52 protein-coding genes (2 of these 52 running past the window's edge) are annotated in these 56,404 nt (G+C 71.3%); 18 read left to right on the forward strand and 34 right to left on the reverse strand.

What is annotated here, in order from left to right; all coding sequences use genetic code 11:
- From ACH4U8_RS00825 to ACH4U8_RS00835, 3 genes are all read left to right on the forward strand, one after another.
- On the forward strand, positions 1 to 687 hold the 3' portion of the coding sequence (locus tag ACH4U8_RS00825) for a toll/interleukin-1 receptor domain-containing protein (RefSeq protein WP_360314446.1). It extends 357 nt beyond the left edge of the window; the window shows 687 of its 1,044 coding nt (coding positions 358–1,044); its start codon lies off the left edge, out of view; it ends in the stop codon at positions 685 to 687.
- 107 nt (positions 688 to 794) lie between these two features.
- Entirely contained in the window at positions 795 to 1,760 is a 966-nt protein-coding gene (locus tag ACH4U8_RS00830) for a hypothetical protein (RefSeq protein WP_360314444.1), read from the forward strand.
- Positions 1,761 to 1,830: 70 nt separating this feature from the next.
- Positions 1,831 to 2,727 carry a TIR domain-containing protein gene (locus ACH4U8_RS00835; protein WP_395775453.1) on the forward strand — a complete coding sequence of 299 codons (897 nt, stop codon included), beginning with the start codon at positions 1,831 to 1,833 and terminating at the stop codon, positions 2,725 to 2,727.
- A 24-nt stretch (positions 2,728 to 2,751) separates the two neighbouring features.
- On the opposite strand, the gene ACH4U8_RS00840 is transcribed toward ACH4U8_RS00835, so the two are convergent.
- The 5 genes from ACH4U8_RS00840 to ACH4U8_RS00860 all read right to left on the reverse strand — a co-directional run bounded on the left by ACH4U8_RS00840 (position 2,752) and on the right by ACH4U8_RS00860 (position 7,076).
- Entirely contained in the window at positions 2,752 to 3,420 is a 669-nt protein-coding gene (locus ACH4U8_RS00840; RefSeq protein WP_395775454.1) for a hemerythrin domain-containing protein, read from the reverse strand.
- Between the two features lie 196 nt (positions 3,421 to 3,616).
- Positions 3,617 to 4,294 (reverse strand): uracil-DNA glycosylase, encoded by a 678-nt coding sequence (locus ACH4U8_RS00845; protein ID WP_360314438.1) that lies wholly within the window; start codon positions 4,292 to 4,294, stop codon positions 3,617 to 3,619.
- Between the two features lie 134 nt (positions 4,295 to 4,428).
- On the reverse strand, positions 4,429 to 4,986 hold the full coding sequence (locus ACH4U8_RS00850) for a DoxX family protein (protein WP_360314511.1): 558 nt from the start codon (positions 4,984 to 4,986) through the stop codon (positions 4,429 to 4,431).
- An 85-nt stretch (positions 4,987 to 5,071) separates the two neighbouring features.
- The gene (locus tag ACH4U8_RS00855) at positions 5,072 to 5,932 is read right to left on the reverse strand and encodes an ABC transporter ATP-binding protein (protein ID WP_360314436.1); all 861 of its coding nucleotides are present in this window, start codon (positions 5,930 to 5,932) and stop codon (positions 5,072 to 5,074) included.
- Positions 5,933 to 6,062: 130 nt separating this feature from the next.
- Positions 6,063 to 7,076, reverse strand: coding sequence for a WD40 repeat domain-containing protein (locus ACH4U8_RS00860; RefSeq protein WP_395775455.1), 1,014 nt, complete (start codon positions 7,074 to 7,076; stop codon positions 6,063 to 6,065).
- A gap of 152 nt (positions 7,077 to 7,228) precedes the next feature.
- On the opposite strand from ACH4U8_RS00860, the gene ACH4U8_RS00865 reads away from it, so the two are divergent.
- Positions 7,229 to 7,870, forward strand: a complete 642-nt coding sequence (locus ACH4U8_RS00865; protein WP_395775456.1) for a hypothetical protein — start codon at positions 7,229 to 7,231, stop codon at positions 7,868 to 7,870.
- 41 nt (positions 7,871 to 7,911) lie between these two features.
- On the opposite strand, the gene ACH4U8_RS00870 is transcribed toward ACH4U8_RS00865, so the two are convergent.
- A complete protein-coding gene (locus tag ACH4U8_RS00870; protein ID WP_360314509.1) occupies positions 7,912 to 8,358 on the reverse strand; it encodes a MarR family transcriptional regulator in 447 nt (148 codons plus the stop codon).
- 293 nt (positions 8,359 to 8,651) lie between these two features.
- Between ACH4U8_RS00870 and ACH4U8_RS00875 the strand changes: the two genes are divergently transcribed.
- The gene (locus tag ACH4U8_RS00875; protein ID WP_395775980.1) at positions 8,652 to 10,031 is read left to right on the forward strand and encodes an MFS transporter; all 1,380 of its coding nucleotides are present in this window, start codon (positions 8,652 to 8,654) and stop codon (positions 10,029 to 10,031) included.
- Positions 10,032 to 10,162: 131 nt separating this feature from the next.
- On the forward strand, positions 10,163 to 10,954 hold the full coding sequence (locus ACH4U8_RS00880; RefSeq protein ID WP_395775457.1) for a PIG-L deacetylase family protein: 792 nt from the start codon (positions 10,163 to 10,165) through the stop codon (positions 10,952 to 10,954).
- Between the two features lie 170 nt (positions 10,955 to 11,124).
- On the opposite strand, the gene ACH4U8_RS00885 is transcribed toward ACH4U8_RS00880, so the two are convergent.
- Positions 11,125 to 12,015, reverse strand: coding sequence for an RNA polymerase sigma factor SigF (locus ACH4U8_RS00885; RefSeq protein WP_360314426.1), 891 nt, complete (start codon positions 12,013 to 12,015; stop codon positions 11,125 to 11,127).
- Positions 12,016 to 12,381: 366 nt separating this feature from the next.
- Complete coding sequence (locus ACH4U8_RS00890) at positions 12,382 to 15,756, reverse strand: pyruvate carboxylase (RefSeq protein WP_395775458.1); 3,375 nt, start codon at positions 15,754 to 15,756, stop codon at positions 12,382 to 12,384.
- Positions 15,757 to 16,144: 388 nt separating this feature from the next.
- Between ACH4U8_RS00890 and ACH4U8_RS00895 the strand changes: the two genes are divergently transcribed.
- Together ACH4U8_RS00895 and ACH4U8_RS00900 are read left to right on the forward strand one after the other, a co-directional pair.
- Positions 16,145 to 16,702: a DUF3558 family protein gene (locus ACH4U8_RS00895; protein ID WP_360314422.1), complete on the forward strand. Its 558-nt coding sequence runs from the start codon at positions 16,145 to 16,147 to the stop codon at positions 16,700 to 16,702.
- Between the two features lie 284 nt (positions 16,703 to 16,986).
- A complete protein-coding gene (locus ACH4U8_RS00900) occupies positions 16,987 to 17,571 on the forward strand; it encodes a sigma-70 family RNA polymerase sigma factor (protein WP_360314420.1) in 585 nt (194 codons plus the stop codon).
- Positions 17,572 to 17,641: 70 nt separating this feature from the next.
- Here ACH4U8_RS00900 and ACH4U8_RS00905 read toward each other — a convergent pair whose 3' ends face one another.
- Positions 17,642 to 18,226, reverse strand: coding sequence for a TerD family protein (locus ACH4U8_RS00905; protein ID WP_360314418.1), 585 nt, complete (start codon positions 18,224 to 18,226; stop codon positions 17,642 to 17,644).
- A 117-nt stretch (positions 18,227 to 18,343) separates the two neighbouring features.
- A complete protein-coding gene (locus tag ACH4U8_RS00910) occupies positions 18,344 to 19,186 on the reverse strand; it encodes a hypothetical protein (RefSeq protein ID WP_395775459.1) in 843 nt (280 codons plus the stop codon).
- A gap of 296 nt (positions 19,187 to 19,482) precedes the next feature.
- Here ACH4U8_RS00910 and ACH4U8_RS00915 point away from each other — a divergent pair, with 296 nt between their 5' ends.
- Complete coding sequence (locus tag ACH4U8_RS00915) at positions 19,483 to 20,880, forward strand: acyl-CoA synthetase (protein WP_395775460.1); 1,398 nt, start codon at positions 19,483 to 19,485, stop codon at positions 20,878 to 20,880.
- Between the two features lie 66 nt (positions 20,881 to 20,946).
- On the opposite strand, the gene ACH4U8_RS00920 is transcribed toward ACH4U8_RS00915, so the two are convergent.
- The gene (locus ACH4U8_RS00920; RefSeq protein WP_360314412.1) at positions 20,947 to 21,432 is read right to left on the reverse strand and encodes a nitroreductase/quinone reductase family protein; all 486 of its coding nucleotides are present in this window, start codon (positions 21,430 to 21,432) and stop codon (positions 20,947 to 20,949) included.
- Between the two features lie 348 nt (positions 21,433 to 21,780).
- Here ACH4U8_RS00920 and ACH4U8_RS00925 point away from each other — a divergent pair, with 348 nt between their 5' ends.
- Positions 21,781 to 22,506: an SDR family NAD(P)-dependent oxidoreductase gene (locus ACH4U8_RS00925; protein ID WP_395775461.1), complete on the forward strand. Its 726-nt coding sequence runs from the start codon at positions 21,781 to 21,783 to the stop codon at positions 22,504 to 22,506.
- Positions 22,507 to 22,573: 67 nt separating this feature from the next.
- Here the strand turns inward: ACH4U8_RS00925 and ACH4U8_RS00930 are convergent, their stop codons facing one another.
- The 9 genes from ACH4U8_RS00930 to hpnC form a co-directional block, all read right to left on the reverse strand.
- Complete coding sequence (locus tag ACH4U8_RS00930) at positions 22,574 to 23,767, reverse strand: amidohydrolase family protein (protein WP_395775462.1); 1,194 nt, start codon at positions 23,765 to 23,767, stop codon at positions 22,574 to 22,576.
- Positions 23,768 to 23,772: 5 nt separating this feature from the next.
- The gene (locus tag ACH4U8_RS00935; RefSeq protein ID WP_395775463.1) at positions 23,773 to 24,648 is read right to left on the reverse strand and encodes an amidohydrolase family protein; all 876 of its coding nucleotides are present in this window, start codon (positions 24,646 to 24,648) and stop codon (positions 23,773 to 23,775) included.
- Between the two features lie 86 nt (positions 24,649 to 24,734).
- Positions 24,735 to 26,114 (reverse strand): aspartate aminotransferase family protein, encoded by a 1,380-nt coding sequence (locus tag ACH4U8_RS00940; RefSeq protein ID WP_395775464.1) that lies wholly within the window; start codon positions 26,112 to 26,114, stop codon positions 24,735 to 24,737.
- Positions 26,095 to 26,724, reverse strand: a complete 630-nt coding sequence (locus ACH4U8_RS00945) for a 1-hydroxy-2-methyl-2-butenyl 4-diphosphate reductase (protein ID WP_360314402.1) — start codon at positions 26,722 to 26,724, stop codon at positions 26,095 to 26,097. The genes ACH4U8_RS00940 and ACH4U8_RS00945 overlap by 20 nt, the downstream gene beginning before the upstream one ends.
- A 12-nt stretch (positions 26,725 to 26,736) precedes the next feature.
- Positions 26,737 to 28,650, reverse strand: a complete 1,914-nt coding sequence (gene shc / locus ACH4U8_RS00950; protein ID WP_360314400.1) for a squalene--hopene cyclase — start codon at positions 28,648 to 28,650, stop codon at positions 26,737 to 26,739.
- 4 nt (positions 28,651 to 28,654) lie between these two features.
- On the reverse strand, positions 28,655 to 29,683 hold the full coding sequence (locus ACH4U8_RS00955) for a polyprenyl synthetase family protein (protein WP_395775465.1): 1,029 nt from the start codon (positions 29,681 to 29,683) through the stop codon (positions 28,655 to 28,657).
- Positions 29,680 to 31,053 carry a hydroxysqualene dehydroxylase HpnE gene (gene hpnE / locus ACH4U8_RS00960; RefSeq protein WP_379990505.1) on the reverse strand — a complete coding sequence of 458 codons (1,374 nt, stop codon included), beginning with the start codon at positions 31,051 to 31,053 and terminating at the stop codon, positions 29,680 to 29,682. Before hpnE ends, ACH4U8_RS00955 begins: the two co-directional genes overlap by 4 nt.
- An 89-nt stretch (positions 31,054 to 31,142) precedes the next feature.
- Positions 31,143 to 32,024: a presqualene diphosphate synthase HpnD gene (gene hpnD, locus ACH4U8_RS00965; protein WP_395775466.1), complete on the reverse strand. Its 882-nt coding sequence runs from the start codon at positions 32,022 to 32,024 to the stop codon at positions 31,143 to 31,145.
- 10 nt (positions 32,025 to 32,034) lie between these two features.
- Positions 32,035 to 32,934 (reverse strand): squalene synthase HpnC, encoded by a 900-nt coding sequence (hpnC, locus tag ACH4U8_RS00970; RefSeq protein WP_379990507.1) that lies wholly within the window; start codon positions 32,932 to 32,934, stop codon positions 32,035 to 32,037.
- A gap of 563 nt (positions 32,935 to 33,497) precedes the next feature.
- Between hpnC and ACH4U8_RS00975 the strand changes: the two genes are divergently transcribed.
- Positions 33,498 to 33,938 carry a pyridoxamine 5'-phosphate oxidase family protein gene (locus ACH4U8_RS00975; RefSeq protein ID WP_395775467.1) on the forward strand — a complete coding sequence of 147 codons (441 nt, stop codon included), beginning with the start codon at positions 33,498 to 33,500 and terminating at the stop codon, positions 33,936 to 33,938.
- A 25-nt stretch (positions 33,939 to 33,963) separates the two neighbouring features.
- Here ACH4U8_RS00975 and ACH4U8_RS00980 read toward each other — a convergent pair whose 3' ends face one another.
- The 6 genes from ACH4U8_RS00980 to ACH4U8_RS01005 form a co-directional block, all read right to left on the reverse strand.
- Positions 33,964 to 34,944 (reverse strand): oligopeptide/dipeptide ABC transporter ATP-binding protein, encoded by a 981-nt coding sequence (locus tag ACH4U8_RS00980; protein WP_395775468.1) that lies wholly within the window; start codon positions 34,942 to 34,944, stop codon positions 33,964 to 33,966.
- Positions 34,941 to 35,915, reverse strand: coding sequence for an ABC transporter ATP-binding protein (locus tag ACH4U8_RS00985; RefSeq protein ID WP_395775469.1), 975 nt, complete (start codon positions 35,913 to 35,915; stop codon positions 34,941 to 34,943). Before ACH4U8_RS00985 ends, ACH4U8_RS00980 begins: the two co-directional genes overlap by 4 nt.
- Positions 35,915 to 37,498, reverse strand: coding sequence for an ABC transporter substrate-binding protein (locus ACH4U8_RS00990; RefSeq protein ID WP_395775470.1), 1,584 nt, complete (start codon positions 37,496 to 37,498; stop codon positions 35,915 to 35,917). The genes ACH4U8_RS00985 and ACH4U8_RS00990 overlap by 1 nt, the downstream gene beginning before the upstream one ends.
- The gene (locus tag ACH4U8_RS00995; protein ID WP_395775471.1) at positions 37,495 to 38,421 is read right to left on the reverse strand and encodes an ABC transporter permease; all 927 of its coding nucleotides are present in this window, start codon (positions 38,419 to 38,421) and stop codon (positions 37,495 to 37,497) included. Before ACH4U8_RS00995 ends, ACH4U8_RS00990 begins: the two co-directional genes overlap by 4 nt.
- Positions 38,418 to 39,401 carry an ABC transporter permease gene (locus tag ACH4U8_RS01000; protein WP_379990513.1) on the reverse strand — a complete coding sequence of 328 codons (984 nt, stop codon included), beginning with the start codon at positions 39,399 to 39,401 and terminating at the stop codon, positions 38,418 to 38,420. Before ACH4U8_RS01000 ends, ACH4U8_RS00995 begins: the two co-directional genes overlap by 4 nt.
- Before the next feature lie 103 nt (positions 39,402 to 39,504).
- Entirely contained in the window at positions 39,505 to 40,194 is a 690-nt protein-coding gene (locus ACH4U8_RS01005; protein WP_395775472.1) for a heme oxygenase (biliverdin-producing), read from the reverse strand.
- Between the two features lie 416 nt (positions 40,195 to 40,610).
- Here ACH4U8_RS01005 and ACH4U8_RS01010 point away from each other — a divergent pair, with 416 nt between their 5' ends.
- The 4 genes from ACH4U8_RS01010 (at position 40,611) to ACH4U8_RS01025 (ending at position 44,076) form a co-directional block, all read left to right on the forward strand.
- Entirely contained in the window at positions 40,611 to 41,306 is a 696-nt protein-coding gene (locus ACH4U8_RS01010) for a neocarzinostatin apoprotein domain-containing protein (protein ID WP_395775473.1), read from the forward strand.
- A gap of 52 nt (positions 41,307 to 41,358) precedes the next feature.
- Positions 41,359 to 41,973: a neocarzinostatin apoprotein domain-containing protein gene (locus tag ACH4U8_RS01015; protein WP_360314377.1), complete on the forward strand. Its 615-nt coding sequence runs from the start codon at positions 41,359 to 41,361 to the stop codon at positions 41,971 to 41,973.
- 41 nt (positions 41,974 to 42,014) lie between these two features.
- On the forward strand, positions 42,015 to 42,338 hold the full coding sequence (locus tag ACH4U8_RS01020) for a DUF2470 domain-containing protein (RefSeq protein ID WP_360314375.1): 324 nt from the start codon (positions 42,015 to 42,017) through the stop codon (positions 42,336 to 42,338).
- A gap of 271 nt (positions 42,339 to 42,609) precedes the next feature.
- Complete coding sequence (locus ACH4U8_RS01025) at positions 42,610 to 44,076, forward strand: MDR family MFS transporter (RefSeq protein WP_395775474.1); 1,467 nt, start codon at positions 42,610 to 42,612, stop codon at positions 44,074 to 44,076.
- 76 nt (positions 44,077 to 44,152) lie between these two features.
- On the opposite strand, the gene ACH4U8_RS01030 is transcribed toward ACH4U8_RS01025, so the two are convergent.
- Complete coding sequence (locus ACH4U8_RS01030; RefSeq protein WP_395775475.1) at positions 44,153 to 45,355, reverse strand: hypothetical protein; 1,203 nt, start codon at positions 45,353 to 45,355, stop codon at positions 44,153 to 44,155.
- Positions 45,356 to 45,377: 22 nt separating this feature from the next.
- Entirely contained in the window at positions 45,378 to 46,631 is a 1,254-nt protein-coding gene (locus ACH4U8_RS01035) for a sulfotransferase family protein (protein WP_395775476.1), read from the reverse strand.
- 247 nt (positions 46,632 to 46,878) lie between these two features.
- On the opposite strand from ACH4U8_RS01035, the gene cysC reads away from it, so the two are divergent.
- Positions 46,879 to 47,469, forward strand: coding sequence for an adenylyl-sulfate kinase (gene cysC / locus ACH4U8_RS01040; protein WP_020555338.1), 591 nt, complete (start codon positions 46,879 to 46,881; stop codon positions 47,467 to 47,469).
- A 153-nt stretch (positions 47,470 to 47,622) separates the two neighbouring features.
- Here the strand turns inward: cysC and ACH4U8_RS01045 are convergent, their stop codons facing one another.
- From ACH4U8_RS01045 to ACH4U8_RS01060, 4 genes are all read right to left on the reverse strand, one after another.
- Complete coding sequence (locus tag ACH4U8_RS01045) at positions 47,623 to 49,293, reverse strand: MFS transporter (RefSeq protein ID WP_395775477.1); 1,671 nt, start codon at positions 49,291 to 49,293, stop codon at positions 47,623 to 47,625.
- A gap of 342 nt (positions 49,294 to 49,635) precedes the next feature.
- Complete coding sequence (locus ACH4U8_RS01050) at positions 49,636 to 50,661, reverse strand: TIGR03617 family F420-dependent LLM class oxidoreductase (RefSeq protein WP_379990901.1); 1,026 nt, start codon at positions 50,659 to 50,661, stop codon at positions 49,636 to 49,638.
- Entirely contained in the window at positions 50,658 to 51,509 is an 852-nt protein-coding gene (locus ACH4U8_RS01055; RefSeq protein WP_395775478.1) for an enoyl-CoA hydratase/isomerase family protein, read from the reverse strand. Before ACH4U8_RS01055 ends, ACH4U8_RS01050 begins: the two co-directional genes overlap by 4 nt.
- A gap of 60 nt (positions 51,510 to 51,569) precedes the next feature.
- Positions 51,570 to 52,190, reverse strand: coding sequence for a TetR/AcrR family transcriptional regulator (locus ACH4U8_RS01060; protein ID WP_395775479.1), 621 nt, complete (start codon positions 52,188 to 52,190; stop codon positions 51,570 to 51,572).
- A 200-nt stretch (positions 52,191 to 52,390) separates the two neighbouring features.
- Between ACH4U8_RS01060 and ACH4U8_RS01065 the strand changes: the two genes are divergently transcribed.
- Together ACH4U8_RS01065 and ACH4U8_RS01070 are read left to right on the forward strand one after the other, a co-directional pair.
- On the forward strand, positions 52,391 to 53,836 hold the full coding sequence (locus ACH4U8_RS01065; RefSeq protein ID WP_360314359.1) for an MFS transporter: 1,446 nt from the start codon (positions 52,391 to 52,393) through the stop codon (positions 53,834 to 53,836).
- A 93-nt stretch (positions 53,837 to 53,929) separates the two neighbouring features.
- Entirely contained in the window at positions 53,930 to 54,745 is an 816-nt protein-coding gene (locus ACH4U8_RS01070) for a coniferyl-alcohol dehydrogenase (RefSeq protein ID WP_360314357.1), read from the forward strand.
- 92 nt (positions 54,746 to 54,837) lie between these two features.
- Here the strand turns inward: ACH4U8_RS01070 and ACH4U8_RS01075 are convergent, their stop codons facing one another.
- Both ACH4U8_RS01075 and ACH4U8_RS01080 read right to left on the reverse strand, forming a co-directional pair.
- Positions 54,838 to 55,476: an HD domain-containing protein gene (locus ACH4U8_RS01075; RefSeq protein ID WP_395775480.1), complete on the reverse strand. Its 639-nt coding sequence runs from the start codon at positions 55,474 to 55,476 to the stop codon at positions 54,838 to 54,840.
- A gap of 58 nt (positions 55,477 to 55,534) precedes the next feature.
- Positions 55,535 to 56,404, reverse strand: the 3' portion of a protein-coding gene (locus ACH4U8_RS01080) for an NAD(P)/FAD-dependent oxidoreductase (protein ID WP_395775981.1). Its footprint extends 363 nt past the window's final position; only the last 870 of its 1,233 coding nucleotides appear in the window; its start codon lies off the right edge, out of view — the gene reads right to left on this strand; its stop codon occupies positions 55,535 to 55,537.

A 56,404-nucleotide genomic window follows, 5' to 3' on the forward strand; every position in this document is an offset into this window, starting at 1 on the left:
GCGATCGAGTGGGCCGCCGGGATCGCCGGGCCGAGCGTGTTCGACATGCTGCGGCTGGGCGGCATCCGCGATCTGGGCTACGTACGCGCGGTGCGCACGGTCGCCGATCGGGTGGCCGCGGCGCTGCACCATCGGCTCGCGCCGCTGAGCGCGGGCGAGGCGGCCGAGGTCGAGCCGTTGTTCGGCAGCAACGAGGGCGGCCCCCGCACACTGCCCGAGGCGCCGCGCCGGCTGCCCATCCTGGAACCGGTCCCACCGGCCCGCACCGACCTGGTGATCAGCTACGTGGGCAACGACCTCGCCTGGGCGGACTGGGTCAGCGAGGTGCTCACCTTCGAGGACTACCGGGTCTCGCTGAGCCGCTGGGACTGGAGCGCGGGGGTGAGCTTCGGCAAGGCGATGGCCCAGGCGCGCGGGTTGGGCGAACACGTGCTCGCGCTGTTCTCCGAGCACTACTTCGAGGCCAGGCGACTGGCCATGGACGAATGGGAGGAGGCCCTGGGCGACGGGGACTCCGGGGGCCGGTTGTTGCCGATCGTGGTCGGCCACACCCAGGTGCCGTCGATGTTCCGCGGCGTCCGGCCGGTCGACCTGACCGAGGCGGACGCGGCCGACCAGCGCGACCTGCTCGTCGACGCGGTGCACCGGTTCGCGCCGTTGCCCGCGCGGAATCCGGGGTTCGCCTGACCGTGTCGGATCCGATACCACCACCGCCGCCGCGCCCACGCAGGCCGCCCGGACCGCCCAGGATGCCGCCTCCGCTCTCGGCGCGCTCGCCCGCGGAGGATCCGCCGGTGTGGCACGTGCCGGGCGCCAGGGGGCGCTTCTACGGGCGGGACGGCACGCTTGCCGATGTGCGCGCGCTGGTTCAGGTCGAGCACCGGGTCGTGCTGCGCCCGCAGGACGACCTGCCCGGCCTGGGCACCACCCACCTGGCCCGCGAATACGCCTACCGGCACCGGCATCTGTACGACACGGTGTGGTGGTTCGACTGCGCGGCGCGGCCCACCGAGCGGGGCGTCGCCTTCCTGCACCGCATGCTCGAACAACTGGCCGAACTCGGCCGGCGGGTCGACCAGGAGGTCGGCCCGCAGCACGAACTACGTTCCCGCGAGGGCTGGTTGCTGATCTTCGACGAGGTCGATCGACCGGGCCTGGTCGGCGAGATGATTCCGACCGGCCCCGGCCACGTGCTGATCACCAGCACCGATCCGCTCGCCCGTCACCTGGGCAGCACGGTCGCCCTGCCGCCGCTGGACCGGGTTTCGTCGGTGCTGATGCTCCTCGACGCGCACCGCGAATTCGAACTGGAGATGGTCACGGCCGAGGCGATCGCCGCGTTCGTGGGCGACCGGCCCTCGGCGATCGCCCGAATCGCCGACCTCTTCGCGTCCGGTCTGGTGACCCCCGACGTCACGCTCGAACTGCTGCGCTTCGGGAACATGGCCAAGCTGTCCCGGGCCATCCCGCAGAACCAGGTCGTCTACCTCGCCGACCTGTTCCTGGCCGTACGCGGATTGCGGGCGCCGGACACCTGGTCGATCTGGCTGGACCTGTCCGAGGACTACCTCGAACACCAGTTGTTGCACCGGCACATGACCGACGCTCGATCGATGTTGCTGCACATGATCCGGACCCTGGTCAACGGCCCCGACCCGATCCACTCGTTGCAGTGTCTGTGCCGCGCGCTGCACGACGTGCTGCCCACCGCCCAGGGCGTCGAGGAGGTGTGCCGGGCGATCGACAACCTGCCCGGCTGAACGGGTGGTTCCGCTTCGGTATCGGATGAAGGGGCCGATTCCGGCCGGCCGGTGCGCGATGCTGGTACGCATGGCGAACGACGGGGAGCACGGGGGCGACACGGTGCGCTATTTCATCAGCCACGCCGGTTCGGACACCGCCTGGGCGGAGTGGGTCGCCGACCGACTCCTCCAGGCCGGCCTGGAGGTCGAACTCGACGCGTGGGACTGGGCGACGGGCGAGAACCTGACCACCAAGGTCAGCCGCGCGCTGGACGGCGCGGGGCACATGATCGCGCTGTTCTCGCCCGCCTACTTCGTACCGGAACGCTGGACCACGGTCGAGTGGACCGCGATGTCGGACGCCCTGCGCGGCGGCGACCGGCGGCTGATCCCGCTCGTGGTGCACGAGTTGAACCGCGACGAAATCCCATCCGTGCTAAGGCCGTTGCTGCGCAAGACGCTCTACGGCAAGTCCGAGGAGGACGCGCACGCCGAGCTGATGGCGGCCGTCCGCGGACCGTCCCGGCCCACCGATCCGCCGGCGTTCCCGGGTCCGCGCGCGGGCGGGACCGACCCGGCCGCGCCCGCACCCGAGCCCACACCCGAGGCCGAGCCGCCGACCGCGCTGCCGGTCCCGCCCGTACTGCGCCGCACCATCACACCCGGGCGCACCCGGGAGTTGACCGACGCGATCCTGGCGGTGCCCCGGATCGCCCGGACCGACCTGTGGAACCTGTGGCTGGATCTGGCCGAGGGCTATTTCGAACGGCCCCTGCCGCGCGAGCAGATCGCCGCGCCGCGGATCATGCTGCTTCGGCTGATCCACGACCTGTCCACGCTCACCGAGCCGGAGCCGGCCCGCGCCCTGGACGCACTGGTGCGCGCGCTGGGCGACGTGCAGCCGACCGGGGCGGAGATCGATCGGGTGCGGGCGCTGCTGGCCGAGTTGACCACCCCGACCGACGCGGCCGACCGGATGTCCTGAGCCGGGCCGCGCGCCGAGCCGGCGTCAACTCCCGTACGCGGCCCGCCGACGCCGCTCGTAGGCGCGCCGCCACCCGGCCCGCCACAACAACGCGGTGCCGGGCGGGATCCAGCGCAACACCCGCCGTCGTTCGGCCTCGGTGGCATGGTGCAGGTGGAAGGCGACCAACGCGGGCAGGTCGCGGCCCCACACCCGCACGGTGCGACTTGGCATGCGCCCGTCCGACGTGCCGCGCACGTGCCGGCGCATCAGCGGGAACAGCTGGTGCTCCTCGGCCAGACTGTGCCGGGCCACCAGGTCGTACAACCGCCCGATCGCGGGCGAACGATCGCGCAGCGGCACATTCCGGTCGGCCGCGCGAAGCATCGCGTCCTCCAGGGCCGAGTGCTCCACCTGGAACGCGGTCACGGTGCGGGCTGCACGCGGCGAACCGGCGCGCACCCACGGATACAGGACGGTGTGTTCCTCGCGATGATGCGCGCGCAAAAAGCGCAGCACCAGCGCGAGGTGCTCCTCGACCGCGCGCACGCGCAGGATGTCGACCGGGTCGAGGTGTCGGGTCACCTCGGTCAGTCGGGCCAGTTCCTCGCGCAGACCTCGATGCGCGACATAGCCGGGAGTGAGGTCGAGCGTGCGGGTGGGTGTGGTGGACGCGGGGGTGGGACTTACGGGTGGAACGGTGGTCGTCGACACGGGGGCCGCCTCGGGGGCATGGAAAGAGGGAGCCTCATACCGTAAGGGCAGGCGTCCTTGATTCCGCATCGATGCAAGGAGATTTCCGGCCATTCCCGATCGACGCCGGTTTCCGGTCCGATACCGGCCGAGCCGATACCGAACCGGAACGCCGGTTGTCGTTTTTCTTGCGTGCGCGCCGAGCGTCGCGGCTCCGTTACTTCTTGAGGTTGGGGATCGTCCAGTCGATCGCCTTGTGCCCCATGGCCGCCAGCGCGGCGTCTATCTGCGAGAACGGCTTGCTGCCGTGGAAGAGCTTCGCGGACAGCGGCGAGGGGTGCGCGCCCTGCACGATGGTGTGCTTGGCGGTGTCGATCAGCGCCGCCTTCTTCTTCGCGTGGCCGCCCCACAACACGAAGACCACCGGCTCGTCCCGGTCGCTCACCGCCTTGATCACCGCGTCGGTGAACTTCTCCCAGCCCCGGCCCTTGTGCGACGCGGCCTCGTGCGCACGCACGGTGAGCACGGTGTTCATCAGCAGCACACCCTGCTGCGCCCACGGCATCAGATAGCCGTTGTCGGGGATGGGCAGACCGATGTCCGCGTTCATCTCCTTGTAGATGTTGCGCAGCGACGGCGGGATCCTGACCTCGGGCCGCACCGAGAAGCACATGCCGTGCGCCTGGTTGTCGTCGTGGTACGGGTCCTGCCCGACGATGAACACCCGGACGTCGTCGTACGGCGTCGCCTCCAGGGCCGCGAACACCTCGTCGTCCGGCGGGAAGATCTGGTGTTCCTTGCGTTCCGCGTCCACGTACGCGGTCAGCTCGGCGTAGTAGGGCTTCGCCAACTCCTCCGCGAGCACGGGCTGCCAGGACTCGGGCAACGTCTGCACAGCAAGAACCTCCACACGAGGGCGCAACGCCCATGGATCAACGTGGGATCCAACGTAGTCGCTCGCCCGGACACCTCGGTCCGCACCGAGCGGATCGGTGCGGACCGAGGTGGGGCCGAAGCGGTACGCCGAGCCTACGCGTCCGGCTTCTCGTCCGGCTTCGGGTCCGGCTTGTAGCAGAGCTTCATCAGCAGCGCGGCGTTCGCGACGCCGACGCCGGCCGCGAACAGTGCCGGGCGCAGGCCCGACTTGCGGCGACCGATCAGCGCGTCCACCGAATACTTGCCGTTGCCGAGCGCGGCGAGCGCGACGGCGGCGCCGCCGACCACGGCGGTGTACTCCCAGCCGCCCTTGAAGACGAAGAAGCCCTTGCCCTTGTGGTCGGTCGCCGCCGCGACGCTCATCAGGCCCACCGTCGCCGCCGCGGGCAGCGGGTTGGCCACGCCGAGCGCGATGCCGACGCCGGCCGCCATCTCGGTGCCGGCCGCCAGGCGCGCGTGCACGTCGGCGGGCTTGAGGCCGAGCGACTCGAACCAGCCGGTGGTGCCCGCGAGGCCGCCGGGGCCGGCGACCTTGTTGTAACCGTGCGCGAAGAGCATCGGACCGAGCGTCGCGCGCAGTACGAGCGCCGCCACATCGCGGCCTTCGGCCGCCGCCGCGGCCTTCTTCTTGCCGAACATTGCCCACCTCATCAACTGACGCATCGTCACATTTCTGTGGGCAACCTACCCGAACACCCGGCTCGGGCAAGGACCGGGCGGCCCGCGACCGGCGCTTTCAGGACCCCGACGAGCCGATCCCGGCCCGGTCGGCACGATCGGCGCCCACGAGCGAGGCACCGTCGACCCCCGCCCGCGCACCGGCTCCGAGCATCCTGGGCACCACCACCGGGGTGTCGTCCCCCGGCGCCCGGAGGATGTCCGCGTCCACGTCGTACAGCGCCCGCACCAGCTCCGCGTCCACGACCTCCTTCGGCGGCCCGGACGCGATCACCTCGCCCGCCCGCATCGCGACCAGGACATCCGCGTAGCGAGCCGCCGACGCCAGGTCGTGCAGCACCATCACCACCGTGCGCCCACCCGCGGCGACCCGCCGGACCAGGCCCAGCACCTCGACCGCGTGCCCGAGGTCCAGCGCCGAGGTCGGCTCGTCGAGCAGCAGCACCGGCGCCTCCTGGGCGATCACCATCGCGACCCAGCAGCGCTGCCGTTGCCCGCCGGAGAGTCGATCCAGACGCCGATCGGCCAGGTCCAGCACACCGGTCGCGGTCAACGCGTCCCGGCAGACCCGCTCGTCCGCGCGCGACCACTGGCGGAACAACCCCTGGTGCGGATGCCGGCCGTAGCGGACCAGCCCGGCCGCGGTGACCGCCTCCGGCGCGGTCGGATTCTGCGGCAACAGCCCTACCCGGTGCGCGGCCTGACGCGGCTTCAGTCGCCAGATGTCGTCGCCGCCGACGCTGACCCGACCCGAGTCCGGCTTGTGCAGGCGCGCGATCGAGCGCAACAAGGTGGACTTGCCGCACCCGTTGGGCCCGACGATCGCGACCACGCTGCCGGCGGCCACGGACAGGTCCACGCCGGAGACGGCACGATGCCCCGGATATCCGGCGTGCAGATCTTCCACGAGCAGTTCCATGGGCGGACCCTCCCGGCCGTACACAGCGACAGCGTATGTAAGGCGAGGCTAACCTAATCGACCCGATCGCCGGCACCTCGGTCGGCTCGGCGGGGCCGGACCGGCCGCGGGGTCGGATGCGGCCCGCCGGTCAGCGTGTGCCGACCTCGGGGAACCACCGGGCGCCGACCCGGCCGGCGCGGTCGGCGTACAACAACGCGTCCCGGCCGTGCCAGGCGAGCGTGGTCACCGGCGCGGAGACGTGGCGGCGGGCCAGCGGGGTCGGCGCCCGACGGGCCGACCCGGCGCGCACGTCCCACACCACGAGCATGCCGTCGCCGCCGGCCGTGGCCATCAGGGCGCCGCCGCCCGGTCGCCAACTCGGCGTGCACGCGTGTGGTTGCGCGGGCAGCCGGCGTGGCCGGGGGCGGACCCGGCCGCCGCGCGCGGCGAGATCCCACACGGTCACCCCGGTCCGGTCCTCCGCGGCCAACCAGCGTCCGCCCGAGTCCAGCGCGAGCCCGGCGACCGGCTCGTTGCCGGCCGCGCCGAGGTCCTCGTGCGTACCGCCGGCGCCGCGCACGTGCACGCCCGGCACGTCGCCCGCCGCGCACAACCACGCGCCGTCCGGGGTGCCCGCGAGCACCCGCACCGGGAACGGGTAGGTCCACACGTTCGTCCGCCCGCGCGACCCGTACACGTGCACCTCTCCGCCGAGCGCGACCGCGAGCCCGCCGACCGAATCGACCCACACCACGTCGTCCACCCGGACCGGTCCGTCCACGGCCCGCCACGACTCGGTACCGCTGTCGCCCGCGTAGACCCGCACGGCGCCGCCGAAGGACACCGCGCACCGGCTGCCCGCGGACCACGCGAACCGGGCGGGCAGGCCCGGCGTACGCATCAACAGCGCGCCGTCGGTGACCCGCCACAGCGCGTACCCCGTGGGGCCCGCGAGCGCCACCACGGTGCCGTCGGGCGAGAAGCCGGCGCGGCGCACCCCGCCCGGCAACACGATGCGGGCCTGCAGTTGCCCGGTCGCCGCGTCCAGCAGCCGAACCCCGCCGGCGGCTCCCGCGACCACGCACAATCCGCCCGACAATGCGACGGCGGACGGCACATCGTCGATCCCGTGCTCCCAGCCCAGCCCCGTACGTGTCGCCATGACAGTCATCGCGGCCCCCTTGTTCGCGGGGCGATCCTTGCGCCTTCGTGTTTCGACCAGGAAAACTCTCAGGTCGAGGCCGGTTTCCCTGGGTTCGAGGAGTCTGCTAATAAGACGACCGGACCTGTTCGCCGATCGATCGGATCACACCGTTGAGCACGCTCGAAGGTACGGCGCCGATCATGGCGGACATCGCGGGCGCCAGCGGGAACGAGCCCACGATCTTCGTCGCGGGCCTGATCCTGCTCGCCGCCGGCGCCCTGCTCGCGCTCGCGGGCCGGCGGCGGTTCGCGGACGACGCGGACGACGCGGACGACGGGTACGACGAGGCCCCGGCCGAGGTCGCCGAGGTGTCGACCGCGCGGCCGGCCGCCGCAGCCGTGCCGACGACCGCGCCGAGTCGGCCGGCGGACGAACAGCCCGCGGCGGAGCCGCAATCGGCGATCCGACCGACGGCCCCGGCCGGGGCGTCGGCGAGTGCGGATTCGGCTCCCGTCGACGTGTCGGACGCCGATTCCACGCCCGACTCGGCGCGCGAGCCCGCCCGGGCTGCGAAGCCCGAGGCCGAGGCCGAATCGGCACCCGAGGAGACCCCCAGGACCGAGGCCGGCTCCGAGCCCGAACCCGCCGAAGCCCCCGCCGCCCCCGCGTCACCCTCCGACGCCGAGTCGACGACCGAGCCGGCCGCGGCAGCCGAGTCCGAGGCCAAGCCCGAGTCCGGGCCCAGGCCCGACTCCGAACCCGAGCCCGAACCCGAGCCCGACGCCGACTCCCGCCCGCCCAAAGGCGCCTGACGCCCCGTCACCCCGCCGGGCCGCGCCCCCGGCCCGCCGCATCACCCGTGCGCGCCACGCCCCGTGGGTTCGGCCGCAAGTTCGTTCCTGGGCCATTCGCGACCCTCGACGGCCTCGACCGAGCGGTTGAACCGGGTCAACACCTCGAAGAGTTCGCGTCGTTCGCCCTCGTCCCAGGACTCCAGCACTCGTTCCAGACCCCGGCAGTGGATCGCCAGCTCGTGCGCGAGCCGTTCCGCACCGACCGCGGTGATCCGCAGCTTGCGGGCGAGACCGCCGTCCGGGTCCGCGATGCGTTCCGCGTCGCCGGCCCGCAACAGCGCGGCCACCTGGCGGTTCACCGTCGAGGTGTCGAGCCGAAACGCTTCTGCGAGTTGCCCGATCGACATCGGCCCCTCGACCTCCAACCGGGTCAACAGCAGGTAGGCCGACCGCTCCAGACCGTCGCCGTTCCGCTTGCCCATGACGTGGTGGCGAGCGATCAGCATCAGCTCTCGCTCGATCCCTTCCAACACGTGCCCACTCCCGCCTTCACACCAATGCGCCTGCCGGGAACCCTAGCGCCGCACCCGGGCAATGTGCACGATACACATCATGTGTATCGTGCACATTTGTTGACCCTGGCAATCATCCGGCGATTCTGTGGAGGCAGTCCGTGACCGCTCCGAGCGGCATACCCGAGCCGAGCCCGGCGGATGCCGGGGCCCATTCGCCCGGATCGGTGGACCGGGCCGGGCCGGTGGTGGCCGTACTGGCGTTCTGCGGCGTGGTCGTGGCGCTCATGCAGACCCTGGTCGTACCGCTGCTGCCCAACCTGCCCAACCTGCTCGACACCTCGCCCGCCAACGCGTCCTGGGTGGTCACCGCCACGCTGCTCTCCGGCGCGGTCTGCACTCCCGTCATGGGGCGACTCGGCGACATGTTCGGCAAACGCCGGATCCTGATCGTCAGCCTCGGTCTGATGGTCGCGGGCTCGGTGTTGTGCGCACTGTCCGACACGCTGCTCCCGATGGTGATCGGCCGCTTCCTCCAGGGCGCGTCGTTCGGCGTGATCCCGCTGGGCATCAGCATCATGCGCGACGAACTCCCGCCCGCGAAGCTGGGTTCCTCGATCGCGCTGATGAGCGCGACGCTGGGCATCGGCGGCGCGATCGGGCTGCCGGTGGCCGCGCTGATCGCCCAGAACGCCGACTGGCACATGATGTTCTGGGCGGCCGGCGCGATCGGCGCGCTCGACGTCCTGCTCGTGCTGTTCCTGGTGCCCGAATCGCCGGTCCGGCTGCCGGGACGCTTCGACTTCGCCGGCGCGGGCGGGCTGTCCGTCGGGTTGGTGGCCCTGCTGCTGGTGATCACCAAGGGCGCGGACTGGGGTTGGGGCAGCAGCACCACGCTCGTCCTGCTCGCCGTCGCGGCCGTCGTACTGCTCGGCTGGGGATGGCTCGAACTGCGCACCGCACAGCCGCTCGTGGACCTGCGCATCGCGGCGAAGCCGCAGGTGTTGTTCACCAACCTCGCCTCGGTCGTGGTCGGTTTCGCGATGTTCGCCCAGTCGCTGGTGTTCCCGCAGGTGCTGATGAACCCGGAGAACACCGGCTACGGCCTGGGCAAGAGCATGGTCGTCGCGGGCCTGTGCATGGCGCCGTCGGGCATCGTGATGATGCTGATCTCGCCGCTGTCCGCGCGCCTGTCCGCCGCCCGCGGCCCCAAGGTCTCGCTGCTCGTGGGCACCGCGGTGATCGCGATCGGCTACGCGCTCTCGGTGTTCATGCTCGACGCGATCTGGAAGATCGTCGCGATGGCGGTGCTCTCGGCGGTCGGCGTCGCGCTGGCGTACGCGGCGATGCCGTCGCTGATCATGCAGGCCGTACCGATCGGCGAGACCGGATCGGCGACCGGCCTGAACACGCTGATGCGCTCGATCGGCACGTCAACCTCCAGTGCGGTGATCGGCGTCGTGCTCGCGAACATGACGATGCGCACGGGCGGCCGCGAGTTTCCCTCGCACGACGCCTTCGTGACCGCGCTGTGGCTCGGCTGCGGAGCCGCCGTCCTGGGCCTGCTGGTCGCGCTGTTCATCCCCGGGCGCAAACCGGTCGAAGCCGCGCAGATCCCGGCAGTGAACCGAAAGCAGGACCCCGCAGCGGTCCGAACGGCCACCTGACGGCACATCAATTCCCGTGTCGCACATGGCCAAAACCGACCCGGGTAGCCGATGCTCGTAACTCTTACCCCGGCGCCGACCACACGATTGGGAGATCGCCACCCCCAGTTCGCTCTCGACAGGGAGACACCATGAGCCTTCCCACCTTCCGCGGATCGCGTTCACCCGCACCCGATCCGACCCCCCGACGAGCCTGGACCACCGAGGTCGACTGGCAGCGACAGGCGCTGCCGGTCCCGCTGCCGCAGGAGTGGCCGGTCCTGGCGGGTGGTCTCGTGGTGGTCGCCGCGCACCCGGAGGACGCGCTGCTGGGGGTGGGCGGGCTGATCTCGCGAGCGGTGGCCGACGGCTCGCCGGTGCGGGTGGTCAGCGTCACCGACGGCGACGCGTCGCACCCGGGCAGTCGGTTACCGGGTTCGGTGCTGGCCGCCCGGCGGGTGCGCGAGTCGGACCGGGCCTTCGCCACGATCGTCGGCAATCCCGGTGGGGTGGCCCCGGTCGAGGTGATCCGGCTGCGCATCCCGGACCGCACGGTGAGCACCCACGAACGGGAGCTGGTGGACCGGCTGATCCCGCTCGTCTCGGGCTTCGCGCTGTGTGTGACCAACTGGCGCGGGGACGGCTTCGCCGACCACGAGAGCACCGGTCGGGCGGCCGACGTGGCATGCCGGGAGACCGGCGTGGGTCTGCTGGAGTTCCCGCTGCGCATGTGGCAGTGGGCGGAGCCGGACGACAGTCGGGTGCCGTGGAGCCGGGCGCTGCGGGTCGACCTGACCGAGGTGCAACAGGCCCGCAAGGAGCGGGCGCTGTCCTGCCTGGCGTCCCAGATAGCCCCGCTGGTGCCGGGCCGCGACGACCGGGTGCCGCTCCCGCCGGAGAAACTGGCGTACTTCCGCCGCCCCTTCGAGGTGCTCTTCCGCTGAATCGACGGTGCACCTCGCGGCGACGCCGATGCGCGTTCCCCGTCCCGATTCGGGCATCCGCCCGGCGGCCTCGGCCGGCCCGCGGACGCGCCTTCGGCAACCGCCGGACCGCGCGGCGGAATCGGCGGAGGGGAACGCGCACGGTCGCAGCGGCGGCGTGCGCGGGCTGCTCAGCCCGGGATCATCAGCCGTTCGCGCAGCGATGCCAGGGTGCGGGCGAGAAGGCGGGACACGTGCATCTGCGAGATGCCGATCCGCTCGCCGATCTGCGCCTGGGTCAGATTTCCGTAGAACCGCATGACCAGGATCGCGCGCTCGCGCTGCGGCAGTTCGGCCAGCAGCGGGCGCAGCGCCTCGCGGTACTCGACCAGGTCGAGCGCGTGGTCCTCGGAGCCCAGCCGGTCGCCGACCGTCTCCTGGCCGTCCGCGTCGCCGTAGGCGGTCTCGTCCAGCGAGGTCGCGGTGTAGACGGTGCAGGCGTCCAGCCCTTCGAGCACCTCCTCCTCGGTGATGCACAGCCGCTCGGCCAACTCGCGCGGGGTGGGTGTGCGGCCGTGCAGCGCGGTCAGTTCGTCGGTGGCACGCAGCAGTTCGGTGCGCAGTTCGCGCAGCCGGCGCGGTACCCGCACGGACCACGAGGTGTCCCGGAAGAAGCGCTTGATCTCGCCGATGATGGTCGGCATGGCGTACGCCATGAAGCTGCTGCCGCGATCGGCCTCGTAGCGGTCGATCGCCTTGATCAGGCCGATCGTGCCGACCTGGACGATGTCCTCGACCGGTTCACCGCGGCGCCGGTAGCGCCCGGCGGCGTGCCGGACCATCGGCAGGTTCAACTCGACCAGCAACCCGCGCAGGTACGAGTGGTCCACGGTGCCCGGTTCGAGGGTGGCGAGCCGGGCGAGCATCAGATCGCCCGCCGCACGGGCCATCGGCGTGGGCAGCCGGGTGACCAGGTGCGGATGCGCCAGCAGTTCGTCCAGGTCGACGGTCGGCGGCGGCGACGGTGGGGCGACGGCGCGGGGTTCCGCGGTCGTGTCGAGGGTGCTCAGGCGCACGGCCATGCAGGGTCTCCCAATCCGGATGGATGGACACCGATAACCCCGAGTGACTATCGAGTCTGTGACCTGAAGCACAGGAAGATCAAGAGCCCTCCGGGGGTACGTCCTGACGTCAGGATCGCGACATGCGGCCCCACCTCGGGAAACGACGGACCGACGAAACGGAAAAAACGAACGAAAGCAGCCCATACGGCGCAACGAAACCGGGCATCGAGTAATCAAACGTCTGCCAAACGTGTCCGGAAAACGCCACGAACCACCGCCCGAATTTCTTCGGACGGTGGTTCGTGTGCTGCGACCGAGTGAGAAACGATCGAGTTGGTGCGAGGTTCGACCGACTTCGACCCGGGTCGAGTCGAATCGGAGCGATCAGCCCAGTTCGAGCAGCAGGTCGCCGGCCTCGACCGAGGACACCGCGCCGATCGCCAGCCGGGCCACGGTGCCCGCGCTCTGCGCCGTGATCGACGCCTCCATCTTCATCGCCTCGATGGTCGCCACCGTGCCGCCGGCCTCGACCTCGTCGCCCACGGCCACCTGGAGGGTGACCACACCGCTGAAGGGCGCGGCCACGTGCTTCGGGTTGTCCGGGTTGGCCCGCTCGCTCTCCGGCCGGGCCGGCTTGACCGAGCGGTCGCGCACCGAGAGCACCCGGGGCTGACCGTTCATCCGGCAGTACACGGTGCGGAAGCCGCGCTCGTCCGCGTCGCCGACCGCCTCGACCGCGAGGTAGAGCGAGACGCCCGTGGACAACGTGATGGCCAGTTCCTCGCCCTGGACCAGGCCGTACAGGAACGGCACGGTCGGCACCGCGGAGACGTCGCCGTACAACCGCTCGGCCTCGTCGTAGTCCTTGGCCGGGCCCGGGAAGAGCAACCGGTTGAGCGTGTCGCGCAGTTCGTCGCCGTCCAGCGCGGCGTCCTGCTCCGGGGTCAGTGCCACCGTGCGGGTCGAGCTCGCGGTGCGACCCGCCAGTGCCCGGGTACGGAACGGCTCGGGCCAGCCGCCGGGCGGGGTGCCCAGCTCGCCCTGGAGGAAGCCGATCACCGAGTCCGGCACGTCGAACGCGCCCGGGTCGGCCTCGAACTTGGCCGGGTCGGCACCCACCGCGCTCAGGTGCAGGGCCAGGTCGCCGACCACCTTGCTGGAGGGGGTGACCTTGACGATGTTGCCCAGGATCCGGTTCGAGGCCGCGTAGGCGTCCTCGATGTCCTCGAACTTGTGGCCCAGGCCCAGCGCGATCGCCTGCTGGCGCAGGTTGGAGAGCTGACCGCCGGGGATCTCGTGCCGGTAGACCCGGCCGGTGGGCGCGGGCAGGCCGGACTCGAACGGCGCGTACGCCTCGCGCACCGCCGCCCAGTAGGGCTCCAGGGCGCACAGCGCGTCCAGGGACAGCCCGGTGGCGCGCTCGGTGTAGTCGGTCGCGGCCACGATCGCGGACAGCGGCGGCTGGCTCGTGGTGCCCGCCAACGCGGCCGAGGCACCGTCGATCGCGTCGACGCCGGCCTCGATGGCGGCGAGGTAGGTGGCGAGCTGACCACCCGCGGTGTCGTGCGTGTGCAGGTGCACCGGGAGGTCGAAGCGCTCGCGCAGCGCGCCGACCAGCGTGCGGGCGGCGGGCGCCCGGAGCAGCCCGGCCATGTCCTTGACGCACAACACGTGCACGCCGGCCTCGACCAGTTGCTCGGCGAGCCGCAGGTAGTAGTCCAGCGTGTACAACTGCTCGGCCGGGTCGGACAGGTCGCCGGTGTAGCACAGCGTGCCCTCGGCGATCGCGTGCGTGCCCAGGGTGGCCTCGATCGCCGGACGCATCGCCTCGATGTCGTTGAGCGCGTCGAAGATCCGGAACACGTCGATGCCGGTGCGGGCGGCCTCCTCGACGAACTTCACGCACACCTTGTCCGGGTAGGGCGTGTACCCGACGGTGTTGCGCCCGCGCAGCAACATCTGGATGTTGAGGTTCGGCATGCCCTCGCGCAGCGCCGCCAGGCGGTGCCACGGGTCCTCCTTGAGGAAGCGCAGCGCGACGTCGTAGGTCGCCCCGCCCCAGGCCTCGACGCTGAGCAGTTCGGGCGTCATCCGCGCGACGTAGGGAGCTGCGGCGGCGAGGTCGTAGGTGCGTACCCGGGTCGCCAGCAGCGACTGGTGCGCGTCGCGGAACGTGGTGTCGGTGACCGCCAGCGCGCTCTGCTCGCGCAGCGCGCGGGCGAAGCCGGCCGGGCCCAGTTCCAGGAGCCGGTCCCGGCTGCCCGCGGGCAGGTCGCCGGCGGGCAGCTCGGGCAGCTTGGTGCGCGGCACCGCGATGCCCGGGGTGGGGCCGTACGGGCGGTTGACCGTGACGTCGGCCAGGTAGGCCAGCAGGCGGGTGCCTCGGTCGGCACCCGGGCGGGAGCGGACCAACTCGGGGTGCTCGTCGATGAACGACGTGGTGATCCGGCCGTCGCGGAAGGCCGGGTCGTCGAGCACGGCCTGCAGGAAGGGGATGTTGGTCGCGACGCCGCGGATGCGGAACTCGGCCACCGCGCGCCGGGCCCGGTTGACCGCGTCGCCGAAGGTGCGGCCCCGGCAGGTCAGCTTGACCAGCATCGAGTCGAAGTAGGGCAACACCTCGGCACCGGTGTAGGTGCCGCCGTCCAGCCGCACACCCGCGCCGCCCGGCGAGCGGTAGGCGGACACGGTGCCGGTGTCGGGGCGGAAGTCGGCCGAGGGGTCCTCGGTGGTGATCCGGCACTGCAGGGCCGCGCCCTGGATCCGGATCTCGCTCTGCACCAGGCCCAGATCGCTCAGGGTCGCACCGGCGGCGACCCGCAACTGGGCCTGGACCAGGTCGACTCCGGTGATCTCCTCGGTGACCGTGTGCTCGACCTGGATGCGCGGGTTCATCTCGATGAACACGTACCGGCCGCGCTCGTCGAGCAGGAACTCCACGGTGCCCGCGTTGCGGTAGCCCACCGCCTGCGCGAAACGCACCGCGTCGGCGCAGATCCGGTCCCGCAGTTCGGGGTCGAGGTTGGGCGCGGGGGCGATCTCGACGACCTTCTGGTGGCGCCGCTGCATCGAGCAGTCCCGCTCGTACAGGTGCACCACGCCGCCGTCGGCGCCGGCGAGGATCTGCACCTCGATGTGGCGCGGGCGGATCACCGCCTCCTCCAGGAAGACCGTGGGGTCGCCGAAGGCGGTCTGCGCCTCGCGCATCGCGGTCTCGATCGAGGAACGCAGGTCCTCGCGGCGGTCCACCTTGCGCAGCCCTCGGCCGCCACCGCCGGCGGCGGCCTTGACGAAGATCGGGAAGCCGATCGCGTCCGCGGCGGCCACCAGCGCGTCCACGTCGTCCTGCGGCGGCGCGGTCTGCAACGTGGGCAGTCCGGCGCCCTTCGCGGCCTCCAGCGCCCGCACCTTGTTGCCCGCGAGCGAGAGCACGTCGGCCGAGGGGCCGACGAAGGTGATCCCGTTGGCCTCGCACGCCTCGGCGAGCAGCGGGTTCTCGGAGAGAAAGCCGTAACCGGGGTAGATCGCGTCGGCGCCACACGAGATCGCCGCGCCGACGATCGTGTCCACGTCGAGGTAGGCGCGCAGCGGGTGACCCCGTTCGCCGATCTCGTAGCTCTCGTCCGCTTTCTGGCGATGCAGGGAGTGTCGGTCCTCGTACGCGTAAACAGCGACCGTGGTGATGTCCAGCTCGGTGGCGGCGCGCAGGGCGCGCACGGCGATTTCGCCTCGGTTGGCCACCAACAGCTTACGGATCACGAGCTACGTACCTCCTTGCCCGGGGTGTCCGGGTGCGGGGGAAATCGGACGGGTGCCTCGGGACGACAGAGTGCCGTGCCCGTGGTGGGGCGGCGGCATCGGGGTCGAACCTGCGTGACTTTAGGACACGTGTGCAGGTGCCCCGCAGGCCCGGTCCACATGCCGGGCACATCGGGCCGGCCCGACAAGTGGGTCTCACCTGCGAATTCCGGGTCCACCAGGGGCGATGTGAGCTTGATCGCAGCCCGCATCGCGAGACGCGGCGGCATTGTCGCGGGGGTTGCGAACCGCGACGATCCGGTCGGGTCCGCACCGCGGACCGGGAAATGTCGGATCATGCCGGGGACCGGGGAACGCCCCGGAGCGGAACCGGGAAATGGGGACGACCGTGAGGGTTCGGATGGGCGTGGTGGTCGCGGTCGCGGCCGTCGTACTGCCGCTGGCGGGATGCGACGACGGCGACGGGGGCACCAAGGCGGGCGGCGACGGGAGTCCGAGCCCGACCGCGGGCGGCGCGGGGGCCGGGGCGAACGGCGAGCTGCGCCCGGTCGACGCGTGCGCGATGCTCACCGCCGAGCAGGTTTCGAAGGCGTTGTCGATGCCGGGGCTGCGGGCCGCGCAGAATCCGCTGGGTTGTGACTACGCGGCGGCCGACGGAGCCCCGGTGGTCAGCACGATCGCGACCCGGTCGAAGAGTTCGGGCGGGGTGGACAAGGCGATCGACGCCTACCTGGGCACACTGGGCGACACCCGTACCGAGAAGGTGCCGAATCTGGGCGACGCCGCGGTCTACGTGCAACCGGACACGATCGGCGGCGTCCTGGTGGTCGCGGCCCGTCGAGGCGAGGAGACGGCGGTGTTCTCGCTCAACGCGGGCGGCGGCGATCCGCCGCCGAGCAAGGAGCAACTCGTCGCGCTGGCCACCCTGGCGGTGGCGAAGCTGTGACCCGCCCATGGCCCGAGAATAGGACGCCGGGCCGAGTCCGGGAACAGCGACGATCGGCATAGCGTGAACAAAATTTGACGCTCCGTCACCGGCGCCCGGCACAAGACGCCCGGCGGCGGTGTCGATCGTGCCCGCGGATCGCCGGTCGCGACAACGAAGGACCAATGGCCCGGCTGTTTCGCGCATCGGCGGGCACATGATGGGCAGGGGAGTTTCACACCCTCGACGCGGTGGGGACGAACAGGCGCCGACGGGTCCGTACCTTGCGTAGCGGGAGCGACGAATTGAGTGATCTCCTGACCACCCCGAGGCTGCGGCAGGACCGCTTCGAGCGCGACGCCGTGCCGTTTCTTGACCCGCTCTACCCGGCCGCGCTGCGGATGACCCACAACGCCTCGGACGCGGAGGATCTGGTCCAGGAAACGTTCACGAAGGCGTACGCGTCCTTCCACCAGTTCCGGGACGGAACGAATCTGAAGGCGTGGCTGTACCGAATTCTCACCAACACCTTCATCACCTCCTACCGCAGGAAGCAGCGGCAGCCGGTGGCGTCGGGCGGGCAGGAGATCGAGGACTGGCAGCTCTACCGGGCCGGGTCGCACGAATCGACCGGGCTGCGGTCGGCGGAGACCGAGGCGCTGGATCACCTGCCCGACTCGCAGGTGGTGGCCGCGTTGCGCGCGTTGCCCGAGGAGTTTCGGATCGCGGTGTATCTCGCGGACGTGGAGGGCTATCCGTACAAGGAGATCGCCGCGTTCATGGACGTCCCGCTCGGCACGGTGATGTCGCGGCTGCACCGGGGCCGGCGGCGGCTGCGCGAGGCGTTGGCGGACTACGCGTCGGAACGCGGGCTCGTCGCCGCGGCGTGAGCGCGGGTCGGCCCGGCGCGCCGCCGCGCCCGGAGCGGTGTGGGTGTCGCCCGGGCGCGACTGCGGGTGGCTACAGGTACTTCAGGACCGCGGGCAGCAGGTCGTTGACCGTGTTGCCCTTGGCCGACCGACCGATCGCGGTGAGCGTCCAGCCGTCGCCGCCGCGGGTCAGCTTGACCATGATCTGCGCGTTGTCGTGCGAGTCGGCGGTGGAGAGTTCGTAGCGCACGAGTTCGCTCTCGTCGCTCTCGTCCACCACGCGGCAGAACGCGTTGGCGACCCGGGAGAAGTCGTCGCTGGAGAACGCGCTGACCGTGAAGACCAGCGCCGTTATGCGCAGCGGCAGCGCGGCGAGGTCGACGATGATCGACTCGTCGTCACCCTCGCCGGCACCGGTGGTGTTGTCGCCGGTGTGCGTGACCGCGCCGTCCTTGGACACCAACTGCCGCGGCCACACGGTGTCCACGAGGTGGTGGTCGGCGTCGAACAACAGACACGACGCGTCCAGGTCGACGCCGGTGAGCGCCTGCAGGCCCGGGCGCAACCCCTCGTGCTTGATCGGGTCCCAGCCCAGCCCCATCCGTACCCGGGCGACCGAACCGGCCTCGCCCTTGCCGATGGTGACGCGCTCCCCCTGTGCGAGAACGACCGTCATCGCAACTCCCCTCCGCGGTGGTTCCCCGATTGCGCGCCGCGTCGACGGACGCGGCGCGTGGATGGAGAGCATCCTAGGGCGTGGCTTCGACGCCCCGTCGTGAAGATCGCCCCCTTCTCAGGCGGTGCTGCCGGGGCGGGGTGTGCCGGATGTGGTGGAGCGATCGGGGATGTCGATCACCTCGGCGGCGGGCGGCGCGCTCACCTTGACCGGCACGTCGAAGTCGCCGTAGCCGACCGAGCCGCTGTTGTCGGTGTCCTTGGACACGATCAGGACCGGGTACGGCTTGCCGCCCTGGGCCTCGATGTAGATCTTGCCCTCGTCGTCCCCGGGCGGGCCGGTGAGCGGGATCATCTTGCGGCTGTCGATCGTCTCGGTGGGCAGCTTGACGCCGTCCTCGGGGAAGCTCTTCAGCGCCGCCCCCGGGTCGGCGACGGTGGTGATGTTGCGCAGGCCGCGCAGCTTCTCGCTGTTCGCGTCGCCCTTGAGCCACTTCCCGGCGAGCAGTTTGGCGGCCAGGTCGCCGTCCACGGTGCCGACCAACGAGCGGTACGCGGCTTCGTCGCCCTTGATGTACATCGCCGACTGGACCCGGCGCACCTCCAGCTTGACGCCGTTCTGCTCGATGGTGCCCTGGAAGTCCTCGCTGCCGCGGTCCACCCGCAGATCGAGCTTGACCGCCTTGCCGGCGGAGACGATGTCCGCCACCACGTGCACGGTCTTGATCCGGGCGGCGGACTGCTTGGCCCGGCGCACCAGTTCGCCGACGTCCAGGTCCTCGTTGCGGACGTTCTCGTCCAGCCCGGATCCCGCGCTCGCGGTCCCCGAAGCGGTCGACGACGGCTTCTCGATGGTGGACAACGGGCTCTGCCCGTTGCCGCACGCGGTCAGCACACCGAGCGAGACACACACCGCCAGTACGGCCGCGACCCTGCTCCCCTGCACGGGATTTCGACGCACAACCACTCCTTGCTCACCCGAAAGTCCTGCCCCTGGGACGGCCCACCCGACGAACCGGTTCCCCCGCCCCACGCTATGCGCCCGGCACCCCCTTGTCCCGGGGCAAACCCTCGGTTCCCCGGCGGAACCCGCGACGGTTGGGGACCCGCGGGCGCCCCCGGCTTCGCGCCGGTGATCCGGTGTGCGGCGGGCAGCCGGGGGCACATCGGGCCGGGCGGGTGCGAGTGGGTGGGCTCGGACCGGCGTTCGGCGCAATAGCATCGGTGGGTTGGGTCGTCGTGGTTGGAGGTTGGGTCGTGTCTGCTCTCGTCTCGGTCGACGGTGCCGTGCCGGATCGCTCCGATGCGGTCGTCGTGGCCGGGGAGGCGATGTCGCGCGAGGCGTTGTTCGGTGCGGCGACGGCGTTGGCCGATCGCATCGTGGGCGCGCCGGCCGTCGCGGTGCGCGCGGACGCGAGCCTGGGCACCGTGGTGGCCACGTTGGCCGGCCTGGTGGCGGGTGTGCCGGTGGTCCCGGTCCCGCCGGACTCGGGTCCGCTGGAGCGCGCGCACATCCTGTCCGACTCGGGTGCCGCGCTGTTGCTGGCGCCGGGGCCGTGGACGGACACCGGGCTGCCCACCGCGCCGATCGACCTCGCCGCGCGCTCGTCGAGCACGCACCCGCAGCCGGCTCCCGACACGACCGCGCTGATCCTGTACACGAGCGGCACCACGGGTGCGCCGAAGGGCGTGCTGATGCCGCACGCGGCGATCGCCGCCGGGCTGGACGGCCTGGTCGACGCGTGGGCGTGGACTCCGGACGACGTGCTCGTGCACGGCCTGCCGCTGTTCCACGTGCACGGCCTGGTCCTGGGTGTGCTGGGCGCGCTGCGGGTCGGCTCGCGTGTGATGCACACCGGCCGCCCCAAGCCGGCCGCCTACGCGCAGGCGGGCGGCAGCCTGTACTTCGGCGTGCCCACGGTGTGGTCGCGGATCGCGCAGGACCCGGAGTCGGCGCGGGCGTTGGCGGGCGCGCGGTTGCTGGTGTCCGGGAGCGCGCCGCTGCCCGTCCCGGTGTTCGGGCGACTGGCCGAACTCACCGGTCACCGGCCGATCGAGCGGTACGGCATGACCGAGACGCTGATCACGGTCAGCACCCGGGCGGACGGCGAGCGCCGACCCGGCTTCGTCGGGCTGCCGATCGCGGGTGTGCGCACCCGGCTGGTCGGCGAGGACGGCTCGGCGTGTGCGCACGACGGCGAGACGGTGGGCGAGTTGCAGATCGATTCGCCCACGCTGTTCCAGGGCTACCTGAACCGACCCGAGGCGACCGCCGAGACGCTGACCCGGGACGGCTGGTTCCGCACCGGCGACGTCGCGGTGATCGACGCCGACGGCCGGCACCGGATCGTGGGCCGGGCCGGCACCGACCTGATCAAGTCCGGCGGCTATCGGATCGGCGCGGGCGAGGTCGAAGGTGCCCTGCTGGCGCACCCGGCGGTGCGCGAGGCGGCGGTGATCGGCGTGGCGCACCCCGACCTGGGACAGGAGATCGTCGCCTTCGTGGTGCCGGACGGCGAGGTGACGGAGCGTCAGCTCATCGATCACGTCGCGACCGGGCTGTCCGCGCACAAGCGCCCCAGGCGCGTGGTCTTCGTCGCCGACCTGCCGCGCAACGCGATGGGCAAGGTGCAGAAGAAGCTGCTGACGGACTGAGCCGGGCCGGCACCGCCGGCGGGCCGCCGCTCGCTCGACGCGAACGGCGGCCGGCGTGGCGAAGGCTCAGTCGCGGCGGGCGATCAGGCTGGTCTCCGGCAGGCGCACCAGCGGAATCCGCCGCTCGGTACGGGTCTGGTAGTTGTTGTAGTAGTCACGGTCGGCGGTGAGCCCGGCCCAGGTCTTGGTGTACTCGTCGCCGTCGAGGATCTCGGCGGTGCTCCAGAACGTGGCGTGCTGCACCCGCACCAGCAGTTGCGGGTTGGCCGTGCGGTCGGACAGGTTCACGAACCAGGACGGGTGCTTGGCGGCGCCCGCGAAGGAGCCGACCACGACACGGTGACCGTTCTCGTCCGCCCAGAACGGGAGCGCGACCTTGTGCAGCTTGCCGCTCTTGCGGCCGACCGTGTGCACGAGCACGTGGTTCATCCCGGCCAGGAGCCAGACGTCGTCACCGTCCGACTGCTCCATCTGCGAAACGTGCTCCTTGGTGAAGAGAACGATCTCCTCGGGCGAGGGCTCGATGAACTCGTCGTTCTTTTGTTCCACCATGATCGTTACTCCAGGGAAGGCACATGCGGCAGTTCGGTTGCGCGACTCTAGTGCGGCCCTCGCCAACCATCAATGGCCGTCCACCGATCCGGACGTGGGCCGCGTCACGGCCGACGAAACGGCCCGCGGATGGGCTTGGCCCGGCCGACGCACAACACCGGGATCAGCCGCACGACACCGTCGGGGATCGCCCTCCCCCGTGGACCGACTCCGGGCCACCGTGTCACTCGGTGACGGATCGCACACGTGCCCGTAATCACAGCGTCGCGGGCCGGGCAGGATCGGTGCACCGCTCGTAGGATCGCGGCACATCGGCGGCGAACGGACGCGGGGGGGGCGGCAACAGCCATGGATACAAGGCGATGTGTGCTGGTCAGCGGTGGGGGCAGCGGGATCGGCCGGGCCGTTGCCCGTCGATTCGCCGCCCGGGGCGACCACGTGACGGTGCTGGGTCGGCGGCCGGAGCCGATCGCCGCCGTCGCCGAGGAAATCGGCGGCACCGCCCTCGTCGTCGACCTGACGGACCCTCAGGCGGTGGAACGGGCCTGCGCGTTGCTGCCCGCGCGGGTGGACGTCCTGGTCAACAACGCCGGGCAGCGGATGCCGTTGCCCACCGAGCCGGGCCTGGCCGCGGTCGCCGACCACTGGCGGCGGATGTACGACCACATCGTGTTGCCCACGGTGCTGCTCACCGAGGCCCTGCTCCCCCGGCTGGCCCGCCCCGGCGGCCGGATCGTGTCCATCGGGTCGACCGCGGGACTGCGCGGGAACAACGCGTACGGCGCCGCCAAGGCCGCCGTGCACGCCTGGAACCACACCCTGGCGGCCCGGGTCGGCCCCGAGGGCATCACCGCCAACGTGGTCGTGCCGGGCTACATCGCCGACACCGAATTCGCCTTCGACATGGTCCAGGATGCCGCCGAGCACGAACGGCGTGCGGCGGCCACCCTGGTCAAGCGGGTCGGTCGGGCCGAGGACATCGCCGCCGCCGTGACCTTCGTGGCCTCCCCCGAATCCGGCTTCATGACCGGCGAGTTCGTCAACGTCAACGGCGGCCACGTGTTGGGCCGCTGACCGCCGGCGCCGGCGGGCCCCGCCCGCACCGCGGCGAGGCCCACCGCGAACCGGCCATGACGGGCCGTCAGGGTCGGGTGAAGGCAGGGCTGTTGCTCTCCTTGGGCAACTCCGCCAGCGGCTCGGCGAGTTCCGCGTGGGTCGGCCCGACCTCGGCCGCCAGCGCGTCCAACGCGGTCAGGTCGAAGCCGTACAGCGTCGCCGCGTTCCCGGCCAGGATCGCCCGCAGTTCGGCCGACGAGGCGTCGTGGAAGGAACGGCGCAGCGCCTCGCGCGTGTACGGATAAGTGCCCTCGTCGTGCGGATAGTCCGCGCCCCACATGTAGCGGTCGATGCCCAGTTCGTGCCGCGCCTGTGCCTCGACGGGCGAGGGGAAGCTCGCGCCCACCCAGCAGTTCCGGGCGAAGTACGCGCTCGGCGGCTCCGGCAGCCGATCCGCCTCGGTGTACTTGAGTTCACCGATGCGACCGCTCGCCATCTGCGCGTGGTAGCCGTCCAACTGCCGCAACACCGGCGGGATCCAGGCCGCGCCCTGCTCGGTGATCGCGAACTTGAGCCGGGGGAAACGCGCGAACGCCCCGGACAACAACATGTGGGTCAGCGGTCGACGGGAGAACAACGTCGCCTCGGCGATCCACAGGAAGGTGGACGCCGGGTAGGCGCCGTAGTCCGGGCTGCCCGATCCACCGTGGTTGACCACCGCCAACTCCAGGTCCTGGCACACCTCCCAGAGCCGGTCCCACTCCGGTGCGTACAGCGGCAGGATGCCGCTCACGTCCGGCGGCGTGGTCGGGATCAGGATGCCCGCGAGGCCGTTCTCCTTGGCCCAGACCGCCTCCGCGACCGCGTCGTCGACGTTGTTCAGGAACACCTGGGCCAACCCGGCCCGGCGCACCGCGTTCGCCCCGCCGCACCACTGCGCCAGCCAGCGGTTGTGTGCCCGGATCCCGGCCAGCCGGCGGGCGTAGGAGTCCTTCGACGGGGGACGGGCGAGCAGTTGCCCGGTCGGGAAGAACGGCGGCACCGTGTTGGGAAACACCACCTCCGCGACGATCCCGTCCGCGGCCAACTCGGCGATCCGTCGGTCGTCGTCCCAGTTGCGGGTGCGCCGATCGCCCTGGAGGTCCCGGAACGGATTGCGATACCGCTCCCGCCAGTCGTCGAACTCCGCGCGCCAGGACGGGTCCAGGAATTCGCGGTAGGTGTCCATGCCGGCGCCGGCATGGCCGTCCGCCGAGATGATCGTGTGGCGTTCGGACACGGTGGTCACTCCTCTCCCAGCTTGAACACCCGCATGGCGTTCTCGCGCAGAAACTTCGCGCGCACCTCGGGCTTGAACGGGACGTCCGGCAACTCGCGGAAGATGCGCTCCAGGGACAGGCCCATCGGGTAGTAGCCCGCGTACATCACCTTGTCCGCGCCACGCGTGTTCGCGTAGTCGACGATCGCCTTGGGGTAGTACCTGGGCGCGAACGCCGACGTCATGTAGTACAGCCCGGGCCACTTGAGCATCAGCTTGACCGCGAGGTCCTCCCACGGCTCCGCGCCGTGCCGCATCACGATCCGCAACTCCGGGAAGTCGTAACAGACCTGGTCGAAGTGCATGACGTCCTGGCACGCGGACGGCACCCGCGGTCCGGCGATGCCCGCGTTGGCGACGATCGGCAGGTCCAGGTCGATGCAGGTCTGGTAGATCGGGTAGTAGCGCCGATCGCTCACCGGCACCTGCGGGTTGCAGCCCGCCGGGAAGGTGGTCACCGCGACGATGCGGTGCTCCAGGTACGCCTGCCGGATCCGGCGGACGGTCGTGGTGATGTCGTTCGGGTCCACCTCCAGCGTGGGCCGAAAGCGCTTCGGGTGCTCGGCGATCGCGCGCAGCGCGGTCTCGCTCAGGCCGACCAGGCCGATCTCGACGCCGCACGCGTCCATCTGCCCGAGCGTCACCTCGATCGGATCGACCCCCTCGGCCAGCCGATTCGGCACGCCCTTGAACATGTACTCGGCGGGGAACTCCATCTCGCCGCTCTCCGCGTCGCGCAGTTGCGGCTTGAGGAAGTCGTAGTGGCTCTTGGCCTGTGCGCTCGGGAAGCCGATCATCAAATCGATCGCCCCCGGTCCGGCCGCGGACCCGACAGCGGACATGGCAAACCCCCTGCACCATCAAAGTTGATTGACTCCATCAACTTAACAGCAGCAGGGGGATCCAGCCAGAGCCGATTCGTGGCGCCTCAGCGGTTGGTCATCGCCTGCTTGATCAGGGTGCGGCCGAAGTCCCACATCAGCCCGGTGCCCTTGTGCGCGTCGTCCATCACGTCCACGAAGCCCGCGACGAAGTGCTCCACGTCCGCCGGCCCGATCACATAGGGCGGCAGCAGCTTGATCACGTCCATGTGGTCGCCCGCGACCTGGGTCAGCACCCGGTGCCGCTGGAACATCGGCACCACCACCATCTGCGCGAACAACCCGTGCCGGGCCGCCTGCAACGCCGTCCACCCGGCGCGCAGCTTGAGCGAGCGCGGCTTGCCGAACTCCAGGCCGATCATCAAGCCGCGTCCGCGCACCTCGGCGAACAGCTCGTACTTGTCGATCAGCGGGGTCAGCCCGGCCACGAACGCATCGCCCATCCGCGCGCTGTTGCCGATCAGGTCCTCGTCGTCGAGCACCGCCAGGGTGGCCAGGCCCGCCGCCATCGCCTGGTTGTTGCCGCCGAACGTGCAGTCGTGCACGAGCACGCGGTCCATCGTCGAATAGACCTTCTTGAACACCCAGTCCCGGGTCAGCGTCGCGCCGATCGGCACGTAGCCACCCGACAGCGCCTTGGCGACCGTGACGATGTCCGGCTCGACGCCGTCCTCCCACTGGTACGCGAAGAACCGGCCGGTGCGGCCCATCCCGGTCTGCACCTCGTCGGCGATCAACAACGCGCCGTGCTCGCGCAACAACTTCTGCGCGGCGGCCAGCCAGCCGGGCGGCGGCGCGAGCACACCCTTGCCCAGGATCGGCTCGATGATCAGCGCCGCGACGTCACCACGCTTCAACTCCCGGGCCAGCGCGTCCAGATCGCCCAGCGCGATGCCCACGTCCGGCAGCAGCGGTTCGAAGCCCTTGCGGAACTCGGCCGCGCCGTTGACCGACAACGCGCCGGTGGTCAGCCCGTGGAAGGCGTGGTCGATGTAGACGATCCGGCGCCGCCCGGTGGCGAAGCGGGCGAACTTCAGCGCGGCCTCGACCGCCTCGGTGCCGCTGTTGCAGAAGTACACCCGGTCCATCCCGGGCGCCCGGGCCAGCAGCCGGTCCGCCAACGCGGCGGCCAGCGGCGGCGTGTGGAAGTGCACGATGTCCGGCAGATCCAGGGCGATCACGTCCTGCATCGCCTTGCGCACCACCGGGTGGTGCCGGCCCACCCCGTAGGTGCCGAACCCGGACAGGAAGTCCAGGTAGCGATCGCCCTTGTCGTCGTACAGGTACGGCCCCTGGGCCCGGACGTAGTCGCGGTCCATGCCGATGGTCCGCAGCACGCGCGGGAGTTGCGGGTTGAGGTGCTTCGCGTGCAGCTCGAAGCCGCGGTCCGCGTACGCCTCGTACGTCTCACCCAGATCGAACGTCATCGCCCGCCGTACCTCCTGACTTGGTTCGCTCGTCGTTGGCCCAGTCAAGCAGGGCCGGGGTCGCGTGGCGCAACGTGCGGAACGCCTTGAACCCGTCCACCAGCAGGCGCGGCCGGAGCAGTTCCCGCTCCGGGGTGTCGGTGATCACCCGGACCACCCCGGCCGGCCGATCGCCCGCCGCCGCGAGCAGGTACACCGACTCCATGTCGGCCGCCAGCACCCCGCGTTCGCGCAACGCCTGCCGCGCCGGGCCCTTGACCACCCGGTCCACCGTCTCGATCGGACCGTGATGCAGCCTCAGCTTCGGCGAGACCCGGTGCATCCACTCCAACAACAGTTCGGAGGAGGGCAGTTCGACCACCGTGCCGTCCGCGCCGCGCACCTCGGAGGCGACCACCACGTCACCCACGCCGACCCCCTCGCCCACGCCCGCGCCGAATCCGGCGACCGCGAGCGCGCCGTATTCCCGGGCCGGGAGCGCGGACAGGGCCCGCGCCCGGGCACGGGCCTTGTCCGCCCCCATGCCCGCGCGCACCACCCGCACGTCGAACGCGCCCATCAGCCCCGCCTCGACCGCGCGCATCTCGATCCGCAGCGGGGTGACCACCATCAGGGGCATCGTTCAGCCCGTCGTCTTGGCGTACCGACCGAGCGCCATCACGGGGAAGACGAGCCGGTACATGTGGTACTTGATGTAGAAGTCGCCGGGGAAGCCGGTGCCGGTGAACTGCGGCTCGTCCCACCCGCCCAGCGCGTTCTGATGGTCGGTCAACCAGTCGATGCCACGCTGCGCGACCTCGCCGAACTCGCCCGCCGCGTGCAGCGCCAGCAGCGCCCACGCGGTCTGCGACGCGGTGGACTCGCCGCGCCCGGACCAGGTCTCGGCCAGATCGTAGCTGCGCAGATCCTCGCCCCAGCCGCCGTCCGGATTCTGCCGGAGCTCCAGCCAGCGCACCGCGCGCCGGATCGCGGCATGCCGCGGATCGACTCCGGCCGTCACCAGCGCCGGCACCACCGCGCCGGTGCCGTAGACGTAGTTCGCGCCCCAGCGGCCGAACCAGGAGCCGTCGCTTTCCTGATGCTCCATCAACCACTTGACGCCGTCCGCGACATACGAGCTGTAGCGGGCGCCGCCGTCGGCGAGCATCTCCACGATGTGCGCGGTGACGTCGGCCGAGGGCGGGTCGGTGACCGCGCCGAAATCGCTGAACGGCAGCTTGAGCGGCAGAATGCTGACGTTGTCCGCGTCGAACGCCCCCCACCCGCCGTCCTTGCTGCGCATCCCGGCCGTCCACCGCTCGGCCCGGTCCAGCACCGCGTCCTTGCGCGCGCCGTCCGGGTGGTCGGTGTAGCGCAGGGCCATCACGATCTCGGCGGTGTCGTCCGTGTCCGGGTACCAGTCGTTGGCGAACTCGAAGGCCCAGCCGCCCGGTTCCAGGTCCGGCCGCTGCACCGCCCAGTCCCCGACCTCGCGGATCTCCTCGTCCATCAGCCACCCGGCGGCCTTGACCACGCGCGGGTCGGACGCCGGAACTCCCGCGTCCCGCAGGGCGACCAGGGTCAACCCGGTGTCCCACACCGGCGACTGGCACGCCTCGAACCTGCGGCGCGGCAGGCCGTCCTCGTCGGTGTCCACGATGGTGAACCCGTCCAGGCCCTTGATGCCCTGGGCCATCACCGGGTGGTTGAGCGGATAGCCCATCAGCCGCAGCGCGATCAGCGAGTAGACCCACGGCGGCTGGATCCCGCCCCAGCCGCCGTCCGCCTCCTGGCGCTGCACGATCCACTGCGCGGCCTTGCGCCGGGCCGCCTGCCGGAACGGCTTGAACGGCACCTTGTGGTACTGGTGCAGCACCGCGTCGAGCGCCCGGAAGACCTTGGACCACGGATCGTCGGCGGCGGGCCGGCCCCGCACCGCGGCGCTCGGGCGCAACTCGGCCAGGTCGAACGGCGCGGGCCGCACCGGGCGCATCGAGCTGACGATGGTCAGCGGCACGATGGTCTGCCGGGCCCAGCAGGCGAAGTCGTAGACGTTGAGCGGAAACCACTTGGGCAGGTGGATGATCTCCGGCGGCAACACCGGCAGGTCGTCCCAGGACCACCAGCCGAAGAAGGCCAGCCAGAACCGGGTGAACACCCGGGTGTTGGCGATGCCGCCGCCGTCGCGGATGAAGGCGGCGGCGGCGGCCATGTGCTTGGCGTCCGGGTCGTCGCCGGCCAACTTGAGCGCGACGTACGCCTCGACGGTCACCGAGAGGTCGGCGGGACCGCCGAAGAAGGTCGCCCAGGTGCCGTCCGAGCGCTGGTTCGCGCGGATCCACCGGGCGCCGGCCGCGGTCTGCTCCTCGGTACGGATGCCCAGGAACTCCCGGAAGAGCAGATCCTCCGCGTCCATCGTGACGTTGGTCTCCAGCTCCCCCTTCCACCAGCCCGCATCGTCCTGAAGCTCCATCAGGTGGGCGACGGCCCGGTCCAGCGCGCCTTGGAGCCTGTCGTCGTGGACGTCGCCGATTCCCGGCTGGTCGAGCACTGTCATCTCTTCACAACTCCCGAGTGGTGGTGAAGGCCGCGAGTGAGGTCAGGTCCGTGTAGGTACCTTGCGGGACGTCCAGGGAATCCAGGCAGGCCATCGCCTGCTCCAGGTGCCGGGCCGCCTCGGTCTCGGTACGGGCACGTCCGCCCGCCTCCTCGACCAGGCGGGCGGCCAGGGCCAGTCCCTCCTCGTTGCGCGGTCCCTCGTCCGTGTAGATGCGCGCCAGCTCGCGTCCGGCGGTCGTGTCGCCGGAGAGGGCGGCGACGACCGGGACGGACTTCTTGCGCCGGCGCAGGTCGTTCCAGGCGGGTTTGCCGGTCACCTCGGGTCGCCCCCAGATGCCCAGCAGGTCGTCCACCGCCTGGAAGGCGACGCCGAGGTAATGCCCGAAGCCGTGGAGCGCCTGCACGGTGCGCTCGTCGGCGCCCGCAAGGGCCGCCCCGATCGCCGACGAGCAGGCCAGCAGGGCCCCGGTCTTGTTGCCCGCCATGGTCAGGCACTCCTCGACGGTGACGTCGAGTCGGGCCTCGAAGGACAGGTCTTGGGACTGCCCGTCGATCAACCTGGCGGTGGCCTCGGTGAGCAGGCGGGCGGCCCGATCGCCGTCCGCGTCGTCGGCGTCCATCAGGACCTGTTCGGCCAGCACGAGCAGGCCGTCGCCGGCCAGCACGGCCAGACCCGGGCCGAAGACCTTCCACGCGGTGGGCCGATGCCGGCGTTCCTCGTCGCCGTCCATCAGGTCGTCGTGGATCAGCGAGAAGTTGTGCACCAGTTCGACCGCGACGGCGCCGGGCACACCCACCCTGGTGGACGCGCCGACCGCCTCGGCGGAGAGCAGCGCGAGTGCGGGGCGCAGTGCCTTGCCACTGTTGCCGGGCAGCTCGCGACCGGCCTCGTCGGCCCACCCCATGTGGTACGCGGCCACCCGGGCCAGCGGTGGTTCGAGTCGGGCCGTCGCGACCCGCAGCGCGGGGCGACTCGCCTCGCGCGCGCGATCGAGCACGGCGGGGGCGATCGATGCGTCGGCGAGCGTCATAGCGGCGTCGTCCTCTCCGGAATGGCACGGGTTCGGCCGAGATACGGGAGGGCCTCGTGGGCGGCGGAAAGGCCGCTGCGCACGGCACCCTCCATCGTCGCGGGCCATCCGGTGGCGGTCCACGCCCCGGCGAGGGCGAGACCGGGGAGCGCGGTCCGGGGGCCGGGACGAAGCCGGCCCGAACCTGGGGCGGGACGAAAGGTCGCGGCGCGTTCCTTGGTCACCACGAACCGCTCGACCCGGGCATCCCGGGCCGAGGGCAGCACGCGCGCCAGCTCCGGAACGAACCTATCCCGCAGTTGCGCACTCGTCAGGTCGATTTCCCGACCCGCCGCGGACAGCGACACCGCCACGTAGCGGCCCGCCGCCAGACCGTGACCGGCACTGCGGTCGAACATCCACTGCACCGGGCCGCCGATGCCCGCGGCGAGCGGGACGTCCAGCACCGGCCGGTCGTAGACCACGTGCAGGTTCACGATCGGCGAGGTGCCCAGCCCGGCGAGCAGGGTCGGGTCGGCGGGCATGTCGCCCAGCAGCAGGGCGCCCGGGGGCAACAACCTGGCCGCGTCGTAGTGCGGCACCGCCAGCACCACCGCGTCCGCCTCGAAACGTTCGCCGCCCGCCACTATCGAGAAGCCGCCGGCGCCGATGTCGAGCGTGTCCACCCGGGTGCGCAGGTGTGTGCGCACGCCCGCGCGCGCCAGCGCGCGAGTCGCGGCGTCGCCGTGCAGTTCCTGGAGCGGGACCAGGCTCCAGCCGATGTCGGCGCCGTCGTTGCGGTCGAGCACGCCGGTGCGGAAGACCTTGACCGCCATCGCGAGCGACGCCTCGGTCGCGGGCAGGTTGAGCGTGGCGATGCCGATCAGGTCCCACATCGCCTCGCGCTCGCGGGCGGTGACGCCGAAGCGGTCCAGCCAGGCGGCGAAGGTGAGCTCGTCCAGAGCCGGGTCGGCCGGATCCAGCTTGCGCAGGGCGAGCGCGGCGCGGCCCACCCGGGCCCGGCCGGCCATGGTCAACAGCGGGTAGCGGGCCAGCGCGGAGGACAGGTGCAGCGGGGCGGGCAGGGCGGAGCGGCGCAGCCGGGTGCGGGTGCCCCAGGGGGTGCGCACCGGGACGTCCATCCGAGGTTGCAGGTAGACCTTGTCGGCGCTGCCGATCCGCTCCAGGAAGGAGATGTACTCGGTACAGCAGCGCAGGAAGACGTGTTGCCCGTTGTCGAGCCACATGTCGTCACGGCGCAGCGAGAACGTCGCGCCGCCCAGTCTGGGCCGGCCTTCCAGGAGGGTGACCTCGACGCCGGTGTCGGCGGCGGCCAGCGCGGCGGTGATACCCGCCAGACCGCCACCGATCACCACCATGCGTGCGCTCATGCCTTGCTCCGTACCCACGTGATCAATCCCTGTACCGGCCCCTGCGGCCGGCTTGCCGAGCCGGCCCCGGGCCGGTCATCGATCGACGTTCACCGCCTGCGCGCCAGCAGCGAGTGCGCACCGACCGGCAGGCCGGCGAGTGCGCGTGTGGCGATCTCGGCCTTCTCCCAGTTCGGGAGGGAGAGCCGACCTATCAGCACCTGGCCGGGTTCCTCCACGATTCTGGTCAGCAGTCGGCGGTAGATGCCCGCCATCGCACCGGTGCTGGCGGCGCTGCGCCGGTCGAGCAGCGGGAGCAGGGTCAGTCCCCGCTCGAAGAGTTGCTCGGCGCGGGCGCCCTCGAAGCGGACCAGATCCTCGAACGCGGCGCTCTGGGTGAAGCGCCCGTCCTTGTGCCACGCCTCTTCGAGGCCGAACTTGGCCAGGTCCTCGCGCGGCAGGTAGACCCGGCCGTTGTCCTTGTCCTCCTTGATGTCGCGGAGGATGTTGGTGATCTGCAACGCGATGCCGAGGGTATCCGCGAGGTCGGGCGCGTGCAGCGAGTCGCGCGAGCCGAAGATGCCCAGCGAGAGTCGGCCCACGGTGCCGGCGACGCAGCGACAGTAGACCCGCAGCTCGTCGAAGGTCTCGTACTCGGTCTCGCGCACGTCCATCTCGACGCCGTCGATCAGCTCGTCGAGCGCGGCCAGCGGGATCGGGAATCGGGTCGCGGCGTCGGCGAGCGCGACCGCGACCGGATCCCGATCCGCGCTCAGGTCCTTGAGCTGCTTGCGCATCCGGGCCAGCTCGGCGATCTTGCGATCCGCGGGCAGATCGCCGTCGCCGATGTCGTCGATCTCTCGCGCGAAGGCGTACACGGCGCTGAGCGCGAGGCGCTTGGGCTCGGGCAGCAGCCTGATGCCGTAGTAGAAGTTGCGGGCCTGATTGCGGGTCAGGCGCTCGCAGTACGCATACGAAGCGTCGACGTCCATGGTTCCCCTTTTACCTCTTTCGTACCAGTACGCCGGACAGCTCACGCAGCAGGGTGGCCTTCCGGGGCTTCGCCCGGTGGGCCAGGACGTCGAAACCGGCGTCCTTGATCGCGGCCACGGCCGCTCGTCCACCGGCCACGAACCCGGCGATCGCGAGGCGCTCGCGCCCTCGCAGTGTCCGTGCGAGCGGTGCGCCGCAGCGCAACAACCGCGTCGCGCGGTGTGTCTCGTAGGCGATCAGTCGCCGCACCGCGGGGGTGGCGGTCGGTGCCGCCAGGTCCGCCTCGGTGACGCCGAACCGGTCCAGGTCCTCCTTGGGGAGGTAGATCCGGTCGCGTTCGAGATCCTCGGCGACGTCCTGGAGGTGCTCGACGATCTGCAGCGCGGTGCAGATCTCGTCGGAGCGGGCCACGCGTTCCTCGGTGGCGCGCCCGAAGACGTGCAGCACGAGCCGGCCGACGGGGTTCGCGGACAGCGCGCAGTAGGCGGCGAGTTCGTCGTACGTCGCGTAGCGGCGCACCACCTGGTCCTGCCGGTTGGCCTCGATCAGGCCCAGGAACGGTTCGATCGGCAGGTCGAGTTCGCGCACGCTCGGTTGCAGCCGGCGCAGCACCTCCAGCTCGGGGGTGCCGGTGAACACGCGGCGCAGGTCGCCCTCGAAGGCGTCGAGCTGGGCGACCCGGTCCCCCTCCGCCTCGTCGCCGATGTCGTCCACCAGGCGGGCGAAGCCGTAGACGGCGAGCAGGTGGCGCCGGTGGTCGGGACGCAGGATCCCCATCGCCACGGGAAAGTTCTCGTGGCCGGCCTGGCGCATGACCACGTCCGGGTCGATGACCGAGGCGTCGATGCCCGCCGTGTCCTCGTCGCCGGCGCCGGTTGTGCGCTCTGGACCGCGGGAATCACTCCCCATATCTCTCCCTGGGCCCCCGAAAACATTCCCAACATTACAGTTGGCCAGGAATTCGTGCCGTCCCGGTCGGTCTGACGGTTCAGCTTGCCCGATCGAAGTCGGATCGATCAAGCACCGAGAACACGCGTGTCATAGCTCACCCGGACTTTTCCTTCGCGAAACACTTTTGTTATCACTGCGCGCCTCTCGCGGACCCCCGCCGATCCCCGTACCACTCAGGACGTCCGGCATGCCCGGGCGGTTTCCGGGCACCTGAGGAGGTTTCGTCTCCCGATCCCCTCCCTGCGGAGTAGTACGGAGTTCCGCCTTCCGCATGAGGAGTACGGCGATTATCCGTGCGCAATGGACCAAGTGGGGTCGATAAAGCGAGTGGCCGGCGAAATGTTGATCAACTTTCCGGATTTGCGGAATACCCGGAGGATAGCGGTGCGCGCCGACACGCCGCCGTACACCGAATCGATACCCGAATGCGCGGGCCCGGTCGACCCCGGTCGCCTAACGGTCCACACATCCGGGACTTTGGCCCCTGCTCGGGCCGGCCGCGCGCGGGCACCCTGGGGGGCATGCCGCACGACACGAACCGAGATGCCCGGGCGTCGCAGCAGCTCGCGCCCGCGGACGCGCTGGCCCTGATGGCCTCGGTGGCGATCGGTCGGGTCGTGTTCAGCCTGGCCGCGCTGCCCGCGATCGTGCCGGTGCACTTCCGCTTCGACCGCGGCACGCTCGTCTTCCGGCTGGTCGGCGACGAACGGGTGCGCGCGGCGCTGCACGACTGTGTGTGCGCGTTCGAGGCCGACGCCTACGACCGGCGCGAGCGCAGCGGCTGGACGGTCACCGTCACCGGCCGGGCGCACTGCGTGCCGGACACGGACGAGGCCGGTCGCCCGGCCCGGGTGCCGCCCCGGGGGTGGGACTCGGGCGAGCCGCGACACTTCTTCCGGATCACCCCGGAGGTGGTCGTCGGGCGCCTGCTCCACGACACCGGGCGACCGCTGCCGGTCTGAGCCGCCGCCCGGGCCGCACCGCGCTTCACCGAGGGTGGTGGCAGGCCACCTCGACCTCGCCGAGCAGCTCGGGCACCGGGCGACGCTCGGCACACACCTCGGTCGCGAACGGGCAGCGCGGGTGGTACCCGCAGCCGGGCGGCGGCGCCGAGGCCGAGGGCACCTCGCCGACGATGCCCGCGCCCAGCGCCGCCGCGCTCGCCCGGCCGGTCCGCTCCGGGTCGGGCACCGGCACGCTCGCGAGCAACAGCTCCGGATAGGGGTGCCGAGGGCTCGACAACACCCGCTCGGCCGGACCCGACTCGACGATCCGCCCCAGGTACATCACCGCCGCCCGGTCGGCGAGCCGTCGGGCGATGTCGATCTCGTGGGTGATCACCACGATCGCCAGGTCGAGTTCGGTGCGCAGCCGCAACAGCAGGTTGACCACCGTCGCCTTGACGCTCGCGTCCAGACTGGCGGTCGGCTCGTCCAGGACCAGCACCCGCGGGCGCACCAGCAGGGCCCGGGCCAGCACCAGGCGGGCCAGTTCGCCGCCGCTGACCTCGCCGGGCAACCGGTCCAGATGATCCGGGCTCAGGCCGACCCGCGCCACCATCGCGAGCACCAGCTCGTCCCGCTCGGCCCGGTCGGCGCCCAAGCCGTGCACGCGCAGCGGCTGGTGCAGCGCGTGCCGCAACGTACGACGCCGGTTGAACGCGGCGCGCGGGTTCTGCGTGACGAGTTGGATCAGCCGCCGGTCGGCGGGCGTGCGGTCGGCGGACAACACCCGGCCGGCCACCGCGACCGTGCCCGAGGTCGCGGTGTCCAGGCCCGCGAGCACCCGGGCCACGGTGGTCTTGCCGGAGCCCGACTCGCCGACGACGGCGAGCACCTCGCCGGCCGCGACCGTGAACGAGACGTCCTCGGCGGCGGGCACCACGCGCGGCTCGGCCCGGCGCCGGCCGAACGGGGCGGGCAGCACGAACCGACGGGTAAGGCCGTCCACCGTCAACAACCCGCTCACCGGTCCGCCTCCCGATCCACCCAGTGGCAGCGCACGTCGCTCGCGCCGTGCCGGGCCGAACCGGGCATCCGCTCGCCGCACACCTCCAGCACGTACGGGCAACGCGGCGCGAACGGGCAACCGGGCAACAGGTTCGCGCCGTCCGCGCTGCCCTCCACCGCCCGCAGCGGCCGGTCCGCCGGCGTGGTCGCGGGCATCGCGGCGATCAGCGCCCGGGTGTACGGGTGCCGCGGCGCGGCGAAGAGTTCGCGCACCGGCGCCGTCTCCACCAGCCGTCCGCCGTACATCACCCCGACCCGATCACAGATGGTGGACACCACCGCGAGGTCGTGCGAGACATAGACGACGGCCAGGCCGAGCTTGTCCCGCAGGGTCAACAACAGGCGCAACACCTGCGCCTGCACGGTCGCGTCCAGGGTCGTGGTCGGCTCGTCGGCGAGCAGCAGCGCGGGCTCGTGCGCAAGCACCGCGATCGCGATCACCACCCGCTGGAGCTGACCGCCGGAGAAACTGCCGGGCAGGTCGCGCGGGCGGTCCAGCACCGGGCCCAGGCCGATCCCGGTCAGCGTCTCGCGCACCTCGACGTCGTCCAGCCGATCGCCCAGGTACCAGCGCAGTTGGCGCAGCACGGGGGTGGTCGGGGCCAGCGAGGTCATCGGCTGCTGCGGTACCAGGGCCAGCCTGCGCCCGCGCACCCGGCGCAGTTCCCGTTCGCGCATCGCGGCCAGGTTCGCGCCCTGGAACTCGATGCCGCCCGTGCGCGTCGCGCCGTCCGGCAGCAGACCCATCAGGGCGGTGCACACGCTGCTCTTGCCGCTGCCGGATTCGCCGACCAGGCCCAGGATCTCGCCGGGCGCCACGTCGAAGGAGACCCCGCGCACCGCGGGCACCGGCCCGGCCGGGCCGCGATAGTCGACGTCGAGATCGCGCACCCGCAGCAGCGGCACCTCGCTCGCCCGCGCCGGCGCCATCACACGAACCGCAGGTGTTGCGGGTCGAGCCGGCTGATCCGCAACTTCCTCGGGTCCAGCGGGGACAGTTCGGTGCGCTGGGCCAACGCGAGCTTGGGGTAGACCGGCGGGGTGATCACCGCGTCCTCGGCGAGCAGTCGGTCCACCCGGCCGAGCGCGGCCACCCGTTCGGCCTGGTCCGAGGTCTGCCAGATGGTGTCGATCAGCTTGTCCACCTCGGGATTGGCGTAGCCGCAGGAGAGCACGTTGGTGGAGCCGGCGGGCGCGAGCGTCAGGTAGTTCGCCGGGCCCGAGGTGAAGCCGGAGGAGAACGTGTTCATCAGCATGTCGTAGTCGCGCGAGAGCCACTTGTTCGACCACGGCCCGCCCGCGAGTTGCTCGATGGTGACGTCGAGGCCGATCTGCTTCCAGCCCGCCACGAGCACCTGGGCGATGTCGCGGATCCCCTGGTTGGTGCCGATGGTCACGGTGAACGAGCGCTTGGTCGTCCTGGCCCGGGCCAACAACGCGCGGGCCTGCTCCAGGTCCGGAGTGGGCGCGAACGGCTTGAGGCCGGCGTCCCAACCGAGTTCGGCGGGTCCGATCGGGCCCTGGCCGATGGTGCCCTCGCCGCCGTAGACCCGTTGCAGCACGCCCTGGCGGTCCATCGACAGCGCGACCGCCTTGCGGAAGTCGGGGTCGGCGAACGGCTCCTTCTTCATCATCACGTAGCTGAGCACGTCCAACGGCGCCTCGGTGAGCACGAGCGCGAGCGACTTGTCCTTGCGGATCGTGTCGAAGGTGGCGAAGGACGGCGCGGTGATCAGGTCGACCTTGCCCTGCCGCAGGCTCAGCACGCGCGTGTTGGCGTCGGCGAACACGGTGTACTGCATGCCGGCGAACGCGGGGCCGGCGCCGCCGGAGTACTGGCCGCCGTGGTAGCGGTCGAAGCGGGAGAGGGTGAAGCTCTGGCCGGCCACGAACTTGTCCAGCCGGTACGGCCCGGTGCCCATCATGGTGTCCTTGCGGGCCACGAAGTCGCGGTGGGTGATCGGCAGGTTGGTCAGATGCGAGCGCAGCAGGCCGTACGGCTTGCTCAACACGATCCGCACGGTGTGCTCGTCGACCTTCTCGAACCGGGAGAGGTAGCCGAGCATGTAGGTGATCCACTCGCTGCCGGCCGCGAGGTCGAGCATGTGCGCCAGGGTGGCCACCACGTCGTCGGCGGTGAACGGGCTGCCGTCGTGCCACAGCACGCCCCTGCGCAGCCGGATCGTCCAGGCCAGCTTGTCCTCGCTGATCTGCGGTTCGCCGTCGGCGAGCAGCGGCACCGAGGCGAGCTCGGCGTCGTAGCCGTACAGGCTTTCCATGATCGGCTCGGCGATCCACCGGGTGATCTCCGAGCCGGAGTCCAGCGGGTTCAGGCTGCTCGGCGCGGACGCGATGCCGATCCGCAGGACGGCGTCCTTGTGCCGATCGGCCGCCCGCTTGGTCCCGGAGGAGCTCGAACACGCGGTGAGCACGCCCACGCCGCCGGCCGCCGCGAGCGCGGCGAGGCCGAGGAAGCCTCGGCGGTTCGGGCCGACTGTGCGCACCGGGGTCACTGGGTCTCCTTGGGAGTGGGGGTTGTCGGGTGAAGGTGCCCGCGAGCGTGCCCGGCGGCGGAGCCGGTCGCGGCGGTGCGCGATCGGCCGGCGCCGGCCGTCTCGCCGAGCAGGTTGAAGCCGAGGATGCCGAGCACCAGCACGGTGCCGGGCAGCGTCGCGTACCACCAGTCGCCGCCGATGAGTTGCCCGCCGGCGTCGGCGATCAGGTTGCCCAGCGTGGCCTGCGGGGGCGCGACGCCCAGGCCGAGGAAGCTCAGGCCCCCCTCGGCGAAGACCGCGATGGCCATCGCCAGCAGGGCCTGGCCCAGCACCGGCGGCCAGACGTTGACGAGCACCTCGCGAAAGAGGATCTCCCGGGTGGGCACCCCCAGACCGCGCAGGTTGGCGACGTAGTCCTCGCGCATCTCCACCACCGTGGCGCCGCGCGCGACCCGGGCGAAGTAGGGCACGAAGCCCAGCGCGATGGCGAACGCGACGCGCGGCCCGTTGCCGACGGTGACCGGACCGAAGTGCATGTCCGCGGTGCCCATCAAGCCGATCAGGAACATCACGAAGACGAACTGCGGCAGCGCCTGCAGGGTCTCCACCGAGCGCATCAGCACGCCGTCGAGGCGACCGCCGTGCCGGTATCCGGCGAGCACACCCAGCGGCATGCCGATCGCGACCGCGAAGCCGATCGAGGTCAGGCAGATCCACAGCGAGGTCCAGGCGCCCTCGGCGGTTCGGGCCAACAGGTCGCGGCCGAGGTGGTCGGTGCCGAAGGGGTGCGCGAGCGAGGGCGCCTCCGGGCCGGGGGTGACCAGCGCGACGGGGTCGCCGTGCAGTCGGCCGACGGTGGCCACCAGGAGGTAGAGCACGACGCAGGTCAGACCGACCCAGCCGGCCATGCCCGGGCGCGGCAGGCGCGGGCGGGCCCTCACGCGGCCCGTCCGAGCTTGTCCCGGGTGACGTCGGCCGCGGTGCGCGGGTCCACGAGTGGGTAGAGCAGGTCGACCACCAGGTTCAGCAGCAGGAAGATCGCCGATGTCGCCACACAGGCGCCGAGCGCGAGCGGGTAGTCCTGGCGCTGGAACGCGGTGACCATCAGTTGGCCGATCCCCGGTATCTGGAACACGTTCTCGATCAACACGGTGCCCGACAGCAGCCCGCCGATCAGTACGCCGGCCACGGTCAGCGTCGGCACGAGCGCGCCGCGCAGCGCCACCCGGCGCAGCGTGAGCAACCGTGAGCCGCCCATCGCCCGGGCGAACAGCACGTGGTCGGAGGCCATCGCGTCGGCGAGCCCGCCGCGCAGCGAGCGGGTGAGCATCGCGAAGGTGGCCAGTCCGAGCACGATCGCGGGCAATACGAGCACCTTGAGGTTGGTCGCCGGGTCCTCGGTGAAGGTGACGAAGCCGCCCGCGTTCGGCAGCAGGTCCGGATGGCTGTCGCCGACCACCACGAGCGCGACGACGGCCAGCCAGTAACCCGGCAGGGACATCGCCAGCACGCCGAGCACCCGGGTGCCGTGGTCGAGCACGCCACCTCGGCGCAGCACCGACCAGGTGCCCAGCAGCACGGCCGGGAACACCGCGAACACGAAGGCGAGCAGCCCCAGTTCGAGCGAGATCGGCAGCGCTCGGCCGATCTGCTCGGCGACCGAGGTGCCGTCGTAGAGCGAGGTGCCGAAGTCGCCGCGCAGCGCGTCGCCGACGTAGTCGAGGTACTGCGTCACCAGCGGCCGGTCCAGGCCCATCCGGTGCTCGACCGCGGCGCGGGCCACCGGATCGGCCGCGACCTGCGGCGCGAGCTGGTTGACCGGACTCACCGGGGACGCGTGCAGCAGCAGGAACAGGCCGGTCACGACGGCAAACATCACCACGACGACGCCCAGGACGCGCCGCACCAGGTAGTTCGTCATCACTCTCCCGCCGATCCGATGCGCCATCCATTGTCGGACGGCGCATCGGACGGTGGGCCCCCGGGGCATGCGACGGTGGCGGAACCCGCTGTTCCGCCCCCGATCAGGCGGTCTTGCGGAACCGCTCCAGGTCGTTGCCCAGCTCACGCAGTACGGCGCTGTTGATGTCGTACGCGAACAGCACCTCCTGGATCACCAGTTCCTGCTCCTGGGCGTCCCACGGCGCGTTGTTCATCGCCGCGCGGTAGGCGTCCTTCCACACGGTCAGGTCGCCGAGCCCGTCGAAGACGTAGAAGTCGCTGCCCTGGGTGCCGGGCAGGTCGTAGTGCTTGCGCATCTGCTTGGCGATGAACTGGCCGCCGGACATGTCGCCGAGGTAGCGGGTGTAGTGGTGGGCCACGAAGCCGCCGGCCCAGTCGTAGCACTTCTCCCGCATCCGGTCCGCGTAGCGCACGGTGGCCTCGTTCGCGGGCCACTCCTGCTTCCAGTTCTCGCCCGCCAGGAAGAGCAGGTCGGCTTCGAGCACGGCCCGGCGGTCCAGTCGCGCGTCGGCGAACGGGGCGCCGATCGGGTCGTTGCGCATGGTGTCGGCGGCGTCGTCGAGCACGACGTAGGCCCAGTAGTGCTGGGCCACCATCGCGGTGTACGCGTCCCGGGTCAGTTCGCCCTTCATCAGCGCCTCCAGGAAGCCCGAGCCCTCGGCTCCCTGGTGGAAGGCCCACGAGCGCTTGCGCAGCGACTCGGCGAAGGTCGGGGTGGCACCGGCGGTTTCGGCGGTCTCGGTCGTGGTCATGAGGTTTCCCCTAGGTGCGACAAGATCTACCGAACGCGCACGAATGGTGCGGACGGTGCGAACTGTGATGAGTCAGGCGGCATCGCCCGTGCGGATTCGACACTTCGCCCAGGGCGCAGCGTCGGCAGCGATTCGGGTCGCCGCCCGTTTCCGCTGGTCCTCGCAGTCTGTGTGGCGCCATGCGGTGCCGTCAATAAGTTACCGACAACTTGTCGGCACGTTGTCGGCAGGGTCACGCTCCGGCCGACTCGGCGTCGGCGGCCGGCACCGGCCGGCCTCGTGGAGCGGGCCGACCGCTCGATCGGGGCCGCCTTTCGGGCACCCCCCGACTGCTTCGCCGGTTCGCCCCGGTCTTAGGATAGCCTCACCTCCAATCATTCCGTACGCAGTCGTACGGTCGGCCCAGGGGAAACAACGTGAGCCCAGCCCGCACCGGACGCCTCGGCGTCACCGCCGTCGCGTCGCTCCTGCTCGCCTGGACGCTCGCCGGCCCGGCGGGTCCCGCGCACGCGACCGGTACCCCGGCGGCGGGCCAAGCCACCCTGACCGCGGCCAAGACCACCGGACTGGACCCGGCGGGCGACGTGGTCAAGCTGGTCGGCAAGGGCTTCACGCCGGGCGTGCGGCTGTTCATCCTGCCGTGCGACCCCGCCCAGGGCGCGGGCCGCGCGTGCGACATGGGCTCGTTCTCCGGCCCCACCGAGGCGGACGCGACCGGCTCGTTCAGCGCGGACGTCAAGGTCGCCGCCAAGTTCGGCGCGGTCGACTGCCTCAAGACCCGGTGCGCCATCGCCACCTCCAACTCGGCCAACGGCAAGGACCGGACGCAGGAGGTCTACCTGCCGATCGGCTTCACCGGCGAGGCCCCGGGTCTGCCCGCGAGCCCGCCGCCGGCCACCGCCGCACCGCAGGCCGGCGCGCCCGGCGCCGGCGCGCCGCCCGCCGCGGCGCCGAAGACCTCGGCCGCCGCGCCGAGCAACGACGGCGCAGTGGCCGAGAAGACCGACGACGACGACAACACCGGCCTGATCATCGGGCTGGTCGCCGCAGTCGTGGTGCTCCTGGTGATCGTCGGCGGCGTGCTGGTCAAGCGCCGCCGCCCGAGCGCCTGACCCGCGGCCTCCCCCGATCCACCGAGCTCCTTCCAGCTTTCGGAGTCCCCACATGCACAAGTCCCGTACCGCCGCGGCGCTCGCCGCCACGGCCATCGCCGGCCTCGGCCTCACCGCCCTCGCCGCCGCCCCCGCCTCGGCCGCCGACGCGCCGACGATCGCCCTGTCCAAGTCGACCGGCCTGGCCGCCGGCGGCGAGGAGATCACCGTCACCGGCAAGGGCTTCAAGCCGGGCAAGGGCGTGTACATCGCGCAGACCGTGGCCAAGCCCGGCGGCGTGCCGACCCAGTACGGCAACGCCGGCTACGTTCCGCAGGTCGGCCCGGACGGCACCTTCTCGGTCAAGATCAAGCCCACCCAGAGCTTCGAGGGCAAGGACAAGAAGAAGGTCGACTGCGCCACCACCGCGTGCTTCGTGGCCACCTTCAACGACCACACCGACATCGCCAACCGCGACCAGGACGTGTGGGTCCCGGTGGCCTTCGGCGCCGCCGCACCGGCCGCCGCGACCCCGCAGACCGGTGCCACCACCGAGGCCGGCGAGCCGAAGTTGCCGAAGACCGGCTCCTCGACCACGCAGCTCGGGTACGTGGGTGCGGGCATGCTGGTGATCGGCGTGGGCGCGGTCGCCGCGTCCCGTCGGCGCCGCGACGACGCGCGCGCCTGATCACCTCGGCCATCCCACCCCTATCGCCGGAGGCGACCCGCATGAGCGAGGCGACCGTCAACCCGTTCGGAGCGGACGCGATCACCGCCGTCTGCAAGCACATGAACGACGACCACCCCGAGGACTGCCTGCTGATCTCGCGCGGTCTGGGCGGGCAGCCGCAGGCCACCTCGGCCACCATGACCGGCCTGGACGGCGACGCGGCGTACTACTCGGCGATCGTGGCCGGCGAGCCGATCGCGGTACGGGTGCCGTGGAGTCGCTCGATCACCGAACGGCGGGACGTGCGGATCGAGGTCGTCACGCAGTACAACGACGCCTGCAAGGCGCTGGGCCTGCCGGCCCGCGGCGAGGGCGAGCACTGAGCCGCGAGTCTCGGCGAGCCCCGACGCGCGGGGAACCGAGGCGCCGGCCGGCCCGACCACCTACAGGTCGGCCCGATCGTTTGTAACAAGCGTCACGCCGACGGCCCGGGAGGACTTCCTCCCGGGCCGTCGGCGTTGTGCATCCGGTGTGTGCGGCAGCGTGGGGGCCGGGAAAAATAACCTGCGGGCTGCACTTGTACAAAAAGATATAGTGAGCTTCGCTCAGTATCAGGCTCCGCCCGCTTCCCCCAAAACGAAGGCCGTCTGCCGTATGCCGCCCATATCCGCATCCCGCCTCAGTCAGAAGGTCGTGGTCGGCGCCGTCTTCGTCGCCGCGATGTTCGTCAACATCCTCGACATCACCATCATCAACGTCGCGCTCCCCGCGATCGGTCGCGACCTCGGCGCCTCCCAGGCGAGCCTGGCCACGGTCGCGGTGGGCTACCTGGTCAGCCTCGCGGTGTTCATCCCCGCGTCCGGCTGGCTGGGCGACCGCTTCGGCACCAAGCGGATCTTCCTGATCGCCCTGGCCCTGTTCACCGGCGCCTCCGCACTGTGCGGACTGGCCCAGAGCATCGACCAACTGGTGCTGTTCCGGATCCTCCAGGGCGCGGGCGGCGGCATGCTGACCCCGGTCGGCATGGCGATGATGTTCCGGGTCTTCCCGCCCGAGGAGCGGGTGCGCGCGTCCCGCATCCTGATGGTCCCCACCGCGCTGGCCCCCGCGCTCGGTCCGGTGCTCGGCGGCCTGCTCGTGGACAGGGCGTCCTGGCACTGGGTCTTCTACATCAACCTGCCGGTGGGTGTGGCCGCGTTCGTGTTCGGCCTGATCTTCCTGGAGGAGTACCGAAACCCCAAGGCCGGTCGCTTCGACCTGCCCGGCTTCGTGCTCTCCGGGGCCGGCTTCGCACTGCTGATGTACGCGCTGAGCGAGGGCGCGACCAAGGGTTGGGGCTCGCCGATCATCCTGTCCACCGGGATCGTCGGCCTGATCCTGTGCATCACCATGGTCTTCGTCGAACTGCGGGTCAAGGAGCCGATGTTGCACCTGCGGTTGCTGCGCGACCGGCTGTTCGTCAGCACCAACGTGGTGTCGATGGTCAACTCCGCCGCGTTCCTGGGTGTGCTGTACGTCTTCCCGCTGATGCAACAGCAGGCGTTCGGCAAGTCCGCCCTGGAGACCGGTCTGCTCACCTTCCCGGAGGCGTTCGGTGTGGTGATCGCCACGCAGTGGGTCTCCCGGCTGTACCCGGTGGTCGGACCGCGTCGGCTGATGGCGGGCGGCCTGCTCGGCATCGGCGCGTGTGCGGCGCTGCTCGCCCTGGTCGACGGCGACACCTCGGCCGCGCTGATCGTGGTGCTGATGTTCTGCACGGGTGCGTCGATGGCGCACGTGATGATCCCGATGCAGGCGGCGGCGTTCGCCCGGACCGCGCCGGCCGACAACGGTCGCGCCTCGACCATCTTCAACGTGCAGCGCCAGCTCGGCTCGGCCCTGGGCGTCGCGCTCCTGGCCAGTGTGCTCGCCGGAATCGGCACCATGACGACGCACTCCGGCGGCGCGCCGAGCCCGAACCTGCACGCGTACCACGTGGCCTTCCTGGTCGCCGCGGGCCTGGCGGTCCTCGGCGCGATCGCCGCCCTGACCATCCGCGACGGGGACGCCGCGTCCACCCTGCGCAAGAAGACCGAGATCGTTCCCGCCAGGACGCCGGCCGTCGAGAAGGCGACGGTCTGACCCGGCCGATCGTGGGCCGGCGGCCGGCCGCGCGTCCGCGTGGGCGCACGGCCGGACCGGCCGGGCTGTACCCGGGTCAGGCCCGAAAGCGCCACGAGACGTGGGCGGAGCGCCGCCGCATCGAATCGCGGCGCTCGGGCTCGTCCACCGTGCGCGTGCTCGGCACGAGGTGCTCGCGGACCTCGCCGCGCGGGACCACCAGCGCCCGCACGGCGGGCTGTTCGCGCGGGTCGAGCCAGCGGTGCGTGGCGAAGACCTCGGTGCGGCCCTCGGTGTCCAGCCAGTTCGGCACCCCCGGGTCCAGCGCGCCGATCACCACCCGGATCAGCCCGTCCGGGTCGGCCTCGGCCTGCACGTGGTTGAGCGAGGTCTGCCGGTTGGCGAAGTCGAGCGACTCGAACCAACCGGGGCTGTACAGCTGGAGATCCCACTGCGCGGAGACGCGGGGGTCGGTCTCCACGATCAGCACCTGATCGTCCCTCAGCCGCACCCGGGCGAAGCCGTAGACGACCTCCTTGACCCCGCCGGCCACCGTGGCCGGGGTGCTGAACGTGTTCACCGGCTGCCGGTCGCCGGTGGTGCGCACCCAGTCGTTCCACACCTCGATCGAGTTCTCCACCGATGTCGCGGCGCCCTCCAGCATGCCCGCGACCCGCTCCGGGGTCACCCGCGCGGCCGGTCGTCCCTGGGTGTCCAGGCGTTCCAGGGCCAGCATGGCCGGTTGTTCCGGCTTCCAGTCGAAGTAGTAGTCGCGTACGTGCAGGACCCTGGCCTCCGGCGTCAGCCGGACCCAGTTCCCGGGTTGCTCGACGGCGCTGAGGATGATCTCGACGGTGTCGCCGGGGCCGACGCCCAGCGCGGTCGAGGAGGTCTCCGCGACGATGTCGGTCCGGCCGGAGTGCATGTCCCCCGGCTTGACCTGGAGGACGAACTTCTCGCACGCGTTCATGGTCACGGTGAGCCGGTACACGCCGTCCCCGGCGATCGGCGCACGGCGGGCGTTCTGGTCCACGTTCGGCCCGCCCCAGCGGTACGCCAGGTCGTTGTGGGTGAAGAAAGCCGGGTTCTGCGGATCGGTCGCGGCGAGTTGGTAGGTCAGCCAGCAGGCGACCTGGTTGGCCAGATGCCGGATGCCCTCGGCCCGGTCGGCGTCGGTGGCACCGGGGAAGTCGGCCTCCAGGATGCGATCGCCGAGCGCGGCCATGCGCTCGCAATAGGCACGCCACGCGGTGCCGTCGACGACGTCGTGCGCCGGGTCGGGCCGGCCGGGTTCGTTCACGCGGAGTTCGTTCGACTGCACGTCAGATCTCTTCCGTCGGGACCAGGAACCGCTTCTGATAGTCCGTCAGCCGAGATCGTACGTCCTCCCGACGCAATCCGAGGTCCTCGAACGCGTAGTTGTGCCGACCGTGCCTGCCCTGCGGGCGCTCGGCCAGGTGCGCACGCATCGCGTCCTCGGCCTCGCCGGTGAGGTCGAGACCGAAGGTGGTGTACAACTCGCGTACCACCGCGAGCGGATCGCGCATGAAGTCGGCGTAGGCCGAGTCGTGCCAGTCGCCCTCCGCGACGCGGCCCGCGTCGCGGAACGCGGTCAGTCGGTCGTAGGCGGTGCACCACAGGTCGCTCTGGGTGCGGGCGACGTCGCGGATGTCGGACGGATTGCCGTACGCGTGGTGAATCGTGGCGATCAGGCTGCTCAGCGACGCGAGCACGGTGAGCGGGTCGCGATGGGTCACCGCCAGCCGCGCGTCGGGGTAGACGTCGACCAGCGCGTCCAGCGTGAGCAGGTGCGCGGGCGACTTGAGCACCCAGCGGGTCCGCCCCGGCGTGCGCCGCTGGAGGATCTGCAGCACCAGCCGGTGGTAGGCGTACGCGGGCCGCATGTCGCACTCGGCCAACCACACGGCGTAGGAGGGAATCGCGAACTGCCCGGTGAAGTCCTCGGACCGGAACGCGAGCGCGTGGGCGCTGATGCACTCCTTGGGCAGCGTGCCGCTCTTCTCGTGGATCGCGTCCATGGCCGGCACCGCGCCGGTGATGAAGCGGATCTCGCGCTCGGCGAGCCCGATCCGCGGGTCGGTGTCCCGGGTCGCCGGCTCCGGCGGCGGCACCGGGCGCAGGAACTCCCAGGTGGTCGGCACCCGGTTCGCCGGATCCCGGGCCAGCAGCGCGTGCAGGATCGAGGTGCCGGTACGCGGGCCGCCGGTGACGAAGATCGGCCGGTGGATCGGCTCGTCGAGCACGCCGGGGTCCTCCCGTACGTAACGGGCGATCTGCAGTCGCACCTCCAGCAGCCGGGACACCCAGGTGTGGGCCCACCAGCGGCCGACCCGGTCCAGGTTCGCCTCGTGCTCCAGCGCGTACAGCAGCCGGTCCAGCCCCTCGCGAAAGCCCGGGTCGTCCTGATCCGGTCCGCTCAGGCCGGTCCTGGCCCGCGCCTCGCCGAGCAACACGTCGGCGGTGAACGGCCGATCCAGGTCGTCGGTGAGCGGCGGGATGTCGCCGGCGGCGAGGGTCTCGGTCCAGGCGGCGCGCTGCGGTGGTGTCCAGGGCATGACTGGGCGTCTCCCTCATCCTCGGTTCACGGTCGGACGCCGAGTCGGCGCGACCTCGCCGCAGATTAGCTCTTTGTGAAGGTAAATCTGAAGAGCCGTCAGATACTTGTCCGCAGGTCGTCGCGCGGACGGTCGACGAGGTCCGTCACGGGACCCGACGATCGTGGCCGGGCGGCGGCCCGGATCCGGGGCGCGGGACGGCGCCCCGTACGGTACGAATCCTGTGGATCGATGTGGATGGAGAGTCGTGAGCGAGCGCAACGTGGTCTGGCACGAGGGCGGAGTGACGCGCGAGCAGCGTCCGGCGCCCGGAGCGACGATCTGGTTCACCGGCCTGTCCGGCTCGGGCAAGTCGACGGTCGCGGTGATCGCCGAGCGGCTTCTGGTCGAGCGCGGGATCACCGCGTACCGGCTGGACGGCGACAACGTGCGGCTCGGGCTGAACGGCGACCTGGGCTTCGGTGCCGAGGACCGCACCGAGAACATCCGTCGGGTCGGCGAGGTGGCCCGGCTGTTCGCCGACGCGGGCGTGATCGCGATCGTCCCGGTGATCAGCCCGTACCGCGCGGATCGAGACCGGGTCCGCGCCCTGCACGCCCGGGACGGTCTGCCGTTCCTGGAGGTGTTCGTGGACACCCCGATCGAGGAGTGCGAACGCCGCGACCCCAAGGGCCTGTACGCCAAGGCCCGGCGCGGCGAGATCGGCGACTTCACCGGCATCTCGGCCCCGTACGAGGCCCCGGAGAAGCCGGAACTGCGACTCACCCCGGCGGACGGCGACCCGGAGCAACAGGCGGAACGGCTGCTGGCGCTCCTGGAGACGCTGGTCGCGGGCTGAAGGGTGCCGTCGGACCGGCCCGGCGGTAGGTGACGTGCCGTCAGGGCCCGGGTATCCCCCTCGGATACCCGGGCCCTGACGCCGTGTCGGATCGCGCGCGGCGGGCGACCGACCGATCCGGCGCCCACCGCGGCGCCGGATCGCGGCCGCCGCTCAGTGCAGCAGGCCGCCCGTGGCGGGCTTGCGGCCGTGCTTCATCACCAGTGCGATCACCAGCGCCAGCACGCCGCACGCGATCAGGATCCAGAAGCCGGTGGTGAAGGCGTCCGTGGTGTACGTGCAGCCTCGTACGTCGCACGCGTCGTTGGTGGCGGTGCCCTGGCCGGTCGGCGAGGGACCGGTGATCCGCAGGCGGTTGTTGGTGAAGATCGGGGACAGCAGCGCGACGCCGACCGAGGCGCCGAACGACTGGGCGACCACCAGCATGCTGGACGAGATGCCCTGCTGTTCCTGCGGTACGGCCTCGATGATCAGGTTCGGCGCGGCGGCGTAGTACATCCCGAAGCCGATGCCGTAGACCACGCCGCAGAGCAGCATGAGCTGCCACGAGTCGTGCAGGAACAGGTACATGAAGCCCGCGACGGTCAGCGTGCCGACACCGACGATCATCGGCATCCGCAGTCCGCGACGCTGCCCCCACAGACCGGCCAGCGGGCCGGCGATCATGCTGGACAGGGACTGCCAGATCAGCACGTGCAGGGCGAGGCCGAGCAGGGTGAAGCCGAGCGCGTAGTCGAGCGAGTCGTTGAACGAGACGGCCGCCTTGACCTGGTCGGCGATGCCGGCCCACATCGCCTCGGGCGCGCCCATCGCCTTGGCGCCCTGGACGGCGCCGTCGCCGTACTTGTCCAGGGTGCTCTGCTTGACGTCGTCCGGGGTCAGGCCCATGTAGCTGGTGAGGTAGTTCTGGATGCCGATGATCATGTTCGCCAGGAACGCGATCCCGAGCACGAGCGCCACCCGCGGGGCGGTCAGCAGCTTGAGGTCGATGATCGGGTTCTCGACCCGCTTCTCCCACAACACCCACGCGCCGATCACCAGGACGCCGAGGATCGCGTATCCGAACGCGGACAGCTTGCCCCAGCCCCACGCCTGACCCTGGCTGATGTAGAGCAGGATCAGCGCGAGCCCGACACCGAGGATGACACCGCCGACGTAGTCCACCTTCTGCGGCACGCGCAGCTTGGACTCCGGCACCACGACCAGCAGCAGCGGGATCAGCACGAGCATGTAGACGACCAGGAACCAGAACAGCGAGCGCCAGGAGTAGTGCTCGGTGAGCAGCCCGCCGACGACCGGCGCGAGCGCGGCGGAGAGGCCGAGCCCGGTGGCCGAGACGCCGATCGCGACCGGGATGAACTTGCGCGGCATCAGGTCGCGGATGAGCCCGTATACGACTGCGGTCATGCCGAACGCGACCGCCTGGAGCGCGCGGCCGACCAGGAACAGCGGCCACGAGCTGGTCAGCGCGCAGATCAGCGAACCGAGCAGGAACGACACGCTGGTCGCCAGCAGCAGCCGCTTCTTGCCGTAGACGTCGGAGAGCTTGCCGATCAGCGGGCTGACCGCGCCGCCGACCAGGCCCAGGATCACCACCATCCACGAGATGCTCTCGCCGACGGACCGGAAGGACGGGGCGATCTCCGGCACGGCGGAGGAGATCATCGCGTACTGGAGCGGCACGACCTCGGAGAACATGACCACGACGGCCAGGACGGCGAAGACTCGGCCCTTGGACACCCCCTCCAGTCGACCGGTGTCGACCGAGGATGGGTCGGATTCGGGCTCCGGCGGCTTCGCGGATACTTCAACGGTCGCAGACATACCGGTACTTTCCGTTCTGTGCAGGGGCGCGCGCCGGACACGTGTCACCACTGCGACACGTCCGGTTTCGTACGGAATTTTTGGGGGCAAAGCGCCGCTCGGCCTCGATGGGGCGGGCGTGCATCTCGTGGACGCTGCCAACCGGATCGGTGCTCTCCAGCCGAACTGTTTGACAGTGTTTAGCACGGCGCGGAGGCGCGGGGAAGAGCAATGACCGGGTCGACGGGTATTCGATCCCGATATGGGGTAGAAAATCCCTGACGACCCGTCAGCTCACTGTCGTGGTCGGACCCCGACCGCGCCCCCGCCCTCCGTTCCCGATTCCGTGTCCCTGCGTGTTCCTCAGCCCAGGTCGTGGAAAGCCGCGGCGACCTCGGTCCAGCGTTCGACCGACTCGGTGTCCTCGCGCCACGTGCTCACCGCCGAGTACGCGACGACGCGCGTGGCGACCCCGCGGTATCGGCTCATCAGGGCCTGCGCCAAGCCGTCCCAGGGCGCGGTCACCGTCAGCGTGTCCAGCACCTCGTCGTCGATCGCGGCGGCCATGCCGGCCCGGTCCTTGGCGCCGAAGAGGCGGTGCAGTCGGGGCTGGAGGTCGTCCCAGCCGTGCGTCTCGAAGACCTTGGCGTAGCCGGGCGTCGAGCCGTAGAAGGCCAGCCGCATGCGCAGCTTGGCGCGCTCGGCCTCGATCTCCTCCTCGGTGTCGCCGGTCGCGGTCATCACCGGGCAGACCAGCGCGAAGTCATCCGCCGCGCCGCCGGCGGCGAGTTCGGGACGGACCACCTCGTGGATGTAGCGCACGCTGTGCAGCGGGTGGATGTGCAGGCCGTCGGCCACCTCGCCGATCATCCGCAACATCCACGGATTGACCCCGGCCAGGTAGATCGGCGGGTCGGCGATCGAGCCGCCCGGCGTCCATTCCGGCGTCATCAGGGTGAATTGATAGAAGTCGCCCTTGAAGCGCAGCCGTTCCTCGCCCCGGAAGGCCGCCCAGATCGCCCGCAACGCGCCGACGTACTCGCGCAGTCGCGGTCCCGGCCGGTCGAACTCGGCCGAATAGCGCCGCTCGATGTGCGGTCGTACCTGGGTGCCCAGGCCCAGCACGAAGCGGCCGCCGGTGGCCTCGGACAACTCCCAGGCCGCCGACGCGGTGACCATCGGGCTGCGCGCGAACGCGACCGCGATGCCGGTGCCGACGGTCAGGCTCTCGGTCGCCAACGCCGCGGCGGTCGCGGCGGTGTACGCGGTGCGACCACCTTCGGTGAGCCATAGCCCGTCGAAGCCGGCCCGCTCGGTGGCGGCTGCGGCGCGTTGCATGCCGCGCAGGGTGAGGCCGGCTGCCATGACATCGAGCTGAGGGGGCGTCACTTGTTCTCCTGTACCGAGGATTCGGCGGATTCCGCTTCCGCCGCGCGTACACGGTCCCACGCGCCGGTGACCGTGCCGGTCCAGCGCGGTGCGCGCCGTTGCGACCAGGCGCGCGGGCCCTCGCGCGCGTCTTCGGTGCCCATCAGGATGCGGTGATAGGCGGTTTCCAGCCGTTCCACCTCGTCCGGGCCGGCGTCAGCCCACAACATGCGCTTGGTCAGCGCGGCCGATACCGGGTGCACGTTGGTGGCGATGTCGCGGGCGATCTCCATCGCGGCGGGCAACACCTCGTCGGCGGGCAGCGCACGCGACGCTAGCCCCAGCGCGAGCGCCTCGCCGCCGCGGAACGTACGCCCCGTCAACAGGATGTCGGCGGCCACCGCCCGGGACGTGGCGGTCGGCACCGTCCAGTGCGACTGGGCGTCGGGCACCATGCCGCGCCGGACCTGGGGAATCGCCAACTTGGCGTCCTCGGCCACGATCCGGATGTCGCACTGCATCGCCAGGGTGAACCCGATGCCGATCGCGTGCCCGTTGATCGCCGCGATCACCGGCTTGCGCACGGCCCAGGCGGGCGGCTGTACGGGCGAGGCGCTGAACGCGCGCGGACCGGCGCCCGACCGTTCCCCCGGCCCGGCGAAACTGTCCGCGGCCGGCGACATGTCGGCCCCCGCGCAGAACGCCCGCCCGGCGCCGGTCAGCACCACCGCCCGCACCGCGTCGTCGGCGTCGCAACGCGCGTACGCGTCGCCGAGGGCGGCACCCATCCCGCCGGAGAACACATTGAGCCGGTCGGGCCGGTCGAGCGTGACGACGGCAACCCCGTCGTGCATGGCGAACTGGATCACCCTGCGAAGGTAGGTCGAGTCCTTGACTAAATCAAGTGACGATGCCCGGAGTCGACGCCGTCACCGGACCGGGCGGACCAGCGGCAGGACCACCTCGTCGACGATGCGTTCCAGGAAGGCGTCGTCCAACTCCTCCGGGGCCGTGAGGTTCTGATGGACGAGGACGGCGATCCCGACGCGGGCGACCAACGGGGTCGCCGCCCCGGGGCGCACGTCGCCGCGGGCCTCCCCGGCCCGCAGGACGTCGAGCATCATGTTTCGGGCCGGTGCGGACACCCGCTCGCGGATCAGCTCGTGGGCCTGGGCGAAATCCTGCTTGGCCTGCTGGAAGCCGGTGTCCGCGCCGACCGTGCAGGCCCCGAACATGAAACGCAGGATCGAGAGCACGTCGCCGCGCAGGTCGCCGACGAACTCGACGTCCTCGGCGACGGGCAGCCGGTCGCGGAACGCGTCCAGGAGCAGGGCCTGCTTGTCGGACCAGCGGCGATAGAGCGGCGCTTTGCCCGTACCGGCCGCCGAGGCCACGCCGTCCATCGTCAGGCCCGCGTATCCGACCTCCAGGATCTGGTCGAACACCGCCTGGTAGATGGCCTGTTCGAGGGCACGTCCGCGCCGCCGGACGGGTGTCGCGTCCCGGGCGGACGGCTCGTCGGCACTCTGGCGGTCGGTACGGGAGCCCAACGCGGGTCACCTCTTTCGGGTCGTACCCCGATTATCCCCGAACGCTTGTAAGAGACTCCAGAGTCTCCTAAGCTCGCCATAAGAGACGTTCTCGTCTCTTGGTTTCGGCCGTTCCTGCCGTTCCGGCACTCGTCCGCGCGCCGCCGGGCGCGCCGATTCGCGCTGCCCGAATCCCAGCTTCGTACCTCGGGGGTCTCGCCATGTCCACATCCGCCGCCACGCCCAAAATCGGGCCACCATCGAGCGGGTCGGCTTCGGCCGCACCGCGCCCCGGGCTGGTCCTGGCCGTCATCACCGGTTGCATGTTGCTGATCGGCATCGACGTCACGGTGGTCAACCTCGCACTGCCCCGAATGGGGGACGCCCTCGACATGTCACGCGCCTCCACGTCATGGGTGCTCAACGCGTACACGCTGGCCTTCGGCGGCTTCCTGCTCCTCGCCGGCCGACTGGGCGACGTCTTCGGCCGCAAACGCGCGTTCATCGCCGGCGCCGGACTCTTCACGCTCGCCTCACTGCTCGCCGGGTGTGCGCCGTGGGCGTGGTGGCTGATCGCGGCGCGTGTGCTCCAGGGTCTGGGCGGCGCGCTCGCCGGGCCGAGCACGATGGCACTGATCGTCAGTACGTTCGAGGGGCAGGCTCGCGCGCGGGCCATCTCCTGGTACTCCGCCGTCCTCGGCGGCGGCGCGTCCGTCGGGCTGGTGCTCGGCGGTGCGCTCACCGATCTCGCCTCGTGGCGTTGGGTGTTCCTGATCAACGTGCCGCTCGGCGTGCTGCTGATCGTGCTCGCGTCGCGGCTGATCACCGAGCCCGCGCGGGTCCGCACGGATCGGCCGCGGCGGTTCGACCTCGCGGGCGCGCTGACCGGGACGGCGGGCATCGGCGCGCTGGTGTACGCGTTCATCCGCGCCGCCTCGGACGGTTGGCGCGATCCGCAGACCATCGCCTCGCTGGTCGCCGCCGCGCTGCTGCTGGCCGCGTTCGTGCTCGTCGAGAAGCGCACCGACGAACCGCTCACGCCGCTGCGCCTGGCCACGCGCGGCACCCTCGCGCGGGTGCTGCCCGCGATCACGCTGGTGGGCGCCGCGATGTTCAGCGTGCTGTTCCTGTTGGCGCAGTACTTCCAGGAGGCGCGCGGCTTCAGCCCGGTCGAGGCGGGCCTGGCCTTCCTTCCCCTGATGGGCCCGCAGTTCACCGTGGCGCGCCTGTCGCCGGCGCTGGTCCGCCGAGTCGGTCCGGCCTGGCCCGCGGCGGTCGGCGTGGGGATGGTGGCGGTGGGCCTGGCCTGGCTCGGCCGGCTCGGCGAGCACGACACCTACGTCGGCGGCGTCCTGGGACCGCTCCTGCTGATCGGGGCCGGCGTCGGTGCCGCGATGCCGACGATGAGCACCTACGGCATGTCGGGCATCGACCCCCGCGAGTCCGGCGCCGCCTCGGGCCTGATGCAGACCATGCAGTGGATCGGCGGCACGCTCGGACTCGCGGTCTGGGTCACGGTGTTCGGCGCCGCGACCCGCGACCGGTCGGCGGGCGAATCCGCCGAACACCTGTTGACCCACGGGATCGCCACGGCGTTCGGCGCGGCGGCGATCTGCGCGGCGGGCGGGTTCCTGGCCTCGCTGGCACTGTCACGACGCCCGGCCTGACGCTTCGCGGGGCGTGCGCCGAGCTGATTGTTGACCAGATCAAGGAGTGATCCTAGGGTCTGACCAACCATTGTCACGAGGGGACTTCTCACCATGACCAACCCGTTCGGGTTCGAGGGTAAGCGCGTTGTCGTCACGGGGGGCTTCTCGGGTGTGGGGGCCGCCCTGGTCGAGGTGCTGGCCGAGCAGGGCGCCGAGCACATCACCGTGCTCGACCTCAAGGAGCCGACCGGCTCGGCGCACACGTTCGTCCGGACCGACCTGTCGGACGCCGCGTCGGTGGACGCCGCCGTCGCCGCGATCGACGGCCCGGTGCACGCGCTGTTCAACAACGCGGGCGTGGCCGGCACGCTGCCCGCGCCGACGGTGTTCGCGATCAACTACCTCTCGTTGCGCCGGTTGACCGAGGCACTGGTCGCCAAGGGCGCGCTGCCCGAGGGTGCCGCGATCGTGAACACCGCGTCGATCGCCGGCATTTCCTGGCCGGCCCACCTGGAGGCGATCAAGCAACTCCTCGCGATCGAGGACTGGGACGCCGCGCAGGAGTGGCTCGCGGGCAACGAACTCGGCAGCGACGCCTACAGCTACAGCAAGGAAATCGTCCAGGTTTACACGATGCACTACGCCCGCACGGCCGCCGCCAAGGGCCTGCGGATCAACAGCGTGTGCCCGTCGCCGATCGACACTCCGCTGCTGCCGGACTTCCGCAAGACGATCTCCGACAAGGTGATCGACTGGAACATCTCCCAGGGCAACGGCCGCCTCGCCACCGGGCGCGACGTCGCCCTCGCCCTGGCCTTCCTGGGCGCGGACGCCTCCGGCTTCCTCAACGGCGTCAACATCAACCTGGACGGCGGCTTCAACGCCGGACTCACCGTCGGCAACATCGACTTCTCCGGCCTGGCCTAGTACTTCGCTCCATGAGGTACTCCGGTCGCGCTCCACGAGCGTGTCCTGCGGATGCCCCTCGGCCACCCGGGGCATCCGCAGCGCTCCTGGGGTCACTCCGGCCAGTCGGAGTCCTCCACGATGCCGACGAAGTTCGGGCGCACGTAGCCGGGGGAGAACCGGTCGAGGACGTCGGCCTTGATGTTGCCGAAGGTGGTGGCGGGCTTGGGGGCGATCCCGTCGGTGAACGCCCGGAGGATGCGCCGCTTGAAGTCGGGGCGCGGATGCGCGGCGACCACCGCGGCGCGCTCCTCGGCCGAGACGTCGTGGTAACCGATGCCGAGGACGTCCAGTTCGACACCCGCGGTGGTCAGCGCGATGACGGGATCCATGTGGGTGGGGATCTCCGGCGTGGTGTGCAGGGCGATCGCCTGCCAGACCAGGCGAGCGTCCTCGTCGGCGATGCCGTGCGCGACGAGGAAGGCCCGGGCCTCGTCGGCTCCGTCGATCTCGAAGCGGCGGCCCGAGGCCCGGTGCGGTTCGGTGAGCCCGATGTCGTGGAACATGGCCGCGATGTAGAGGAGTTCCGGATCGGCTGCGACGCCCAGGCGGCGCCCGTGCAGCGCGCCCCACAGGTACACGCGTCGCGAGTGGTGGTAGAGAAGGTCGTCGGTGGCTTCGCGGACGAGTTCGGTCGCCTCGGCGGCGAGCCTGCTGTCCGGGATGGCGATGTCGGCGATGTGGATGCTCATCTGCTGCTCCTTGTGGGATGGGACCGTGCGGCTGCCCGCGAGGGCGGCCGAAGCGGCTTCAGACCCGGGCGAGTTCGGCCTCGGCCAGCACCCGGCGGTGCGCGGCGATGCGACTGTTGCGGCCGATGGCGACCGCGCCGACGAAGCGGCCCTCACGGTGGTAGGTGACTTCCAACGTGCGGTCGACCAGGTTGCGTTCGAGGGTGCGCTCCTCGTCCGCCGAGGCCGGCAGGCCGACCCCGCGGAGCGTGATGCCGTGCAGGTCGCACCAGAAGGACGGGATGGCGGTCAGGGGGCGCGCGGCATCGCCGTGCACGAGCGTGCGCGCCGCGACGGCCGCCTGTTCCACGGCGTTGCTCCAGTGCCCGAGCGAGCTGCGGTTCCCGTCGTAGACCGCCGCGCGCGACGCGGAACGCGAGTCCGAGTTCGGTGGGTGCGGGTGCGGAACGACCGCGACGTCGCCGGCCGCGACGACGCCCGGCATGGGCGTCCCGTCGATCGACAACACGCGCAGTCGCTCGTCGCACCGGACGCCGCCGGCCAGTGCGATGCCGGACCCGGCCAGCCACGCGACGTTCGGGACCGCGCCGAGGGCGAGAACCGCGACGTCCGCCGCGAGTTCGGTGCCGTCGTCGAGACCGACCGCGGTCAGCCGCCGACCGCCGACCAGAGCCTTGACCCGGTACCCGGGGAGCACTCGGATGCCGGCCGAGTCGTGCAGACGGGTGATGAACTCACCGGCGGCGGAGCCTACTTGCCGCACCAGCGGTCGGCTTTCCGGGACCACCAGCGTGACGTCGAGGCCGCAGGCCCGAGCGGCGGCCGCGATCTCGCTGCCGAGGAAACCGCCACCCACGACGACGGCCCTGCGGCCGGGCCGCAGATCGGCGCGCAACGACGCGGCGTCCTCCCGGGTACGCAGCGTGTG

It is taken from the genome of Embleya sp. NPDC020886, assembly GCF_044333915.1.
Lineage (GTDB): Bacteria > Actinomycetota > Actinomycetes > Streptomycetales > Streptomycetaceae > Embleya.

Excerpts from the sequence above, each read along its gene's own strand:
- ACH4U8_RS00835 (WP_395775453.1), top strand. The coding sequence starts at position 1,831 with ATGGCGAACGACGGGGAGCACGGGGGCGACACGGTGCGCTATTTCATC.
- ACH4U8_RS00850 (WP_360314511.1), bottom strand. The coding sequence starts at position 4,986 with ATGAGGTGGGCAATGTTCGGCAAGAAGAAGGCCGCGGCGGCGGCCGAA.
- ACH4U8_RS00855 (WP_360314436.1), bottom strand. The coding sequence starts at position 5,932 with ATGGAACTGCTCGTGGAAGATCTGCACGCCGGATATCCGGGGCATCGT.
- ACH4U8_RS00860 (WP_395775455.1), bottom strand. The coding sequence starts at position 7,076 with ATGGCGACACGTACGGGGCTGGGCTGGGAGCACGGGATCGACGATGTG.
- ACH4U8_RS00870 (WP_360314509.1), bottom strand. The coding sequence starts at position 8,358 with ATGCTGATCGCTCGCCACCACGTCATGGGCAAGCGGAACGGCGACGGT.
- ACH4U8_RS00875 (WP_395775980.1), top strand. The coding sequence starts at position 8,652 with ATGCAGACCCTGGTCGTACCGCTGCTGCCCAACCTGCCCAACCTGCTC.
- ACH4U8_RS00880 (WP_395775457.1), top strand. The coding sequence starts at position 10,163 with ATGAGCCTTCCCACCTTCCGCGGATCGCGTTCACCCGCACCCGATCCG.
- ACH4U8_RS00885 (WP_360314426.1), bottom strand. The coding sequence starts at position 12,015 with ATGGCCGTGCGCCTGAGCACCCTCGACACGACCGCGGAACCCCGCGCC.
- ACH4U8_RS00905 (WP_360314418.1), bottom strand. The coding sequence starts at position 18,226 with ATGACGGTCGTTCTCGCACAGGGGGAGCGCGTCACCATCGGCAAGGGC.
- ACH4U8_RS00920 (WP_360314412.1), bottom strand. The coding sequence starts at position 21,432 with ATGGTGGAACAAAAGAACGACGAGTTCATCGAGCCCTCGCCCGAGGAG.
- ACH4U8_RS00925 (WP_395775461.1), top strand. The coding sequence starts at position 21,781 with ATGGATACAAGGCGATGTGTGCTGGTCAGCGGTGGGGGCAGCGGGATC.
- ACH4U8_RS00935 (WP_395775463.1), bottom strand. The coding sequence starts at position 24,648 with ATGTCCGCTGTCGGGTCCGCGGCCGGACCGGGGGCGATCGATTTGATG.
- ACH4U8_RS00940 (WP_395775464.1), bottom strand. The coding sequence starts at position 26,114 with ATGACGTTCGATCTGGGTGAGACGTACGAGGCGTACGCGGACCGCGGC.
- ACH4U8_RS00945 (WP_360314402.1), bottom strand. The coding sequence starts at position 26,724 with ATGGTGGTCACCCCGCTGCGGATCGAGATGCGCGCGGTCGAGGCGGGG.
- shc (WP_360314400.1), bottom strand. The coding sequence starts at position 28,650 with ATGACAGTGCTCGACCAGCCGGGAATCGGCGACGTCCACGACGACAGG.
- ACH4U8_RS00955 (WP_395775465.1), bottom strand. The coding sequence starts at position 29,683 with ATGACGCTCGCCGACGCATCGATCGCCCCCGCCGTGCTCGATCGCGCG.
- hpnE (WP_379990505.1), bottom strand. The coding sequence starts at position 31,053 with ATGAGCGCACGCATGGTGGTGATCGGTGGCGGTCTGGCGGGTATCACC.
- hpnD (WP_395775466.1), bottom strand. The coding sequence starts at position 32,024 with ATGGACGTCGACGCTTCGTATGCGTACTGCGAGCGCCTGACCCGCAAT.
- hpnC (WP_379990507.1), bottom strand. The coding sequence starts at position 32,934 with ATGGGGAGTGATTCCCGCGGTCCAGAGCGCACAACCGGCGCCGGCGAC.
- ACH4U8_RS00975 (WP_395775467.1), top strand. The coding sequence starts at position 33,498 with ATGCCGCACGACACGAACCGAGATGCCCGGGCGTCGCAGCAGCTCGCG.
- ACH4U8_RS00985 (WP_395775469.1), bottom strand. The coding sequence starts at position 35,915 with ATGGCGCCGGCGCGGGCGAGCGAGGTGCCGCTGCTGCGGGTGCGCGAT.
- ACH4U8_RS01000 (WP_379990513.1), bottom strand. The coding sequence starts at position 39,401 with ATGACGAACTACCTGGTGCGGCGCGTCCTGGGCGTCGTCGTGGTGATG.
- ACH4U8_RS01005 (WP_395775472.1), bottom strand. The coding sequence starts at position 40,194 with ATGACCACGACCGAGACCGCCGAAACCGCCGGTGCCACCCCGACCTTC.
- ACH4U8_RS01015 (WP_360314377.1), top strand. The coding sequence starts at position 41,359 with ATGCACAAGTCCCGTACCGCCGCGGCGCTCGCCGCCACGGCCATCGCC.
- ACH4U8_RS01020 (WP_360314375.1), top strand. The coding sequence starts at position 42,015 with ATGAGCGAGGCGACCGTCAACCCGTTCGGAGCGGACGCGATCACCGCC.
- ACH4U8_RS01025 (WP_395775474.1), top strand. The coding sequence starts at position 42,610 with ATGCCGCCCATATCCGCATCCCGCCTCAGTCAGAAGGTCGTGGTCGGC.
- ACH4U8_RS01035 (WP_395775476.1), bottom strand. The coding sequence starts at position 46,631 with ATGCCCTGGACACCACCGCAGCGCGCCGCCTGGACCGAGACCCTCGCC.
- ACH4U8_RS01045 (WP_395775477.1), bottom strand. The coding sequence starts at position 49,293 with ATGTCTGCGACCGTTGAAGTATCCGCGAAGCCGCCGGAGCCCGAATCC.
- ACH4U8_RS01065 (WP_360314359.1), top strand. The coding sequence starts at position 52,391 with ATGTCCACATCCGCCGCCACGCCCAAAATCGGGCCACCATCGAGCGGG.
- ACH4U8_RS01070 (WP_360314357.1), top strand. The coding sequence starts at position 53,930 with ATGACCAACCCGTTCGGGTTCGAGGGTAAGCGCGTTGTCGTCACGGGG.
- ACH4U8_RS01075 (WP_395775480.1), bottom strand. The coding sequence starts at position 55,476 with ATGAGCATCCACATCGCCGACATCGCCATCCCGGACAGCAGGCTCGCC.